Source organism: Micromonospora sp. NPDC023644, assembly GCF_040640115.1.
Lineage (GTDB): Bacteria > Actinomycetota > Actinomycetes > Mycobacteriales > Micromonosporaceae > Micromonospora.
In genome coordinates this window covers 1-48,149 of record NZ_JBFABA010000043.1, presented here as the reverse complement: position 1 = coordinate 48,149, position 48,149 = coordinate 1, and the positions used below count along the sequence as shown (strand labels likewise).

37 protein-coding genes and 1 pseudogene are annotated in these 48,149 nt (G+C 73.6%); 20 read left to right on the top strand and 18 right to left on the bottom strand.

Annotation, left to right across the window (positions count from 1 at the left end; all coding sequences use genetic code 11):
- Positions 1-345 precede the first annotated feature (345 nt).
- The 4 genes from AB0G08_RS23920 (at position 346) to AB0G08_RS23905 (ending at position 3,958) form a co-directional block, all read left to right on the top strand.
- The gene (locus AB0G08_RS23920) at positions 346-1,104 is read left to right on the top strand and encodes a Pr6Pr family membrane protein (protein ID WP_358091641.1); all 759 of its coding nucleotides are present in this window, start codon (positions 346-348) and stop codon (positions 1,102-1,104) included.
- 119 nt (positions 1,105-1,223) lie between these two features.
- Positions 1,224-2,270 carry an NAD(P)-dependent alcohol dehydrogenase gene (locus AB0G08_RS23915; protein ID WP_358091639.1) on the top strand — a complete coding sequence of 349 codons (1,047 nt, stop codon included), beginning with the start codon at positions 1,224-1,226 and terminating at the stop codon, positions 2,268-2,270.
- A 24-nt stretch (positions 2,271-2,294) separates the two neighbouring features.
- A complete protein-coding gene (locus AB0G08_RS23910) occupies positions 2,295-2,810 on the top strand; it encodes a 2'-5' RNA ligase family protein (RefSeq protein ID WP_358091637.1) in 516 nt (171 codons plus the stop codon).
- 296 nt (positions 2,811-3,106) lie between these two features.
- Positions 3,107-3,958: a S1 family peptidase gene (locus AB0G08_RS23905; protein WP_358091635.1), complete on the top strand. Its 852-nt coding sequence runs from the start codon at positions 3,107-3,109 to the stop codon at positions 3,956-3,958.
- A gap of 167 nt (positions 3,959-4,125) precedes the next feature.
- Here the strand turns inward: AB0G08_RS23905 and AB0G08_RS23900 are convergent, their stop codons facing one another.
- Positions 4,126-5,208, bottom strand: a complete 1,083-nt coding sequence (locus AB0G08_RS23900) for a PIN domain-containing protein (protein WP_358091633.1) — start codon at positions 5,206-5,208, stop codon at positions 4,126-4,128.
- A 161-nt stretch (positions 5,209-5,369) separates the two neighbouring features.
- On the opposite strand from AB0G08_RS23900, the gene AB0G08_RS23895 reads away from it, so the two are divergent.
- Both AB0G08_RS23895 and AB0G08_RS23890 read left to right on the top strand, forming a co-directional pair.
- Positions 5,370-5,558 (top strand): hypothetical protein, encoded by a 189-nt coding sequence (locus AB0G08_RS23895; RefSeq protein ID WP_358091631.1) that lies wholly within the window; start codon positions 5,370-5,372, stop codon positions 5,556-5,558.
- A gap of 150 nt (positions 5,559-5,708) precedes the next feature.
- Complete coding sequence (locus AB0G08_RS23890) at positions 5,709-6,854, top strand: endonuclease (RefSeq protein WP_358091629.1); 1,146 nt, start codon at positions 5,709-5,711, stop codon at positions 6,852-6,854.
- Between the two features lie 210 nt (positions 6,855-7,064).
- Here AB0G08_RS23890 and AB0G08_RS23885 read toward each other — a convergent pair whose 3' ends face one another.
- The 3 genes from AB0G08_RS23885 to AB0G08_RS23875 form a co-directional block, all read right to left on the bottom strand.
- On the bottom strand, positions 7,065-7,697 hold the full coding sequence (locus AB0G08_RS23885) for a hypothetical protein (protein WP_358091627.1): 633 nt from the start codon (positions 7,695-7,697) through the stop codon (positions 7,065-7,067).
- 73 nt (positions 7,698-7,770) lie between these two features.
- Positions 7,771-18,858, bottom strand: a complete 11,088-nt coding sequence (locus AB0G08_RS23880) for a MupA/Atu3671 family FMN-dependent luciferase-like monooxygenase (protein WP_358091625.1) — start codon at positions 18,856-18,858, stop codon at positions 7,771-7,773.
- Complete coding sequence (locus tag AB0G08_RS23875; protein ID WP_358091623.1) at positions 18,855-20,114, bottom strand: MFS transporter; 1,260 nt, start codon at positions 20,112-20,114, stop codon at positions 18,855-18,857. Before AB0G08_RS23875 ends, AB0G08_RS23880 begins: the two co-directional genes overlap by 4 nt.
- Positions 20,115-20,296: 182 nt before the next feature.
- On the opposite strand from AB0G08_RS23875, the gene AB0G08_RS23870 reads away from it, so the two are divergent.
- Positions 20,297-21,097, top strand: a complete 801-nt coding sequence (locus AB0G08_RS23870; RefSeq protein ID WP_358091621.1) for a crotonase/enoyl-CoA hydratase family protein — start codon at positions 20,297-20,299, stop codon at positions 21,095-21,097.
- A gap of 126 nt (positions 21,098-21,223) precedes the next feature.
- On the opposite strand, the gene AB0G08_RS23865 is transcribed toward AB0G08_RS23870, so the two are convergent.
- Both AB0G08_RS23865 and eda read right to left on the bottom strand, forming a co-directional pair.
- The gene (locus tag AB0G08_RS23865; RefSeq protein ID WP_358091619.1) at positions 21,224-22,318 is read right to left on the bottom strand and encodes a sugar kinase; all 1,095 of its coding nucleotides are present in this window, start codon (positions 22,316-22,318) and stop codon (positions 21,224-21,226) included.
- A 3-nt stretch (positions 22,319-22,321) separates the two neighbouring features.
- On the bottom strand, positions 22,322-22,987 hold the full coding sequence (gene eda / locus AB0G08_RS23860) for a bifunctional 4-hydroxy-2-oxoglutarate aldolase/2-dehydro-3-deoxy-phosphogluconate aldolase (protein ID WP_358091617.1): 666 nt from the start codon (positions 22,985-22,987) through the stop codon (positions 22,322-22,324).
- A 54-nt stretch (positions 22,988-23,041) separates the two neighbouring features.
- Here eda and AB0G08_RS23855 point away from each other — a divergent pair, with 54 nt between their 5' ends.
- The 5 genes from AB0G08_RS23855 to AB0G08_RS23835 all read left to right on the top strand — a co-directional run bounded on the left by AB0G08_RS23855 (position 23,042) and on the right by AB0G08_RS23835 (position 30,256).
- Positions 23,042-23,818, top strand: a complete 777-nt coding sequence (locus tag AB0G08_RS23855; RefSeq protein WP_358091615.1) for an IclR family transcriptional regulator — start codon at positions 23,042-23,044, stop codon at positions 23,816-23,818.
- A 202-nt stretch (positions 23,819-24,020) separates the two neighbouring features.
- On the top strand, positions 24,021-25,574 hold the full coding sequence (locus AB0G08_RS23850) for a ricin-type beta-trefoil lectin domain protein (RefSeq protein ID WP_358091613.1): 1,554 nt from the start codon (positions 24,021-24,023) through the stop codon (positions 25,572-25,574).
- Positions 25,575-25,645: 71 nt separating this feature from the next.
- Positions 25,646-26,908, top strand: coding sequence for a family 16 glycosylhydrolase (locus AB0G08_RS23845; protein ID WP_358091611.1), 1,263 nt, complete (start codon positions 25,646-25,648; stop codon positions 26,906-26,908).
- A 259-nt stretch (positions 26,909-27,167) separates the two neighbouring features.
- A complete protein-coding gene (locus tag AB0G08_RS23840; RefSeq protein ID WP_358091609.1) occupies positions 27,168-28,067 on the top strand; it encodes a bile acid:sodium symporter family protein in 900 nt (299 codons plus the stop codon).
- 311 nt (positions 28,068-28,378) lie between these two features.
- On the top strand, positions 28,379-30,256 hold the full coding sequence (locus tag AB0G08_RS23835) for an ABC transporter ATP-binding protein (RefSeq protein ID WP_358091643.1): 1,878 nt from the start codon (positions 28,379-28,381) through the stop codon (positions 30,254-30,256).
- Between the two features lie 53 nt (positions 30,257-30,309).
- On the opposite strand, the gene AB0G08_RS23830 is transcribed toward AB0G08_RS23835, so the two are convergent.
- The 3 genes from AB0G08_RS23830 to AB0G08_RS23820 form a co-directional block, all read right to left on the bottom strand.
- Positions 30,310-31,893 carry a DHA2 family efflux MFS transporter permease subunit gene (locus tag AB0G08_RS23830; protein WP_358091607.1) on the bottom strand — a complete coding sequence of 528 codons (1,584 nt, stop codon included), beginning with the start codon at positions 31,891-31,893 and terminating at the stop codon, positions 30,310-30,312.
- 190 nt (positions 31,894-32,083) lie between these two features.
- Positions 32,084-33,712, bottom strand: a complete 1,629-nt coding sequence (locus AB0G08_RS23825; protein WP_358091605.1) for an acyl-CoA dehydrogenase family protein — start codon at positions 33,710-33,712, stop codon at positions 32,084-32,086.
- Positions 33,709-34,308 (bottom strand): TetR/AcrR family transcriptional regulator, encoded by a 600-nt coding sequence (locus AB0G08_RS23820; protein ID WP_358091603.1) that lies wholly within the window; start codon positions 34,306-34,308, stop codon positions 33,709-33,711. Before AB0G08_RS23820 ends, AB0G08_RS23825 begins: the two co-directional genes overlap by 4 nt.
- Before the next feature lie 132 nt (positions 34,309-34,440).
- Here AB0G08_RS23820 and AB0G08_RS23815 point away from each other — a divergent pair, with 132 nt between their 5' ends.
- The gene (locus AB0G08_RS23815) at positions 34,441-35,187 is read left to right on the top strand and encodes a hypothetical protein (protein ID WP_358091601.1); all 747 of its coding nucleotides are present in this window, start codon (positions 34,441-34,443) and stop codon (positions 35,185-35,187) included.
- Between the two features lie 368 nt (positions 35,188-35,555).
- Here AB0G08_RS23815 and AB0G08_RS23810 read toward each other — a convergent pair whose 3' ends face one another.
- From AB0G08_RS23810 to AB0G08_RS23795, 4 genes are all read right to left on the bottom strand, one after another.
- Positions 35,556-35,828, bottom strand: a complete 273-nt coding sequence (locus AB0G08_RS23810; RefSeq protein WP_358091599.1) for a hypothetical protein — start codon at positions 35,826-35,828, stop codon at positions 35,556-35,558.
- 12 nt (positions 35,829-35,840) lie between these two features.
- Positions 35,841-36,431 carry a hypothetical protein gene (locus AB0G08_RS23805; RefSeq protein WP_358091598.1) on the bottom strand — a complete coding sequence of 197 codons (591 nt, stop codon included), beginning with the start codon at positions 36,429-36,431 and terminating at the stop codon, positions 35,841-35,843.
- 221 nt (positions 36,432-36,652) lie between these two features.
- Complete coding sequence (locus AB0G08_RS23800) at positions 36,653-37,579, bottom strand: hypothetical protein (RefSeq protein WP_358091597.1); 927 nt, start codon at positions 37,577-37,579, stop codon at positions 36,653-36,655.
- Between the two features lie 117 nt (positions 37,580-37,696).
- Positions 37,697-38,182, bottom strand: coding sequence for a GNAT family N-acetyltransferase (locus AB0G08_RS23795; RefSeq protein ID WP_358091596.1), 486 nt, complete (start codon positions 38,180-38,182; stop codon positions 37,697-37,699).
- Positions 38,183-38,296: 114 nt separating this feature from the next.
- Between AB0G08_RS23795 and AB0G08_RS23790 the strand changes: the two genes are divergently transcribed.
- Positions 38,297-38,419: a hypothetical protein gene (locus tag AB0G08_RS23790; RefSeq protein ID WP_358091595.1), complete on the top strand. Its 123-nt coding sequence runs from the start codon at positions 38,297-38,299 to the stop codon at positions 38,417-38,419.
- Between the two features lie 16 nt (positions 38,420-38,435).
- Here AB0G08_RS23790 and AB0G08_RS23785 read toward each other — a convergent pair whose 3' ends face one another.
- Complete coding sequence (locus AB0G08_RS23785; RefSeq protein WP_358091593.1) at positions 38,436-39,989, bottom strand: MFS transporter; 1,554 nt, start codon at positions 39,987-39,989, stop codon at positions 38,436-38,438.
- Between the two features lie 116 nt (positions 39,990-40,105).
- Here AB0G08_RS23785 and AB0G08_RS23780 point away from each other — a divergent pair, with 116 nt between their 5' ends.
- On the top strand, positions 40,106-40,681 hold the full coding sequence (locus AB0G08_RS23780; protein WP_358091591.1) for a TetR/AcrR family transcriptional regulator: 576 nt from the start codon (positions 40,106-40,108) through the stop codon (positions 40,679-40,681).
- A gap of 18 nt (positions 40,682-40,699) precedes the next feature.
- Here the strand turns inward: AB0G08_RS23780 and rox are convergent, their stop codons facing one another.
- On the bottom strand, positions 40,700-42,127 hold the full coding sequence (gene rox, locus AB0G08_RS23775; RefSeq protein WP_358091589.1) for a rifampin monooxygenase: 1,428 nt from the start codon (positions 42,125-42,127) through the stop codon (positions 40,700-40,702).
- A 352-nt stretch (positions 42,128-42,479) separates the two neighbouring features.
- Here rox and AB0G08_RS23770 point away from each other — a divergent pair, with 352 nt between their 5' ends.
- The 4 genes from AB0G08_RS23770 (at position 42,480) to AB0G08_RS23755 (ending at position 44,933) form a co-directional block, all read left to right on the top strand.
- On the top strand, positions 42,480-42,842 hold the full coding sequence (locus AB0G08_RS23770; protein WP_358091587.1) for a hypothetical protein: 363 nt from the start codon (positions 42,480-42,482) through the stop codon (positions 42,840-42,842).
- Positions 42,843-43,010: 168 nt separating this feature from the next.
- Positions 43,011-43,991 (top strand): helix-turn-helix domain-containing protein, encoded by a 981-nt coding sequence (locus AB0G08_RS23765; RefSeq protein WP_358091585.1) that lies wholly within the window; start codon positions 43,011-43,013, stop codon positions 43,989-43,991.
- A 101-nt stretch (positions 43,992-44,092) separates the two neighbouring features.
- On the top strand, positions 44,093-44,527 hold the full coding sequence (locus AB0G08_RS23760) for a hypothetical protein (protein WP_358091583.1): 435 nt from the start codon (positions 44,093-44,095) through the stop codon (positions 44,525-44,527).
- A gap of 58 nt (positions 44,528-44,585) precedes the next feature.
- A complete protein-coding gene (locus AB0G08_RS23755) occupies positions 44,586-44,933 on the top strand; it encodes a hypothetical protein (RefSeq protein ID WP_358091581.1) in 348 nt (115 codons plus the stop codon).
- A gap of 36 nt (positions 44,934-44,969) precedes the next feature.
- On the opposite strand, the pseudogene AB0G08_RS23750 reads toward AB0G08_RS23755, so the two are convergent.
- From AB0G08_RS23750 to AB0G08_RS23740, 3 genes and pseudogenes are all read right to left on the bottom strand, one after another.
- Positions 44,970-45,119: pseudogene (locus AB0G08_RS23750) on the bottom strand (transposase); the annotation flags it as partial.
- A 51-nt stretch (positions 45,120-45,170) separates the two neighbouring features.
- Positions 45,171-45,773 (bottom strand): hypothetical protein, encoded by a 603-nt coding sequence (locus tag AB0G08_RS23745; RefSeq protein ID WP_358091579.1) that lies wholly within the window; start codon positions 45,771-45,773, stop codon positions 45,171-45,173.
- Positions 45,774-46,172: 399 nt separating this feature from the next.
- Positions 46,173-46,730, bottom strand: a complete 558-nt coding sequence (locus tag AB0G08_RS23740) for a dihydrofolate reductase family protein (RefSeq protein WP_358091577.1) — start codon at positions 46,728-46,730, stop codon at positions 46,173-46,175.
- Positions 46,731-47,556: 826 nt separating this feature from the next.
- Here AB0G08_RS23740 and AB0G08_RS23735 point away from each other — a divergent pair.
- Positions 47,557-47,865, top strand: a complete 309-nt coding sequence (locus AB0G08_RS23735) for a hypothetical protein (RefSeq protein WP_358091575.1) — start codon at positions 47,557-47,559, stop codon at positions 47,863-47,865.
- Positions 47,866-48,149: the final 284 nt, after the last annotated feature.

The window sequence follows — 48,149 nt, the reverse complement described above, 5'->3', positions numbered from 1 at the left end:
GAGTCCCGCGTCGCTGGGGTCGTACGCGTAGAACTTGAACAGGAAGAGCGCCGAGGCCGGCGGCAGCATCACCGGCAGGTAGACCAGGATCCGCACGCGCGGCCCGCCGCGGGCAGGCGCGCACTGCCGTCGCGCCCCGCCACGGCGGCGCGCTGTTGGCGGGGAGACGGGCTGGCCGCCCGGCCCGCCATGGGCAGGCGCACCCCGCCGTCGCACCCCGCCACGGCGGCGCGGTGGTCGACGGCCACGCGGTGGTCGGCGGCGAGCCTGTCCGGGCTTCCGGCGCGGCGCAGCCTGCGTCCGTCGGCCGGTGATCTCGGCGGAGGCGGCTGGTAGCTTGCCCCGATGAGTCTGCGGCGTCGACGCGTGGCGGTGGTCTTCCGCCTGGCGATCGTGATCAGCGTGCTGGCCGGGATCGTGCTCACCGCGATCGGTCCCACCACGGTCACCGGCCTGCTGCCGTACTTCACCATCCAGAGCAACGTCGCCGTCGGGATCTTCGCCGGCTACGCCGCCTGGCGGGCCTGGCAGGACCGGCCCGAGCCGCCCTCGGCGCTCAAGGGCGCGGTCACGCTCTACATCACCATCACCGGCGTGGTCTACCACCTGGTGTTGGCCAACCCGGCGAGCCCGTTCGCCATGCCGCAGCCGGACCGCACGCTTCCCGATGCGCTGGGCAACCAGTTCCTGCACACCGTCGTGCCGCTGCTGGCCGTGGCGGACTGGGCGCTGTTCGACCGCCGGGGCCGGCTGCGCCCGCGCTACGCGGCCTGGTGGCTGGCGTTCCCCCTCGGATACCTCGGCTTCGCCCTGCTCCGTGGGCTGGTGGTGGACCGGTACCCGTACCCGTTCATCGACGCGGGCGAGTTGGGCTACGCCGGGGTGGCCGTCAGCGCGGTCTTCTTCGCCGCCGCGTTCTGGCTGCTGGGCCTGCTCTTCGTCGCCGTCGACCGGACCCTGGGCCGCCGGGCGAGGGCCGCTCACCCCGCCGCGCAGCATGCCGCCGCCGCGCCGGCCGCCCCGTCGACCGCCCCCGCCCGAGGCGCTCCAGCGACCGCGCCCACCTCCGACGCCGCCCGGCCCGACGCGACGGCCCTGCCGTGACGGCCGTCCCTTGCTGGCTCGCCCGGAAGGGGTGAGCCGGGGCTCCGCGCCCGGCCGTTTGGGCCGTCGCTGAACGGGCAGCCGGCAGGTGGACCGGAAGCGGGGGAACGGGAGGCGTCATGCGCGCACTGCGGTTGCCGAACTGGAAGTCGGAGCCCGAGCTGGTCGAGGTCGACGAGCCGACCCCGGGCCCGGGTCAGGTGGTGGTGAAGATCGGCGGTGCCGGCGCCTGCCACTCCGACCTGCACCTGATGCACGACTTCGAGGCCGGCACGGTGCCCTGGAACCCGCCGTTCACCCTCGGGCACGAGAACGCCGGCTGGGTGCACGCCCTCGGCGACGGGGTGACCGGGCTGACGGTGGGCCAGCCGGTGGCCGTGTACGGGCCGTGGGGCTGCGGCACCTGTGCCCGCTGCCGGGTGGGGATCGACCCGTACTGCGAGAACGTCGCCGAGGCGCCGGTGCCCGGCGGGGGTGGTGGCCTCGGCCTGGACGGCGGCATGGCCGAGTACATGCTGGTGCCGCAGGCCCGGCAGGTCGTGCCGCTGCCCGACGGGCTCGACCCGGTGCTGGCGGCGCCGCTGACCGACGCGGGGCTCACCCCGTACCACGCGATCCGCCGTTCCTGGGCGAAACTCGGCCCGACCAGCACCGCCGTGGTGATCGGCGTGGGCGGGCTGGGGCACGTCGGCGTGCAGATCCTCAAGGCCACCACCGCGGCCCGGGTGATCGCTGTGGACACCCGCGAGGAGGCGCTGAAGCTCGGCGAGGAGTGCGGCGCCGACCTCACCATGCTCTCCGGCGAGGACACCGCCCAGGAGATCCGCCAGGCCACCGGCGGCCGGGGCGCCGACGTGGTCCTGGACTTCGTCGGCGCCGACCCCACGCTCGCGCTCGGCGTCGCCGCCGCCCGCACCGTCGGCGACCTCACCATCGTCGGCATCGGCGGGGGCACGCTGCCGGTGGGCTTCTTCTCGGTGCCGTACGAGGTGAGCATCCAGACCACGTACTGGGGCAGCCGACCGGAGCTCATGGAGGTGCTCGAACTGGGTGCCCGGGGCCTGGTGAAGCCGAAGGCCAGCACCTTCTCGCTGGAGGAGGCGGTCGTCGCGTACCGGAAGATGCGCGACGGCACGCTGGAGGGCCGGGCCGTCGTCGTGCCGTGACCGTCGCGCCCCTACGATGATCATGTGGTCGCGGCGCTGGAGCTCTACCTCGACACCGACGCCACCCGGCGGATCCGGGTGCTCTGGGACGCGCTCGAGTCCGAGGGCGTGCAGAGCATGCGGTCGCTGCTGGAGCAGCGCCACCGGCCGCACGTCTCGCTCGCCGTCGCGCCCCGTCTCGATCCGGAGCGGGTCGCGGCGGCGCTGCGCGGGACGGTGGTGGCCGCGCCGTTGCGGCTGAGCTTCGAGCACGCCGGGCAGTTCGTCGGCCGGGTGCTGTGGCTGGGCCCGACCCCCACCGTCGAACTGCTCGCGCACCACGCCCGGGTGCACGGCCGGCTGGCCGAGGCGGGGATCGGGCTGGTCGAGCACTACCAGCCGGGGCGGTGGGTGCCGCACTGCACGCTGTCGATGCGGGTGCCGAACGCGTTGATGGCCGCCGCCGTACGCCGCTGCCTGGAGGTGCTGCCGCTGGAGGCGACCGTGGTCGGCGCGGCGGTCACCGACCACGCCCGGGGCATCTCCCACCCGTTGCCGTAGCCGGTGCCCCGCTCGCCGTCTGGCGCCTCCTCGCCGCGGCCCTGCCCGCCGTGCTCGCCGCCTCGCGCGCCGCGTGACACCCCCGACCTGCTCATCCCTGGCACCGGAGACGGCCGAGGCGACCGCCACGGACCGCGCTTCGCGCTGCGCGCCGCGGCAGGGGGCGGGCCTGGGCGGCGCGCCGCGACCGTCGCGCGGCGCGGCGTGGGCGGCAGAGTACGGTCCGCCGCTTGTCCGCGCCCGTCCGCAGGGTGGATCCTCTAGGGAATCGACAGAAACGAATCTATGGAGGTTCGATGCGTCGTCTCCCGCTCGCCCTGCTCCTGCTCGCCGCGCTGCTGCTCGGCCTGCCGGCGCCCGCCCACGCCGCCCCCGACCAGGCCGACGCCGCCCACGCCGCGGCCACGCTCGCGCAGGTCCGCACCGCCGGCACCGCCTGGGGGCTCGACCCCGCCACCGGCCGGATGACCCTCACCGTCGACGACACCGTCTCCGACCGGGACCTGGCCGCGCTGCGGGCGACCGCCGCCCGGGCCGGGGCGGTGCTCCGCCGCGAGCCGGGTGAGCTGCGCCTGCTCATCGCCGGCGGGCAGGCGATCTACGGCGGGAGTGGACGGTGCTCCCTCGGCGCCAACGTCCGCCGGGGCACCACCTACTACTTCGTCACCGCCGGCCACTGCACCGCGAGCACCTCCACCTGGTACGCCGACGGCGGGCAGACCGTCGTCCTCGGCACCCGGGCGGGCAGCAGCTTCCCCGGCAACGACTACGGGCTGGTCCGCTACACCGGCTCGGTCCCCCACCCCAGCGCCGTCTACACCTACCCCGGCCTGCTCACGATCAACGGCGCCGGCAACGCCTACGTCGGCCAGACGGTCTGTCGCAGCGGTTCCACGACCGGGGTGCGCTGCGGCACGGTCACCGCGCTCAACGTGACCGTGAACTTCGCCGGCGGCGCCGTCAGCGGCCTGATCCGGACCAACATCTGCGCCGAGCCGGGCGACAGCGGCGGGCCGCTCTACGTGCCCGCCACCGGCATCGTCCTCGGCATCCTCTCCGGGGGCAGCGGCAACTGCACCACCGGCGGCACCACCTACTACCAGCCGATCACCGAGATCCTCGCCGCGTACGGCCTGACCATCCCCTGACCGACCAGGTGCCCGGCCCGACCCCGCGCGACGGGCCGGGCCGGGCACGGCCGGGTCAGCCCTTGCGACCCGCTGACGACGATGCCCTCGACGAAGCGACGCTGGGTTAGGGAGGGACAGCGAAGGTGGAGAGGCCGAACAACGCCTCCGGCACCGACGAAGGATGGTCAGGCGGCCCGGGGGGTGAGGAGGTAGTCGTCGGCCTCGGGGCTCCACCGCAGGTCGACCACCCCGCTGGTGGCCGCCGCCTTGCAGAACTGGAGGAAGCTGCGGTAGCCCAGTTTCTTCTCGCTGAAGTCGGGCCGCGCCCGGCGCAGCTGGTTCTTGAGGCCGGAGAGGGCCACCGCGCCCTCGTCGCCGGCGAGGTCCGTCACCACCGAGCCGAGCAGCCCGAACGCCACCTCCCGGTCACCGTGCTCGGGCAGGGAGACCTCGGGGTCGCCCTTGGCGGGGCCCTCCGCCAGCTCGATCACGTTGTGCCCGGCGAGGTGCCGCAGAAGCTCCCCGAAGGTGCGGAACCCGTAGTCGGACTCGCTGAACGTCGGGTCCTTGCGCAGCAGGGTGCGCTTCAACGTCGAGGCGGTCACCTCGCCGCTGGAACTGCCCTGCAGGCCGGCGACGGTCTGGGCCACGAGCACGGCGAGCGTGTCGACGTCCCGGGCGGCCTCCTCGGCCGCCGCCTGCGGCTCGGGCTCGGGCTCCTGCTCCACCCGCGGCACGTCGGGGCTGGGCAGCCGGGCCGGGCGGCCCCGCCGGACCCGGGCGGGCGGGATGTCGACGCCCTCCAACCGGTCGTAGTAGAGGAACTCGTCGCACGCGGGGGGCAGCAGCGCCGAGGTCGAGTTCTCCACGCCCACGCCGATGACGCGCTTGTTCAGCTCGCGGAGCTTGTGGACCAGCGGGGTGAAGTCGCTGTCGCCGGTGCAGATCACGAAGGTCGAGATGTACCCGCGCTCGAAGGCCAGCTCCACCGCGTCGACGGCCATCTTGATGTCGGCGGCGTTCTTGCGCGAGGCGCCCATCCGCTGGGGAATCTCGATGAGCTCGACGTGCGACCGGGTCAGCATCCGCCGGTCCTCGTCGAAGTACGACCAGTCCGCGTACGCCCGGCGCACCACCACCCGGCCGCGCTCGGCGAGGGCGTCGGCGATGGGACGGAAGTCGAAGGCCACGCCGCCGAGGTGGTCGCGTGCCCCCAGCGCGAGGTTCTCGTAGTCGAGGAACAGGGCGATGCGGTCTTCGTGATCCACGCAGGTCAGCCTACCCCCGGCCAGGCGCCGCGCCGTCCCGGTCCGCCGCGGCCCGGTGGAGTGTCCGCCGGGCCGCCGGTCGGCCGGGTGGTGCTGGCCCTACCCGGAGACTACGTCCAGACGGCTGGGTCGGCGGGTCGGCCACGGTTAGCGTCAGCGGCATGACGACAGCTCGCCCCCTGTGCCTGGCCGAGGCGCTGCGCCGGCCCGGATACCTGCTCTCCGCGTGGCCGTGGCGCGCGCTGGCCTACCTGCTCAGCACCGTCCCGATCGCCGGGGTGCTCGCCGTCGGGCTGCTCGTCGTCGGGGCGGCCCTCACCTACCTGCGCGCCGGCCCGTCGCCCCGGTAGTCTGCTCCGACGCGTCCACGTGGCGCGGACGTATACACCCGGCCCGCCGAAAGTTGCGCTCCCGCTCTCCCGGTGTTCACGCCCGCACCGCTAACATCGCTGCTCATGAATATGAGGAGCAGTACCCGCTCGGGGCCCAGAAGGCTGGCGATGGCGTTCGCGCTGGCCGTCGTGCTGGTGGCGCCCGTGGCGGTGACGGCGGCGGCGTCGGCCGCCACCACCCTGACCGTGGCCCAGGCGCTCGCCGCGCAGGACGGTCGGACGGCCACCGTGACCGGCTACGTCATCGGCCAGCCGACCAGCAGCACGACGGTGCTCAGGTCCGGCTTCACCTCGGACACCGCGATCGCGATCGCCGACACGGCGGCCGAGACCGGCACGAGCAGGATGCTCTACGTCCAGGTCACCACCGCCTACCGCAGCACGTTCGGGCTGCTCACCAACCCGGGGCTGCGGGGCCAGCGGATCACCGCCACCGGCACGTTGACCGCCTACTTCAGCCACGGCGGCCTGAAGAACCCGACGGCGATGACCCTCGGCGGCACCGCGCCCTCGCCGAGCCAGTCACCGACGCCGCTCCCCACCACCACCGCGCCCGGCGGCGGGTACGACTCCACCTACTACGCCAACGCGATCGGCAAGTCCGGCTCGGCCCTGCGCAGTTCGCTGCACTCCATCATCAAGGTGCAGACGAAGCTCTCCTACGACCAGGTGTGGGAGGCGCTGCGGGACACCGACCAGGACCCGGCCAACAGCAACAACGTCATCCTGCTCTACACCGGGCGGTCGCAGAGCAAGACCAGCAACGGCGGCGGCGTCGACGACTGGAACCGCGAGCACGTCTGGGCCAAGTCGCACGGCGACTTCGGCACCGCGACCGGTCCGGGCACCGACGTCCACCACCTGCGGCCGACCGACGTCTCGGTCAACTCGACGCGGGGCAGCAAGGACTTCGACAACGGCGGCAGCCCCGTCGCCGAGGCGCCGGGCTGCTACACCGACGCCGACTCGTGGGAGCCGCGCAACGCGGTCAAGGGCGACGTGGCCCGCATGATCATGTACATGGCGATCCGGTACGAGGGCACCGACGGCTGGCCCAACCTGGAGCTGAACCAGTCGGTCAACAACGGCACCGCCCCGTACCACGGCCGGATGTCGGTGCTGCTCCAGTGGAACCAGGCCGACCCGCCGGACGCGTTCGAGAAGCGCCGCAACCAGCGGATCTACGAGCGCTGGCAGGGCAACCGGAACCCGTTCGTCGACCACCCGGAGTGGGCGGGCGCCATCTGGGGCTGACCCGCCCCGCCCCACGCGGCCGGTCCCCTCGCCCGGGGGCCGGCCGCGCCTCGCGGTGCAGGTCAGCCGGCCGACCAGGCGGCCGCCACGGGGCGGCCCGGCGGCTCCGGGACGAACGGCAGGCTCTTCGGCTCCGCAGGCCGGGTGCCGCCACTTCCCGCGCCCACGCAGGATCGGCGGGAGGGACGGGGCCGGGGCGTGGTGCGCCGCTCAGCGAAGGCGGGCGTACGCCAGCGGCAGCGGGCTCGGCTGGCCGCTCCACGTGCCGGTCAGCACCGCGCCGTCCGACGCGGTGCCGCCGTCGAGGCGGCGCACGACGGCCAGTTCCACGGAATCGGTGACGATGAGGGTGAGGTCGTCCTCCACCACGCGGCGCACCGCGCCGACGGGCGGGACGGCGGCGCCCCGGGTGCCGCTGCCGGCGATGGCCATCGTCGGCTCGCGGTGCTCCCGCCGACCGTCGACCTCGAAGTACTCCTCCGCCTGCCCGGCGTCGGCGAGGACGGCCGCCGCCAGCGTCGCGGCGTAGACGGGATCCGCGCACGCGTCGTAGACCCAGCGGCGGCCGAGCACGGAGTGCTCGGTGGTGCCGACGAGCCAGTCGTCGCCGCCGTCCAGGGGTGCGTCGCGGTAGGTGAGCGGGACCTGGTAAATCGGCCCGTCGCCGGCCCGGAGGAGCAGCGTCTCCACGCCGACGGCGCCGGCCGGGTCGTCGAACCGGTAGGCCGCCACGCGCTCGACGTCGCCGTCGGCCGGCCCCTGGTACCACGGCCGGCCAGGCAGCCACGCCGCCAGGAGTGCGAACTTCGTGGGGTGCATCTTCGCCCGGTGCAGCAGCGCCATACGTCGCATCGTAGGGGCACGGCCGCGCCCCGCGCTGACCCGACCGCGCCCGGCGGCCCGGGTGGGCCGGCTGTCAGGGCCCCGCCTGGCCCGTCCCCTCGTCGGCGGCCGCGACGAGGATGGCGACGAAGCGGTCGCACCAGGCCGCCACCGTCGCCCGGTCGAACAGGTCCGTCGAGTACTCCACGACGCCCCGCAGGCCGCCCTCGTGCGGGGTGAGGATCGTGGCGTAGTCACGGCGCGCGCAGTCGAGCCCCTGGTCGGTGGCGCGCGCCACGATCCCCGGCAGCCGCACCTCCGGCATGCCCGGATTCCAGCCGAACAGCATCGTGGCGACCGGCGGCGGCATGCCGACCCGCCAGGCCGGGTCGAGGGCCGCGTAGACCTCGGCCAGGGGCGCCGGCTGGTGCCGGATCGCGTCGAGGAACGCCTGGGCCGTGCCGGCCACCAACTCCGGAAGGGACGCCGCGCGGTCCAGCGGTGGCCGCAGCAGCAGCGGGCTGGTGAACAGGCCCACGACCGACTCGTCCTCGCGGTTGTCGCGGTGGGCGTACGGGCAGGCGAGCAGCACGTCGCCGACGCCGGCGAGTTCGCGCAGGAGCAGCGCGTACCCGCTGGCCAGGACGGGGAACAGGGTCGTGCCGCAGCGCTCGGCGAGGCCAGTCAGGCGGTCGGTCAGCTCGCCCGGGACGTCGAAGGTGAACTCGCTGCCCCGACCGGAGAGCCGCGCCGGCCGAGGGCGGTCGGTCGCCAGCGACAGCGCGCGGGGCGATCCGGCGAGCTGGTCCCGCCAGTACCGCAGGACGGCCGGCGAGACGACGGCCGCCCGTTGCCGGCGCGCGTAGTCGACGTAGCGTGCCGTGGGCGCGGCGGGGGCCGCGCCGGGGCCGGCCTCGGCGGCGTAGCCCCTGCCCAGCTCGTCGAGCAGCTGGAGCATCGACCAGCCATCGCCGCAGAGGTGGTGCACGACGAACATCAGCACCCAGGCGTCGTCGCCCAGCCGCGCCAGCCGGGCCCGTAGCCACCGTCTCGTGTCGTCCGGGAAGGGCTCGCGGCCGGTCCGCACGCACCACCGCTCGACCTCGTCGGCGGCGAGGTCGCGCACCGGCAGCCTCCCCGGCCGCGCCGCGAGCACCTCCTGGACCAGCTCACCGTCGCGTTGCACCAGGCGGGTGCGCAGCGCCTCGTGCCGGGCGACCAGGCCGTCGACCGCCCGTTCCAGGGCCGGCACGTCGAGCCGACCGGTGAGGGTCACCCGTACCGCCATGTGCGCGGCCGACGGGTCGGGGGCCTGCCGCTGCCGGTGCCACATCAGTTCCTGCTGGTAGGTCGCCGGCGCCCGGTCCACGACGTCGCCCGGGGCCCGGTCGCGGTCCACGACGTCGCCCGGGGCCGGGTCGCGGTCCGCGATCTCCGCCCCGCCGTCCACGGACAGGTCCCGCGCCATCGCCCGGATGCCCGGGCTGCCCAGCACCCGGTGCGTGCCGACCCGCACGTCCAGCAGGTCGGTGAGCCGGTTCGCCAGCCGCACGGCCGCCAGGGAGTGACCGCCCGCGGCGAGGAAGGGGACGTCCACGGGCAGCCGGGCGGGCCCGAGCTCGGCGCACCAGGCATCGTGCACGAGCTGCTCCAGGTCGGTACGGGGCCGGTCGTCGGCGCCGGTCACGGCGGGTGCCGGCAGCCGGGACCGGTCCACCTTGCCGTTGTCCGTGGTGGGCAGGGCGTCCAGCAGCACCCAGGCCCGGGGCACGAGGTGTGCGGGGAGCCGCTCGGCCAGCGCGGCGGCAAGTCGGTCGGGCCGGGTCGCCGCCGGTCCCCCGTCGTCGTCCGCCACGACGTACGCGGCGAGGTACGGCTCGTCGCCCCGGTCGTACCGGGCGACGACGGTGGCCTGGCGCACCCCGGGCAGCAGAGCCAGCTGCGCGGCGGACTCGCCGGGCTCGGTCCGCTGTCCGCCGATCTTGACCTGGTCGTCCACCCGGCCGACGAATTCGAGGGTCCCGTCGCCACGTTCCCGGACCAGGTCCCCGGTGCGGTAGACCCGCGCCCCGGGCAGACCGGGGTCGGGCAGGAAGGCGGCGGCGGTCGCCGCGGGCCGGTCGAGGTAGCCGCGGGCCACGCCGGCCCCACCCACGTACAGCTCCCCGACCGCCCCCCGTGGCACCGGCAGGCCCGTGTCGTCCAGCAGGTACAGGCGACGGTTGTCGACCGGGACGCCGATGTCGACCGGCCCCGGGTCCCCCGGCCGCACCGGGCCCGCCGTGGTGACGATGCTGCTCTCGGTCGGACCGTAGGCGTTGATCACCTCGGCCGGGAAGCCGGCGGGCGGTCGGCGCCGGAGCTGGCTGCCGCCCACGACGAGGGTGCGTGGGGCGCGGGCCGGCAGCGGAAGGGCGAAGACCAGTTCGGCGAGCGGCGCCGGCAGGAACGCCACCGTGACGCCCCCGCGGGCCCACTCCTCGACGAGCGCCGCGGGGTCGGCCCGCGCCTCTTCCGGTACGAGATGCACGGTGGCGCCGGCGGCGAGCGCCGGATGGATCTCGGCGAGGTTCGCGTCGAAGCCGAGTCCGAGCGCGTGACCGACGGTGTCGGCCTCGGTGAGGGCGAGGGCCCGCACGTGCCAGTCGACGGTGTCCACGGCGGCCCGGTGCGGCACCAGGACGCCCTTCGGCCGCCCGGTCGAGCCGGACGTGTGCACGCACCAGGCCACCTGCTCCGCCGCCGGCACCCGGTCCGGAGCCGGCAGGTGCGGGTCACCCGGATCCTCGACCCGCAGGCAGAGCGCGTCCGTCGGCGGCTCCACGTCCCCCGTGGTGACCAGCAGCCGGACGCCACTGTCGGCGAGGAGGGCGGCCACCCGCGCGGCGGGCAGCCGTGGGTCGAGGGGGAGGAAGCCCGCGCCGGCGATCAGCACGGCGAGCTGGGCGGCGATCAGCTCCGGTCGGCGCGGCAGGAGCACCGCGACGAGGTCGTCGGGCACGACGCCCGCCGCGGCGATCCGGCGGGCGAGCAGGTCGGCCCGCTCCCGCAGTTCGCGGTACGTCCACCGGGTCGTCCCGCACACCACCGCGACGGCGTCCGGGGTACGGGCCGCCTGCCGCAGGAACAGCTCGTGCAGCCGGGCGTCGCCGACGGGGGTTCGCGGCCCGTGCAGGCGACCGGCGGAGTCGTCCAGGTACGTCGCCAGAGCGGACAGCGGCTCGTCAGGCTCCCGGGTCGCCCGGTCGAGCAGCCGTTCGACGTAGTCCAGCAACCGGCGCACCGTCGCCCGGTCGAACACGTCGGTCCGGTACTCGACGTGGCAGCGCACGGTGTCGCCGTGCGACAGGTGGACGACCAGGTCGACCGGGGCCTTGTCCAGGCCCACCGGGATCGGCTCGGCGGTGACCCCCGGCAGGTCGAACAGGAACGCCGGGGCGGCGCGCTCGTACTCCACGACCACGTCGAAGAGCGGGTGGCGACCGGCCTCCCGGTTCGGGGCGAGCGCGCGGACGAGGTCGTCGAACTCGACATCCGCGTGTTCGTACGCGTCCGTCGAGCGGTACTGGATCCGGGCGAGCAGCTCGCGGAAGGTGGGGTCACCGGCGAGGTCCAGCCGCAGCGGCACGGTGTCGACGAAGAACCCGATCAGACCTTCGGAATCCTGGTCGCGACCGCTCATGCCGGTGCCGACCACCAGGTCCGGTTGGCCGCTGAGCCGGAACAGGGCCACCCCGATCGCGCTGAGCAGGGCGGTGAACGGGGTGACCCGCTCGGCGAGCGCGAGCCGCCGGATCCGTTCGGTCAACTCCACCGGGAGTTCCGCGAGGAGACTCCCACCGGCGGCCGAGACGGTGGCCGGCCGCTGCCGGTCCGAGGGCAGGACGAGGGTGGGCGGCAGCGGGTCGAGCAGGTCGAGCCAGTACGCCAGGCTCCTGCCCGTCCCCTCCCGGTCCGACCGGGCACGCGCCCGGGCCAGTTCCGGGTAGGTGACGGGTAGCGGGGGCAGCGCGGCCGTCGTGCCGGTCGCACGGGCCCGGTAGCACGCACCCACCTCGCGAGTCAGGATCGCGTGCGAGCCGCCGTCGGTGGCCAGGTGGTGGAACGACATCACCAGCACGTGGTGTGTCGGGGAGAAGCGCAGCAGCTCGAAGGCGAAGACCGGTCCCTCGACGAGGTCGAACACCCGCGCGCTCTCCCCGGCCATCGCCGCCCGCACCACGGCGTCCTCGTCGGCGCCGGAGTGCTCCCGCACCGGGAGGTCCACCGTCGTCGGCCGGACGACCTGGCACGGTTGCCCGTCGACCTCGCGGTAGGTCGTGCGCAGTGGCGCGTGCCGGTCCACGACGTCCTGCAACGCCCCGCGCAGCAGTTCCGGGTCGAGCGCGCCGCACAGCCGCACGGCCGCTCCCTCCGTGTAGGCGGGGGTGCCCGGGTACGCCTGCTCGATGAGCCAGAGCCGCCGCTGGCCGGGCGTCAACGGCGCGGTCTCGACGGCCGGCGGCGCGCCGATCCCGACGACCCCCGGCACCCCCGGCACCGCCGCCCCGGTGGCAGCCGGCATCGGGCCCGTAGCCGGGACCGGGCCCGCCGCCAGGGCCGGGCCCGCAGCCGGGGTCGGGACCGCAGCCGGAGCCGGGGCCGGTCGGCGGGGCGTGGCCCGCCGCAGCGCGTCGATGACCGGCAGGCCGTCCCGCACGGCCTGCGCGGGCAGGCCGAAGTCGACGAAGCAGGCGATCTCGTCGGCGCCGGCGTCGAGGACCGCGTCGAGCACCGGCCGGCAGCTCTCCGGCGAGCCGATCAGGGCCCGCTGCTCGCAGTACCGCTGGTAGGCGCGGGACAGCACGAACCGGAGGTCCTCGTCGGGGGTGTCGGCGAGGTCGACGTTCATGCCCAGGCTGTCGACCACCTGCCCGAGCAGGCTCAACGAGGAGCGCAGGTAGGCGCAGAACGGCTCGAACGCCATGGCCCGCGCCTGCTCGGCGTCGTCGCCGAGGTAGGTGTGCAGCAGCACGACCACCCGCCCGGCGGCGGGGTCGAGGCCGTGTTCGGCCCGGGTACGCCGGTACAGCGCGACGTTCTCGGCCAGCCTGGCGACGTCCTGGGTCATCAGGTTGGTGACCACGCCGAGGCCGTGGCGGGCCGCCTCCCGGTAGCTGTCCGGGTTGCCGACGATCGCCGTGAAGGCCGGCGGTTCCGCCTGCACCGGACGGGGGAACAGGCGGACGTCGACGTCCTCCCCGCTGCCCGACCGCGCGGTGATCGACTCACCGCGCCAGAGCCGCCGTACGGTGTCGAGGTTGTCGTACATCACCTGCTTGTGGCGACGGTAGTTCTCCGGGTAGAAGACGAAGTCGTTGGCGTGCCAGCCGGGTGCGCACCCGAGCCCGACCCGGCCCCCGGAGAGGTTGTCCACCATGGACCACTCCTCGGCGACCCGGACGGGGTGGTGCAGGGGCAGCACCACCGAGCCGGCGTTGAGGCGCAGCCGGCGGGTCCGGGTCGCGAGGGCTGCGGCGAGCACCGACGGGTTGGGGAAGAGCCCGCCGAAGGAGTGGAAGTGCCGCTCCGGCAACCACACGGCGTGGAAGTCGTGGGTGTCGGCGAACTCGGCGGCCTCGATGATGGTCCCGTAGGCGTCGTCCCGGGCCTGGTCGGGGTAGTCGCCGAAGAAGTAGAGGCTGAAGTCGACGGTGTCCGGCGTGCCGACGGCCGACGGGGCCGGCGCCGGCCGCGTCGGCGTCTCGGGGACGGGGGCCGCACCGCCGTCGCCGGTGCTGGTGCTGGTGATCGCCCCGCCGCCGCCGAGGAGGGCGAGCTGCTCGCGCATCAGGTCCAGTTGGCGGTGCACGATCGTGACGAGGTCGGCCGACACGTCCCGGGGGGCGCCGACCGGACCGGGCGGCCCCGCCGACGCGACGGGCACGGCAGGCGACGCGACGGGCACGGCAGCCGACACGGCGGGTACGGCAGGCGACGCGGCGGGCACGGCAGCCGACGTCGCGGGCACCGGAGCCGACGCGGCGGGCACGGAAGCCGATGCGGCGGGTCGGCCGGTGGGCGGGGCGGTCGGAGGCAGCACGCCGACCGGGGCACCGCGGGTCACCACCTCGGCGAGCCGGCGGGGGGTGTCGACGGTGGCGAAAAGGTCCCGGACCGGAACCCGCACCCCGAACGCGCGGTCGATCTCCCGGGCCATGGTGATCAGGAGCAGCGAGTCGGCGCCGAGGCCGAGGAAGGTCTGGTCCGGCTCGACCTCACCCACGTCCAGTCCCAGCCGTTCGGCCGTCAGGGCCCGGATGCGTGCGAGCACGTGATCGGCCCCGGCGTCGTGCCCGGCCGACGGCCGGGGCGGCTCCGGCTCGGCGGCCACCGGCGAGCCGGCCACCCCGGGCGCGGCGGCCACCCCGGGCGCGGCAGGCGCGGCGGGCACGGCGGGCGCGGCAGGCGCCACGGGCGCGGAGACCCAGAATCGCCGGCGCTGGAACGGATAGGCCGGCAGTGGCACCGCCCGGCCGCCGCAGTCGGCGGTGAGCGCGGCCCAGTCGACCGGGAACCCCGCCACGTACAGCTCGGCGACGGCTCGCCACAGCCCGTCGACCGGTGGGGTGTCACGACGCTGCGACGACACCCACCGCAGGTGGGATCCCGTGGCGCGGGCGATGCCGGTCAGCGTCCCGTCCGCGCCCGCCTCGACGACCGATCGCACGCCCTGCTCGCCGAGGGTGGCCACGGCGGCGCTCCAGGCGACCGGCTCGCGCGCCTGCCGGCACAGGTGGTCGGCGTCCGGCAGCCAGCCGGGCGGGCGTACCCGGCCGTCCAGGGTGCTGATCAGGGGCAGCCGGACGGGTGCGAACTCCACCTCCCCGATCACCCCGCGGAGCCGGTCCAGGACCGCGTCCACCCCGGTCGAGTGGAACGCCCGGTCGACCGGGAGCGGGCGGGTCGCCACGCCACGCTGGCCGGCTGCCCGGGCGACCGCCGCCAGGGCCTCGGCCGAGCCCGCGAGCACGTGGTGTTCCGCCCCGTTGCGGGCGGCGATCTCCGCCGCCGACCCGCGCAGCAGGTCACCGACCGTCGCCTCGTCCGCCAGCACCGCGAGCATCGCGCCGGCTGGCAGCGCGTCCCGCATGAGGATGCCCCGGTGGGCGGCCAGCCCGACCGCGTCGGTCAGGCTCAGCGCGCCGGCCACGACCAGGGCGGCGTACTCCCCCACGCTGTGCCCCAGGACGACGTCCGGCGTGAGACCCCACGACCGCCACAGCTCGGCGAACGCCACCGCGGTGACCACCAGCGCCGGCTGGGCGACGTCCGTCGGGAGCCCTCTGTCGTCGGGGCGTTCCCGCAGCCGGGCGACGAGGTCGCCACCGGTCGCCCGGCGGTACGCGTCGGCCCCCTCGTCCAGCACGGCCCGGGCGACCGGGAACCGGTCGGCGAGCTCGAGGACGACGCAGCGGCGGTCGCCCTGCCCGGGAAAGGCCAGCGCGACCGGAGTGCCGTTCCCGGGCTCCGTCCGGCCGGCCAGCACGTCGCCCACCGCGCCGCCCTCGACGTACCGGTCGAGGCCCTCGGCCAGCGCGGCGGCGGAGGCGCCGAGCGCGACCAGGCGGTGCCGGAGGTGGCGTCTGCGCCGGCCGGCGCTGGTGACCAGGTCGGCCAGGGACAGCCCGGGATCCTTCCGGAGCAGGTCGCGGTGGCGGACGGCCAGCTCCACCAGCGCCGCCGGGTCGGCCGCCGACAGGGGCAGCAACCCCGGCGCGGGGTGGGCCGGCGGCCCGTCCGGCCGGCGTGGGTCCGCCTGGGGCGGCTCCTCGACGATGACGTGGGCGTTGGTGCCGCCCACCCCCAGCGCGCTGACCGCCGCCCGGCGCGGCCGGAGGTCCGCCGGCCAGTGGGTGGCACGGGTGGTCACCGTGAAGGGGCCGGCGGCGAGGTCGATCGCCGGATTCGGCCGGCCGAAGTTGATCTGCGGGGCGACCCGGCCGGAACGCACGGTCAGGATCGCCTTGACCAGGCCGGCCATGCCCGCGCAGCTGTCCAGGTGACCGATGTTCGCCTTGACCGAGCCGAGGAACGGCCGGCCGCCGGCGTACACCTCGGCGAGGGCGTGGTGCTCCACCGGATCGCCCAGGGCGGTGCCCGTGCCGTGCGCCTCGACGTATCCGACCGACTCCGCCGGGATCCGCGCGGCGGCCAGCGCCCGCCGGGCGACGTCGACCTGGCCGGCCACCCCGGGCGCGGTGAAGCCCACCTTGCCGGCGCCGTCGTTGTTCACGGCCGAACCGATGATCACCGCGTGTACGCGGTCCCCGTCGGCGAGGGCCCGGTCGAGCGGCTTCAGCACCACGGCGGCGACCCCGTTGCCGCCGACCGTTCCGTCGGCGTCGGCGTCGAAGGGCCGGCACCGACCGCTCGCCGACAGGATCGATCCCGGGGTGTGCCGGTAGCCCGTCACCTGCGGCACGTGCACGGCCACCGCGCCGGCGACAGCCTGGTCGGCCTCGCCGTCGAGCAGCGCCCGCACCGCCAGGTGCACCGCCACGAGCGAGGTCGAGCAGGCGTTCTGCACGTTGATCGCCGGTCCCGTCAGTCCCAGCCGGTACGCCACCCGGGTGGCCAGGAAGTCCGGTTGGTTGCCCAGCGCGACGCCGATGGCGTCGGCCGGATCGTCGGATCCCGCTCGGTCGCCGAGCTGGCGGAGGTAGGTGTGGTGCGGGTAGAGGTTCATTCCGCTGCCGGCGTACAGGCCGGTCCGCAGGCCCTGCCCGTCACCCGGGTGCCCGGCGTCCTCCAACGCCTGGTGGCAGGTCTCCAGGAACAGCCGGTGCTGCGGGTCGAGCAGCTCCGCCTCCCGGACGCTGATCGAGAAGAAGCCGGCGTCGAAGGCGGCGACGTCGTCGTCGAGGACGCCGCTGGCCGCCACGAAGTCGGGGGCGTCCACGGTCTCCCGCGGGGTTCCGGCCGCGACGAGTTCGTCGGGCGTGAAGACGCGGACGCTCTCCACTCCGGCGGTCAGGTTGGCCCAGTACTCGTCGACCGTGCGCGCTCCCGGAAACCGCACCGCCATGCCGATCACCGCGATGCGTCGGTCCCGTGCCGGTCCGCCGGCGGGCTCCGCCGCCGGTGTGGCGTCCGGGGCGGCGAGGTACGCGCTGAGCGCGTCGACCGTCGGGTGGGCGAAGAGCACCGGTTGCGGGACCCGGCGGTCCAGTGCCCGCTCCAGGCGGGCCCGGAGCCGGACGATCTCGACCGAGCCGATGCCGAGCTCGTAGAACGGACGCGCCGGGTCGACGTCGTCACCGACCAGGTCGCCGAGAATGCCGGTCAGCAGGGCGCGGACCTCCGCCCGGCCCGGCCCGGCCGCGCGCGCCGCCGATGCCGCGGGGGCCTCGGTGGCCGCGCGCCGCCCGTCCTGCTCCCGCTGCGGCGACCGGTCGGCCAGGCAGCGCCGGACCAGCTCCGCGCGCCGGATCTTCCCGCCGGTGGTACGCGGGAACTGCTCCGCGGCGAGCGACAGCACCCGCGCGGGCACGACCTGCCAGCGTCGGGCCACCGCCGCCCGCACCGCCTCGGCCACCCCGGTCCGGGGCGCGTCGGCGTCGTCGTCGGGCACGTAGAAGATCGCCAGCGACTCGGTGCCGGTGCGGGGCTCCGGTACGCCCACGGCGGCCACCAGGCCGCGCCGCACCCCGTCCACCTCCCCCGCCACCTGCTCGACCTCGTGGCAGGGCAGGTTGTGCCCGTTGAGGATGATCATGTCCTTCGCCCGACCGGTGATGGCGATCCGGCCGTCCCGCATGAAGGCGAGGTCGCCGGTCTCCAGCCAGCCGTCGCCGTCCGGGAAGGCCAGGCGGGTCGCCTCCGGGTCGGCGAGGTATCCGGGCGTGACCCGCGCCGACGAGACCTGGAGCCGGCCGATGCGGCCCTCGGGAAGCACCGTCCCGGCGGCGTCGACGATCCGCAGGGTGGCGCCGGGTGCGGGCTGCCCGACGGAGAGGAACTCGGTGACGTCGGCCGGGTCGTCGTCCTCGGCGTACTCCAGGTCGCCGCCCAGGCTCGCCGTACGGATCCGGAGGCGGGTGCCGGGCTCGGCGAACGAGGCGAAGGTGATCCCGGTGCAGGTCTCCGACATGCCCCAGGCCGGTGTCATCGCCTCCGCCGGCACCCCGGTGGCGGCGACGAACGCCTCGAAGGTCTCCGGCAGGCACTGCTCGCCGCCGCTGACCATGCGGCGCACCCCGCCGAGGTCCCACGGTCGGCCGGGGGCCCGGGCGACCGCGTCTGCCACCAGCCGCAGGCCGAAGTTCGGCGCCCAGCTGTGCGTGACCCGGTGCCGCCGCATCAGCTCCAGCCACCGCAGCGGGTCGTCGAGCACCCGCTCGGTGGCGACGTGCACGGACGTGGCGCCGAGGAAGACGCCGCCGAGATGGTAGAGGAGCAGGCCGGCGACGTGGTCCAGCGGCAGCCAGTTGAGCAGGACGTCCCCCGGGCCGATGTCGAGCATCGTCCGGGCGCCCACGGCGTACTCCGAGAGCCCCCGGTGGGTCAGCGGGATCACCTTCGGCCGGCCGGTGCTGCCCGAGGAGAGCTGCAGCAGCGCCACCGACTCCGGATCGGTGACCGTCGCGCCAGCCACCACCTCCGGATCGGGTCCGGAAGCGACGGGAAGGTCGGGAGCGGCCGGCGCGATCAGCTCCGGCACCGCGACCACCCGGTCCCGCAGCGGCAGCCGGGCCAGTGCGTCGAGGTCCTCCGGCCCGGCCAGCACCACGGGCTCCCCCAGCGTCCGCCAGGCGTGCACGAGGGCGGCGGCGGTGGGGTTGTCCGCGTCGTACCCGGTGGGCGCGCCGACGGTGAGCGGCACGATCCCGCCGAGGACGCAGCCGAAGAAGGTCGACCAGTACCGCTCGCCCGAGGTGATCCGCAGGACGACGGAGGAGCCCCGCCCCAGGCCGAGGGCCCGCAGACCGGTCAGCGCCGCACGCGCCCTGGCGAGCAGCTGCCCGTGGTCGACGAACTCCTCGCGCCCGTCGGGATCCACGATCCGGATGCCCGTGCGCGGATGGTGCCGGGCGGCCCACAGCAGTGCCTCGTCCAGGGTGCGGGGATGGCCGACGGGGCCGGGCAGGTCCCCGCCGTGGCTGACGGCGGCGGGGCGACCGGCGGACGGCACGGACTTCACGGGGCCACCTCGGCTTCTTTCGTGAGCTGTCGGTGCGGGCGATGCGCCGACGAACGGGCGTGCGAGACGAGGAAGGCGACGGCGGCGGCGAACGCCAGGCCGTGCGCCAGTGCGACCACCGGCAGCGGCGACAGCCGTTCGAGCGCGAAGGCGCTGACGATCATGCCGATGCCGAACCCCGCGTTCTGCGCCGCGCTGGCCAGGCCGAAGAGTTGCGGCAGACGGGAGGACCCGACGGTCTGCAACCGGGTGGTGTAGCTGATCTCGGCGTAGCCGTCCGCCATGCCGGCGGCCAGTGCCAGGACGACCACCGCCCAGATCGGGGGCCCCGCGAAGGCGAGCACGAACAGCAGCGACATGGCGCAGGTGGCGATGCCGAAGGCCCTCGGCGATCCCGGGCGGGAGGCTCCGGCGGCCCGCCGGGCGCACCACCGGCCGGCGGCGAGACTGCCGACCGCCCAGGGCGTGGTGAACAGGGCGGCGAACGCGGCGGGGGCGTCGGGCCAGGCCAGGTTCGCGTACACCGGGAGTCCCACGTTGTGCGAGGCGGACCCGAACGCGTCGGCGGACCGCACCGCGATCATGGCCAGGATCACGGGGGCGATCGAGGGCAGGAGGCGGCGGAGCCCCGACCCGCGGTGAGCACCCCCGGCGGGCCGCCCGGCGGCGCGGCTGCTCACCACGCGCCAGGCGCGCACCGCGGACAGCAGCAGTGCGGAGAGGGCGAACGAGGCCGCGTCGAGCAGGAACGCGGCGTGGTAGCCGAACAGGGTCACGAGGATCCCCGCGCTGCCGAAGCCCAGCAGCATGGCCACCGAGCGGGCCGCCACCAGGTTCGCGTTGGCCCGGGCCAGGTCGTCCGGGCCGACCAGCTCGGGCAACCCGCTGCGCAGCGCGACCACCCACAGCGTCTGGCTCCCGCCGATGACCACGGCCAGCGCGAACAGCACCGCCGGTCGGGCGGCGGAGGGCGCCGCGACCAGCAGCACCAGCGCACCCGCCGCCAGCAGGTCGCCGCCGATCATGAGCCTGGCCCGCGGGTACCGGCCGACCAGCATGCCGGCGACCGGTCCGGTCAGGACGCCGGCGCCCAGGCGGACGGCCATGAAGATCCCGGTGGGCACGGCGGAGCCCGTGATCTCCAGCGCGAACAGCCCCAGCGCCACCATGTTCAGGAAGCTGCCGTACGTGGAGACGGCGTGCGCGGCGACGACGAGACGAAGCGGACGTGCCGAAGGACCCCCTGTTGATCGCACCTGTCGAGATCCGCCCCGGTCATGATCGTGTGTGGAGCGCCGATCATGCCATCGCACGTGGAGGCATCTCAATATGTCGAAGGACCGCGGCGGGCGGACGGCCGACCCCGGCCTTGCCGGCCGGACGGGCGTGTGGTTGGTTTCGGGGCGGGCCAGATCAGCAGCACAGCGAGGAGACGCGCGTGGACGACCCGGTTCTCGTCGAGCGGGACGGTCCCGTGGAAACGTGGACGCTCAACCTGCCGGAGGCCCGCAACCCCATCTCCGGCGACGACGTGGTCGACGCGCTGGTCGCCCGGGTCGACGCGGTCAACGCCGACCGGACGGTCCGGGCGGTCATCCTGACCGGCGCCGGCAGCGCCTTCTCCGCTGGCGGCAACGTCAAGGACATGGCGGACCGGGTCGGCCTCTTCGGCGGCGCCCCGCACGAGCTGCGCGACGGCTACCGCCGCGGCATCCAGCGGATCCCCCGCGCGATGCACGCGTGCGACGTACCGCTGATCGCGGCGGTGAACGGGGCGGCGGTCGGCGCCGGCTGCGACCTGGCGCTCATGTGCGACCTGCGGATCGCCTCGGAGCGGGCATTCTTCGCGGAGAGCTTCGTCAAGCTCGGCATCATCCCCGGCGACGGCGGCGCCTGGCTGCTGCCCCGCGCCGTCGGCGCCGCCCGGGCCGCCGAGATGGCGCTGACCGGGGACCGGGTCGACGCGGCGACCGCCCTCGAGTGGGGGCTGGTCTCCCGGGTCGTGCCGCACGAGGAGCTGCTCACCGAGGCGCGCCGGCTGGCCGACCGGGTGGCGGCGAACCCTCCGCACGCCGTACGGATGGCCAAGAAGCTGCTGCGCGAGGCCCAACACCAGAGCCTCGACAGCATCCTGGAGCTCTCCGCCGCGATGCAGGCGCTGGCGCACCAGACCCGGGACCACGACGAGGCGGTCCGGGCCTTCCTCGACCGGCGCGAACCGCACTTCACCGGGGAGTGAGCGGGACGACCAGGCGGTGACGACCCCGCCGCCGGAGCCGGCCGCCCGCCGGCGGCGTCGCGCGCGGCGGCCCACCGCCGGGGCCCGGGAGCCGCGTCGCTCCCGGGCCGGTCGACCGCCGGCGGTTCAGCGCTGGACGCGCGCTCCGGCGCCCCGGACGAGCGCCTCGACCTCGCGGAGGCTGGCCATCGAGGTGTCGCCGGGCGTGGTCATCGCCAGGGCGCCGTGCGCCGCGCCGTACTCGACGGCCGTGGCCAGGTCGCCCTTCTCCAGCAGGCCGTAGATCAGGCCGGAGGCGAAGCTGTCGCCGCCGCCGACCCGGTCCATGATCTCCAGGCCGGGCCGGTGGGTCGCCTCGGCGAACCGCCCGTCGGCCCAGGCGATCGCGCCCCAGTCGTTGACGGTGGCGGTGCGCACGGTACGCAGGGTGGTGGCGACGACCTTGAAGTTGTCGTACTCCCTGGTGGCCGCCTCGATCATCCGCTTGAAGTTGGCCACCTCCAGCTCGGACAGCGAGGCGTCGGTGTCGGGCACCTCGAAGCCCAGCGAGGCGGTGAAGTCCTCCTCGTTGCCGATCATCACGTCGACGTAGCGGGCCAGCCGGCGGTTGACCTCCCGCGCCCGCTCCTGCCCGCCGACCGCCTTCCAGAGGCTGGGCCGGTAGTTCAGGTCGTACGACACGACAGTGCCGTGCCGGGCGGCGGCGGCCATCGCCGCCTCCATCGTCTCCGGGGTGGTCTCGGACAGCGCGGCGTAGATGCCGCCGGTGTGCAGCCACCGCACCCCCAGCGTGCCGAACAGGTGGTCCCAGTCCACCTGGTCGGCCCGGAGCTGGCTGGCGGCGCTGTGGCCGCGGTCGGAGGTGCCGACGGCGCCCCGGACGCCGAAGCCGCGCTCGGTGAAGTTGAGGCCGTTGCGCACGGCGCGACCGACCCCGTCGTAGGGCAGCCAGGTCACCAGTGAGGTGTCCACCCCGCCCTGGAGCACGAGGTCCTCCAGCAACCGGCCCACCTCGTTGTCGGCGAACGCGGTGACCACGGCGGTCCGCAGCCCGAAGCAGCGACGCAGGCCGCGGGCCACGTTGTACTCGCCGCCGCCCTCCCAGGCGCGGAAGGTGCGGGCCGTGCGCACCCGGCCCTCGCCCGGGTCGAGCCGCAGCATGATCTCGCCCAGGGAGACCAGGTCGTACCGGCACTCGCCGGCCGGACGGATCGACAGCACGGCTCAGGCCTCCGCGGTGGGTCGGGCGGCCTCGACGGCCGCGGCGGTGCGGGTGGCGACCTCGTCCCAACGCCCGGCGGCGATCAGGTCGGGGGCGACCATCCAGGTGCCGCCGACCGCCAGCACGGCGGGCAGGGCGAGGTAGTCCGCGAGGTTGCCGGTGTTGACCCCGCCGGTCGGGATGAACCGCACCGAGCGGAACGGCGCGGCGAGCGCCTTGATCATCCCGACGCCGCCGAGCTGCTCGGCGGGGAAGAACTTGACCGTGTCGAGCCCGGCGTCGAGGGCCATCTGGATCTCGGTGCCGGTGGCGACGCCGGGGAAGACGGGCACGCCCAGCTCCTGGCAGCGCCGGACGACCGCCGGGGAGAAACCGGGGGTGACGACGAACCGGGCGCCCGCCTCGACGGCCCGGTCGACCTGGGCCGGGGTCAGCACGGTGCCGGCGCCGACGAGCAGGTCGGGTCGCTCGGACATGACGCGGATCGCGTCGGCCGCGGCGTCGGTGCGGAAGGTCACCTCGGCCGAGGGCAGCCCGCCCCGGACGAGCGCGTCGGCCAACGGGGCGGCGTCGCGGGCGGCGTCCAGCACTACGACCGGCAGGATCCGGGCCGCACCGACGGCCGCGACGACCGCATTCTTCTGTTCATCTTTCTGTACGCCAGTCACATATGTGACCCTAGCGCCGTCGACCGGGCTGTCAACCCCGCTACAGTGGCGGTCATGACGCTGCCCGGCGGGTTCCAACCGGTGAAGTCCTCCACGCGGACGCTGGAGGTGCTGGAGGCGCTGGCCGCCTCGCCGCAGCGGCGCTCCCTGGTCGACCTGGCCCGCGCGCTGGACATCCCGAAGAGCAGCCTGCACGGCATCCTGCGCACCATGGCCCAGCGCGGCTGGGTGGAGAGCGACCCGACCGGCACCCGGTTCGGGCTCGGGGTGCGCGCGCTCCAGGTCGGCGCCGCGTACCTCACCAGCGACGACACCGTGGGCCTGCTCGGCGGGGTGCTCGACGACCTGTCCCGGCAGTTCGGCGAGACCGTCCACCTCGGACGGCTGGACGGCGCGCACATCGTCTACCTCGCCAAGCGCGAGTCGGTGCACCCGCTGCGGCTCTACAGCGCGATCGGCCGGCAACTGCCGGCCCACGCCACCGCGCTGGGCAAGGCGCTGCTCGCGGAGCGCCCGGACGACGCGCTCGACGGGCTGCTGACCTGGCCGCTGCCCGCGCTCACCCCGCACACCGTGACCGACCGGGACGCGCTGCGCGCCGAGCTCGCCGCCGTCCGGGCACAGGGGTACGCGGTGGACCGCGAGGAGAACACCGAGGGCATCGTCTGCTTCGCGACGGCCGTACCCCTGGCGGCCCCGGCGAGCGACGCGATCAGCCTGTCGGTGCCGGTGGCCCGGCTGGGCGCCGCCGGCGAGGACCGGATCGTGGCCGCCCTCCGCCGGGCCGTCGACCAGGTCCAGGCGGCGCGCGGCCTGCTCTCCACCGCCTGATCCGGCGCGCTCCGGCGCTCCCGCCGCCCGCCGGCGGGCTCCGGGCGCCCGGGGCCGCTCCGGCGCGCCGGCCGTCGCCCAGGGCGACGGCCGGGCCACCACTGGCAACCTTCTTGACAGATGTGTCGGGACATCGACAGACTTCTCTCAGAGAGCGCTCTCTGATCCCGTCTGCCGCCCTCGCCCACCCGGGAGGATCCCCTTGTCTCGAAGACTGCGCGTGCTCGGTCCCGTCGCCGCCGCCCTCCTGCTCGTCACCCTGACCCCCACGGCGGGCCACGCGAGCGACACTCCCCCCGCCGCCCCGGCCCCCGACGCGGCGGCCACGGCCGGCCCCAGCCCCGCCCTGGTTGAGGCGATGCGCCGCGACCTCGGTCTCACGCCCGCTCAGGTCGACGAACGCCTGCGCACCGAGGCGGCGGCGCCGGTGGTCGAGCGGCGCCTGCGCGCGAAGCTCGGCCGGGCGTTCGCCGGCGCGTGGATCCCGTCCGGCGGGCAGCGCCTCACCGTCGCGGTCACGGATGCGGCGCTCGCCCCGGCCGTCCGCGCCGAGGGCGCCGACGTCACGGTCGTCGCCCGCAGCGAGCGCACCCTCGACGCGGTCAAGCGCGCCCTCGACCGGCGCACCGCCGCCGCCGACCCCCGCGACGTGCACGGCTGGCACGTCGACGTCGCCCGCAACAGCGTGGTCGTGACGGCCCGGGCGGGCGCCGCCGACAAGGCGATCGCGTACGCCAAGGCCAGCGGCGTGCCCGCGGACGCCATCCGGGTGGTCACGGCCACCGACGCGCCCCGGCCGCTCTACGACATCCGCGGCGGCGACCAGTACGTGATCAACGGCAACACCCTCTGCTCCGTCGGCTTCGCGGTCGTCGGCGGCTTCGTCACGGCGGGCCACTGCGGAGGCGTCGGCAGCCCGACCCTCGGCTTCAACAACGTCTCGCAGGGCACGTTCGCCGGGTCGTCGTTCCCCGGCAACGACTACGGCTGGGTCCGCACCAACGGCTCCTGGACGCCGCAGCCCTGGGTGAACAACTACGCCGGGGGCAACGTGGCGGTCGCCGGCTCGCAGGACGCGGCGATCGGCAGCTCGGTCTGCCGCTCCGGTCGTACGACCGGCTGGCGCTGCGGGACCATCCTCGGCCGCAACGAGACCGTCAACTACCCGCAGGGCGCGGTGTCGGGCCTGACCCGGAGCAACGCCTGCGCCGAGGGCGGCGACTCCGGCGGGGCCTGGATCTCCGGCAACCAGGCCCAGGGCGTCACCTCCGGCGGTTCCGGCAACTGCTCCACGGGCGGCACGACCTGGTTCCAGCCGGTCAACGAGATCCTCGGCGTCTACGGGCTGTCCCTGGTGACCACCGGTGGCGGCGGCGGGAGCCGGCTGATCAGCAACTGGAACAACCGCTGCATCGACGTGCCGAACTCCAACTTCTCCGACGGCGTTCCCCTGCAGACCTGGACCTGCAACGGCACCGCCGCGCAGTCGTGGACCTTCACCGGCGGCACGCTGCGTACCCAGAACAACAAGTGCATGGACGTGGCCTGGGGATCCACCGCCAACGGCGCGACCATCCAGATCGCCAACTGCAGCGGCAACCCGGCCCAGCAGTTCGTCCTCTCGGCGGCCGGCGACCTGGTCAACCCGCAGGCGAACAAGTGCGTCGACATCAAGGAGTGGATCGACGCGGACGGCGCCCGCCTGCACCTGTGGGACTGCGTCGGCGGCGCCAACCAGAAGTGGCGTCGCGGCTGAGCCGACATCCGTCCGCCGTCGCGCCCGCACCGGCCGGCCGATCGACGGCACAGATGCCAAGGAGGTCCTACATGTTCAGAGTCCGTACCCGTCGCCGGCCGTGGGCGCTCGCCCTCGCCGCGACCGCGATCATCGGCGTAACGGCGGCCCTCGCCGTGCCGGTCCACCCCGAGCCGGCGCAGGCCGCCATCGGGGGGATCACCTGGCAGGACGAGTTCAACGCGCCCGCCGGCGCGCCCGTCGACCAGAGCAAGTGGCGCTTCGACATCGGCGGCGGCGGCTGGGGCAACAACGAGCGGCAGTACTACACCAACAGCACGAGCAACGCCGCGCACGACGGCCAGGGCAACCTGGTGATCACCGCCCGCCGGGAGAACCCCGCCAACTACCAGTGCCACTACGGCCGGTGCGAGTACACCTCGGCCCGGCTGCTCACGGCCGCGACGTTCACCCAGGCGTACGGCCGCTTCGAGGCCCGTATCAAGATCCCCCGCGGTCAGGGGATCTGGCCGGCGTTCTGGATGCTCGGCAACGACATGAACAGCGTGGGCTGGCCGAACGCGGGCGAGATCGACATCATGGAGAACATCGGCCGGGAGCCGAACACCGTCTACGGCACCATCCACGGCCCGGGCTACTCGGGCGGCGGCGGCATCACCGGCAGCCGCACCATCGGCCAGCCGCTCGCCGACGGCTTCCACACCTACCGGGTGGACTGGGAACCGAACTCCATCATCTGGTACCTGGACGGCGTCGAGTACCACCGGGTCGACCCGGGCCGGCTGGGCGGCAACCGCTGGGTGTTCGACCACCCCTTCTTCATGATCCTCAACGTGGCGGTGGGCGGGAACTGGCCGGGCTACCCCGACGCCACCACGCAGTTCCCGCAGCAGATGCTCGTGGACTACGTGCGGGTCTCGGGCTACACCTCGGGCGGCAACCCGCCGCCGGGCACCACCGCGATCCGGGGCGCGCTCAGTGGCCGCTGCATCGACATCCCGAGTGCGAACCCGGTCGACGGGGCCAAGCTCCAGATCTGGGACTGCAACGGCACCGTCGCGCAGGCCTGGACGTTCGCCGGCGACGGCACGATCCGGGCGATGGGCAAGTGCATGGACCCGGCCTGGGCCGGCACGGCGAACGGCACCGAGGTCAACCTCGTCACCTGCAACGGCAACCCGGCGCAACGCTTCACGCTCAACGCCGCTGGTGACCTGGTCAACCTGAGCGCGAACCGTTGCGTCGACGTACGGGACCGCAACACCGGCAACGGGGGCAAGCTCCAGTTGTGGGACTGCACCGGTGACGCCAACCAGAAGTGGTCGCGCGTCTGACCGGGAGTCTCACCCGCTCGACGGTGGGCCGGTCTGGGCACACGGCCCGGACCGGCCCACCGGCACGCCCGGCCTGAGGCCGGCCGGGGCCACGGTGGGCAGGCGAGCGCTCCCCTGGGAACAGCCGTCTGGCGAGGCGACGCGCGTCGCCCGGCAACTTGCGTCGGGCGCAAACTCCGCACGTCAGGAGATGCCCGCCGTTTGGTCGCGGTGTGACGATCCGGTGGTCCTTGGCGTACGCGATCAGGAGGCCGCCGCCGTGAGTTCCGGTTTGTCGATCGTGCTCTTTCCCGTCGCCCTGGGCATCGTCATGCTCGGCCTGGGGCTCACCCTGACCGTCGACGACTTCCGTCGCGTCGTCGCCTACCCCCGGGCCGTGGTCGTCTCCCTGGTCTGCCAGATGCTGATCCTGCCGGCCATCTGTCTGGGCCTGGTCCTCGTCGCCGACCTGCGCCCGGAGCTGGCCGTCGGGATGATGCTGCTCGCCGCCTCCCCCGGCGGCAGCACCGCCAGCCTCTACAGCCACCTGTTCAAGGGCAACGTCGCGCTCAACGTCACCCTGACCGCCATCAACTCGGTGCTCGCCCTGTTCACGCTGCCGCTGATCGTCAACCTCTCCATCGCCGGGTTCATGGGCTCGGACCGCTCCCTCGGGCTGCAGTTCGACAAGGTGATCCAGGTGTTCGCCCTGGTGCTCATCCCGATCGTGGTCGGCATGGTCGTCCGCCGGCGCCGGCCCGAGTTCGCCGTGCGCATGCAGCGACCGGTGAAGATCCTCTCCATCGTCGTCCTCGTCGTGGTGATCACCGGCGCGTTGCTCGGCATCAAGGACGAGCTCGCCGCCACCATCGGCGCGGTCGGCCTCGTCGTCCTGCTGTTCAACCTGATCAGCCTGGCGATCGGGTACGCCGCGCCGCGCCTGCTGCGCGTCGGGCACCGCGAGTCGGTCGCGTCGTCGTTCGAGGTCGGCGTCCACAACGCCACCCTGGCCATCACGATCGGGATCAGCCCGGCCCTGCTCGACAACAGCGACATCGCCATGCCGGCGGCCATCTACGGCACCCTGATGTTCTTCACCGCCGCCGCCTTCGGCTTCGTCGCCGCGCGCCGTGGCAGCGCCGCGACCGAGCCCACGCGACAGTCGCCCACCACGGTGTGAGCCGCGCGCCGGGCGGTGGCGAAGGCCGCTGGGGGTGAGCGGACAGCGGCCGGAATCCGGGCCATCTTCCCTGCCCCGGGGGATGGACCGGCGCGTCGCCGACGGTGACCATTAGTAGTTGACCGGATGCTCTGGGTGGGGCAGGCGGCGGGGACGACTCCCCGCCGCCCGCCGGCCCGCGGCCCGGCCGCGACCACGTCACCGCGCAGCAAGGAGACACGCCCGTGACCGGAGCCGCCACCCGAACCGAACGCGACAGCGCCTCGCCACCGCCGGCACGGGCGGAGTCGGTCCTGCCGGAGCTGCGCACGATGTGGTGGGAGACAGGAGTGCGGGCGCGGGCGGAGGCGGGCCTGTTCGCCGTCTTCGCCGAGCTGCCCCGGCTGGTCTGGACGGCGGTGCGGATCAGCTGGCGGGCCGACCGGCTCCGGACCTCGGTGGTGGCCGCCGCGACGCTCGGCGGCGGGGCGATGGCCGCGTTCGGGCTGCTGGCCACCCAGCGGGTGCTCGTGGAGCTGTTCGCCGGGGGCCCGACCGCGGACAAGGTGGTCGCCGCGCTGCCCGCGCTCGCCGTGCTGGCGGGGGCGACCGCGCTGCGCGCCGGCATGGGCATCGCCACCGGGTACGCGCAGAACGGGCTCAGCCCGCGGGTGAGCCGGGAGGTGGAGCGCGGCCTGTTCGAGGTGTCCACGGCGGTACGCCTGGAGGCGTTCGACGCCGACGCGTTCGCCGACGACATGGAGCGGGCCTCCCGGGGCACCGCGTCGACGATCGCGCTGGTGGAGTCGTCGATGAACCTGCTCGCCGGGCTGGCCGGCCTGCTCGCCGTGGCGGTCGCCGTCGTCGTCATCCACCCGCTGCTGCTGCTGGCGCTGCTGGTCGCGACGCTGCCCAAGGCGTGGGCGTCGCTGCGGGCCGGGCACCTGCGGTACCGGACCTACACGGCCGGCTCGGTGCGGCGACGGCGGCTGTGGCTGCTGCACCGGCTGATGGCCGAGCGGGCCTCGGCGCCGGAGCTGCGCTCCTACGGGCTGCGCCGGTTCCTGCTGGACCAGTACGACCGGGTGATGGCGGTGGAAACCGACATCGAGCTGGCCCTCGCCCGCCGGGTCACCACGACCACCACGGTCGGGGCTGTCGTCGGAGGAGTCGCCACCGGCGTGGTCTACCTCCTGCTCGGGCTGCTGCTCATCGACGGCCAGATCCCGCTCGCGGCGGCGGCGACCTGCGTGGTCGCGGTGCAGTCCGCGCAACGCTCGCTGGCCGTCGCCACCTTCCAGGTCGACCGCGTCTACACCGAGGGCCAGCACTTCAGCGACTACACCGGCTTCATGACCCGCGCCGCCGCCTACCTGCCCGACCCGGCCACCGACGTCGCGGGCGCCGCACCCGGCCCCCTGCGCGAGCTGACCGTGCGGGAGGTCAGCCTGCGCTACCCCGACCGGGACACCCCCGCCGTCGACCGCGTGACGCTGACGATCACGGCGGGGCAGACCGTGGCCTTCGTCGGCGAGAACGGCTCGGGCAAGACCACCCTGGCCGCGATGATCGCCTCCCTCCGCACCCCCACCGAGGGCGTCATCTGCTGGAACGGGCGGCCCCTGCCCGAGTGGGACCTCGACGGGCTGCGGGCCCGCGTCGCCGTGGTCACGCAGGAATACCACAAGTGGCCGTTCACCGCCGCCACGAACATCGCCGTCGGCGACGTCGAGAGCGAGGCCCGGCAGGACCGGATCGAGGCCGCCGCCGCCCGTGCCGTCGCGCACGACATGATCCGGGACCTGCCCCACGGGTACGAGACGCTGCTCGACCGGACGTTCGCCAAGGGCCAGGACCTCTCCGGCGGCCAGTGGCAGCGGATCACCGCCGCCCGCGGCTTCCTCCGCGACGCCGAACTGCTGGTCATGGACGAACCGTCCTCCGCCCTCGGCCCGCGCGCCGAGGACGCCCTGTTCCAGGCCATCCGGGACCGGCAGGGTCGAGTGACCACCATCCTCATCACCCACCGGCTGGCCAACGTCCGGCACGCCGACCGGATCTTCGTCCTGCACGACGGCGCACTGGTCGAGGCCGGCAGTCACGCCGAACTCGTCGCCGCCGGCGGCCGGTACGCCGAGCTGTTCGCCCTCCAGGCCGCCGGCTACGACGGCACCCACGGCGACCACGCCCGCGCACCTCGGCAGCGCTGACCCGCCGGGCGCCCGGCGCCCCCGGGCGGTGTCCCGGGGGCCCGAGCGTGGCGTCAGTGGATGATGACGGGCGCCTTCGCCTGCCCCGCCTGCTCGTCGTCGAGCAGGTGCGACGGCTCACGCCGGCGGGGCAGGAACGCGGCCGGGATGAACGTGAGCAGCACCAGCGCGAACCCGACCCAGAACGTGGTGGCGAAGGAGCTGGCGGCGAAGTCGAGGCCGCGCTGGATGAGCGACGGGTCGACCGGGAACTGCTGGGCCAGCTCCGGCTGCTGCTGGACGGCGATGGCGAGGCCGGCCTCGCTCACCGGCGCACCGCTCGGGTCGGTCGCCCCGGGGATCGGCCGGGAGCCGTTCAGCTCGTTGGTGAGGATCACCGACATCGTCGCGGCGCCGACGGACCCGCCGATCTGCTGGAGGATGTTGACCAGGGTGGAGCCGCGGGCCACCTCGTGGGCCTTCAGGGTCTTCAGCGCCGAGGTCATGATCGGCATCATGGTGCCGCCCATGCCCAGGCCCATGACGAACAGCGACCCGCAGAGCAGCACGTACGACGTCTGCGGGTCGACCTGGGTGAAGGTGAAGAACCCGACGGCGATGAGTGCCAGCGCGAACGGCACGGTGCGGCCGACGGGGACCCGGTCGGCCAGCATCCCGGCCACCGGCATGGTCACCATCGCGCCGAGGCCCTGCGGTGCGATCAGCAGGCCGGCGGCCAGCGTCGACTCGCCGCGGATCTGCAGGAAGTAGCTCGGGAACAGCATGCCGGCGCCCATGAACGCGATGATGAACACGAACATGGTCACCGTCGCGACGGTGAGGTTGCGGTTGGTGAACAGCCGCAGGTCGAGCAGGGGGTGCCGGGGCCTGAAGGAGTAGAGGACGAAGGCGACGAGGAGCGCGCCGCCGACCAGCATGGGCACCCACACCTCGGTGTCGGCGAACGTGCCGGTCTCGGGCAGCGAGGAGACGCCGTAGAGGAAGAGGGCGAGCCCCGGCGAGAGCATCAGCATGCCGAGGAAGTCGAACGACTCGGAGGGCTCGGGGTTGTCCTTCGGCAGCGCCAGGGCGGCGTAGACGAGCGCCACGGCCCCGATCGGCAGGTTGATCAGGAAGATCCAGTGCCAGCTCGCGACGTCGATCAACCAGCCGCCGAGGATCGGTCCCCCGATGGGCCCGAGCAGCATCGGGATGCCGAGGACGGCCATCAGCCGGCCGATCCGGTGCGGCCCGGCCGCCCGGGTCATGATCGTCATGCCGAGCGGCATGAGCATGCCGCCGCCGAGGCCCTGGAGCACGCGGTAGCCGATCAGCTGCCCGATCGTGTCGGCGTTGGCGCACAGCCCCGACCCGATCGTGAACAGCGCCAGGGCGACCATGTAGAGCCGCTTGGTGCCGAAGCGGTCGGCGGCCCAGCCGCTGAGCGGGATGACCGTGGCCAGCGCGAGCGTGTAGGCGGTCATCGTCCAGGCGACCTCGGCGTACGACGCGTTGAACTCGCGCTGGAAGGTCGGCAGTGCGACGGTGACGACCGTCACGTCGAGAATCGACATGATCGCGCCGAGGACGACGACGCCGGCCACCTTGAGCACCGAGGCGTCGAGCTTGTCCGAGGTCGCGATGGATTGCTGTGTCACGAAGTCTCCTGAAATCCCCGTTGTGGCCGGCGTGGGGCCGTGCCTCGACCTGTCAGTACTGAGCAGTGTCCGCAGGCAGACTAACGACCGGCACCGACGATCGGCGTCCGATTTCCGGCCGGCAGAAGACGGGAGCGGCGCGGCTCTCGCCCGCGAAGGCGCGGCCCGGCGGGCTGACCGGCGCCTCCGGTCAGCCCACCTTGGGTACGGCGCGGGAGATGATGGCGGCGAAGTCGACGCCGCGGGGCAGCGTGCCGTACGCCTGGCCGTGGTCGCCGCCGAGCCGGGAGGCGCAGAAGGCGTCGGCGACGGCGGGGTGGCCGTGCCGCACCAGCAGCGAGCCCTGCAGGACCAGGGCCAGCCGTTCGACGACGCGGCGGGCCCGCAGTTCGACGTCGTCGTGGTCGGACAGGTCGGCCCGCACCTGGCGTACGGCGGCGTCGAGTCGGGCGTCGGCGCCGGCGGCGGCGCCCACCTCGGCCCGGAACGCCTCCATGACCTGCGGCTCCCTGGCGAGGGCGCGCAGCACGTCCAGCGCGGCGACGTTGCCGGAGCCCTCCCAGATCGAGTTCAGCGGGGACTCGCGGAACAGCCTCGGCATGCCCGACTCCTCCACGTAGCCGTTGCCGCCCAGGCACTCCAGGGCCTCGGCGGCGTGCCCCGGCCAGCGCTTGCAGACCCAGTACTTGCCGACGGCGAGGGCGAGGCGCTTGAACGCGGTCTCGCCGGCGTCGCCGCGCGCCGACCGGTCGGTCGCCCCGGCGAGCCGCATCATCAGGACGGTGGCGGCCTCGCTCTCGACCGCGAGGTCGGCGAGCACGTTGCGCATCAGGGGCGCCTCGACGAGGTACCGGCCGAAGGCCCCCCGGTGGGTGGCGTGGTGGGCGGCGGTGATCACGCCCTGGCGCATCCCGGCCGCCGCGCCGATGACGCAGTCGAGGCGGGTCAGGTTGACCATGTCGATGATGGTGCGCACGCCACGGCCCTCGTCCCCGACCCGCCAGGCGACCGCGTGCTCGTACTCGACCTCGGCCGAGGCGTTGGAGCGGTTGCCGAGCTTGTCCTTGAGGCGCATCAGCCGCATCGGGTTGCGCGTGCCGTCCGGCAGGACGCGCGGGACGAGGAAGCAGGTGAGCCCGCCCGGCGCCTGGGCGAGGGTGAGGAAGACGTCGCACATCGGCGCCGACGTGAACCACTTGTGCCCGAGGAGCCGGTAGGTGCCGTCCGGCTCGGGGTGCGCGGTGGTGGTGTTGGCGCGTACGTCCGAGCCGCCCTGCTTCTCCGTCATCGACATGCCGGCCAGCAGTCCCCGCTTGGCCAGCGGCGCACGCAGCCCGAAGTCGTACGTCGTGGCGGTGAGCAGCGGCTCGTACCGCGCGGCCAGCTCCGGGGCGTGCCGCAGCGCCGGCACGGCGGCGTAGGTCATCGAGATCGGGCAGCCGTGGCCGGCGTCGGGGCGCCAGGTGTAGAACTTGGCCGCGCGGGCCACGTGCGCGCCGGGCCGGTCGTCCGCCCACGGTGCGGCGTGCAGGCCGTGGGTGACCGCGGTACGCATCAGCTCGTGCCAGGCCGGGTGGAACTCCACCTCGTCGATCCGGTGGCCGTGCCGGTCGTGGGTGCGCAGGACCGGCGGGTGCTCGTTGGCCAGCCGCCCGTACTCGATCGCCTGCTCGCCGCCGCCCAACCGGCCGAGCTCGTGCAGCTGCGCGGCGGCCCAGCCGGCGCCCTCGCGTTCGAGCCCGTCGAGCAGCGCCGGGTCGTCGGCCGCGTCGTGACCGACCAGCGGGGGAACCTGGTTGAAGACCTCGTGCGTCGTCACGGCGACACTCCCAGCGCGCGGTGGAGGAACGTGGTCAGGTGCTCGATGGTGCGCGGCCCGGCGACGCCGGCGGCCAGCGGACCGACCATGGCCTCGGCCAGGGCGCCGACCAACGCGGTGGCGGTCAGCTCGGGATCCTGCGCAGGGAGCTCGCCCTTCGCCACCCCCTGCGCGACGTGGCCGGCGATCAGCTCGGCGTAGGCGCGGCGGAAGACGAGCCGCTCGGCGTCGACCGCCGGGTCGGCCGGCTCGGCGAGCAGCGCGTACGCCAGTCGTGGGGACCGCAGCGCCCGGCCGGCGAACGTCTCGACGATGGTGGAGACCCGTGCGGCGACGGTGCTCTCCAGCGCCGCCGCGCGGGCCACCGCGTCCACCTCGCGCTGCGAGGCCGTGCGGAACACCTCGGCGACCAGGTCGGCCTTGGTGGGAAAGTGCCGGTAGACGCTGCCGGTCGCCAGCCCGGCCCGCTCGGCGACGGCGGCCACCGAGCAGCCGGCGTAGCCGTGCTCGGCCATGATCCCCAGCGCGGCGGCGACGATCCGCTCCCGGGACGCACTCAGCCGCGCCTGCACGCGCTCGGTGCTCCGGTAGACCACGCAAGGATTGAACCACCATTCAATCCTTGCCGGCAAGGGCCCACGCTCCGGCGGACGCCAGGCCCGCGACGGGGTCTAGGATCCTTCTCTTCGGCAGGCGTACGCCCCGGAGTCCTCGAAGGCGGCCCCGCCGTGACCCCTGATCCGATCGACGTGAACCGCCGCCTGGAGGCGGCGCTGGCGGGCGTGGCCGCCGCCTTCCGGGGCATGACCGCCCACCGGCGGGAGACCAACTGCGAGTGCCACTGGGGCAGCGCCGAGGAGCTGGCACTGCTCAAGACCCCCGACGCGCCGCTCGACGAGGACCTGCTGCGCCGCACGTACTGGACCACGGACTGGCGCTACCCGGGGCCGCTGCTGCGCCGGATCCTGCCCCCGGTGACCCGGCGCCTCGCGGCGGGCGAGGAGAATGCCGTCTGGGGGATGGACCCCCTGTCCCGCCTGTTCGTCATGGGTCGCTGGCAGGACTGGCCCGCCGCGCAACGCGACGCGGTACGGGAGTTCCTGGCCGCCTGGTGGCAGCACACCCTGGTCGACCCCGGGGCGAAGGTTCCCGCCCACGAGGCGCTGGCCTTCGTCGCCGAGGTGACCGGGCAGCTCGCCCCGTGGCTGACCACCTGGGCGGAGCTGCTGGCCGACCCGACGGCGCGGCGACGGTTGGTCGCGGCGGTCGACGATTGGATGTTCGACCTGCGCGGCGACCGTCTGCCCTGGTCGAGCTGGCGCGACGAGGAGGACACGTCGTGCCTCGCGCTGTCGATGTGGGTGCTGCGGCACGCGCCGCCCGTGCTGCGGGACCACGACGCGTCCGGCGAGCTGTGCGACCTCGTACGGCTGCTCGCCCTCCCCTGCGCGGACCGATGGGACGAGCGCGGCTAGGGATCCGGTCCCCGGGTGGGACCGGCCGGTCACCGGGCGTCGAGATCCGCCGCGCTACGGGCGTCGCCGGGCCCGGCGACCGCGACAGGCCCGGTCTCCACCCGACGCCGGGGGCCCGTACCCCCGTCGAGGACGTCCGGCCAGGCGGCAACGGCGTCGGAAGGCCACCGCCGCAACGCCGAGACGGCAGCCACCGCCAGGACCGCCACCAGCAGCGGCCACCCGGCGGGCCACCGCCCACCTGACACGCGTCCTTCCCTCGCCATGACGGCTCGTCCTTTCCCGGCATCGCGTGCCGTCGCGTCTCCCGATCGCGCCGATCGGCCGCGGAGCGCAGACCGCGGGCCCCGGCCCGCACGTCGCGCACCTCAGTCCCGGCGGTCCTCGTCGCCGCGCTCGACCAGTTGGCGCTGCTCCAGGGCGTCGGCGGGGTTGGCGTCCGCCGGCAGGTCACCCGCCGGCAGGTCGTGCTCGCCCGGCACGGAGGCGCCCTGTTCGGCCAGGTCGGCCTCCGTCGCGTTCAGCGGCTGCGCCTCCGGCGTCTCGTCGGGCTGGCCCTCGTCGAGCAACGGCTGCCGCTGCTCGGCCGCGTCGGCTTCGGGCGGCAGGCCCAGGGGCGGCGGATCCTCGCTGTCGGTCATCGTCGCCCTCCCTCAGCCGGGCAGCAGCCGGCGCAGCACACCCTTGGCGGTGGCGCCCGTCCGGTAGGACTGCACCAGGTACGAGCCGCAGACGATGTTGGCCCCCGCCAGGGCCGGCACCGCGTATTGCGCGAGCCGTTGCCGGCGCTGCCAGGTGGCGATCGTGCCGGGCGTCTGCGGGGTGGGCAGGGTGGCGTCCCGCACCTCGATCCTGTCCCCCCGCCGGTGCGCCTCCTCGGCCAGCTGACCGATCCGCTTCCCGCAGTACGCGGCGTAACCGGTGGCCGCCGCGCCGAGCAGGGTGATGCCCGCCTTGGCCACACCCACCCTGCCGAAGCCCTTCTGCAACGCCATCCGGCGTCCGCCTGTGCGGGCCAGTTGGAGGCTCGCGAGCATCGTGGCGCCGATGCCCAGCCACTGCACGGGGCTGAACCGGCCCCACGCCGACTCGGCGACCCGGATCCGGTCGATGCCCTGCTGCAGGTCGCTGCCGGACTTGTTGACCCCGGCGACGCCCATCACCGTGCCACCGAACCAGAGGGCCGAGCCCACGTCGTGGACCGCCTGGGCCACGGCGTGGTTGTCGGTCGCGGTCGTCTGCATGCTGATGCACCTCCGTCAGGTGGCGGCAGCGGCTCGACGTCCGCTTCTTCCATCCGGTCAGAGCAGTCTCCCCCGGTTCTTCGCCCAGCTCTGCGGGATCGAGGGGGCGTCACCCTAACCGGGCACGGTCGGCCGAGCCGCCACAGCCTGCCGTCCGTCGGAAGACCACCAACTGCCGGCGGAGACCTGACAGCCGTTCCAGTGCGGCCGACCGGTCCCGGTCACGGGGCGTGGCGCCACCAGAGGCGTCCCACGACGAGTTCGTCGAGGTGACGGATGTTGTCGGCGACCATGTGCGCGGGGGCGTCGGCGCGTTGGAGCGCGATGCGCAGGTCCGAGGCGAGATGGCTCGCCTCGCGAACCTCACACTCCGCCCGGAGGGTCGCCGAGGACGTCGTCGTCGCATCGGCGACGACGTCGAGGACGGCCTCGATGTGCGGGCCGGCGAACCGGGCCAGGAAGAACCAGTCGTCGATCGGTTCGCCGAGGCGAGCCCACTCGAAGTCCAGCAGCGCCGTCACCCGTCGATCGTGGGCGAGCCAGTTTCCCCAGTGACAGTCCGCGTGGACCGGGACGACTGCGCGCGCGTGCGACGGCGCGCGCTCCGCGATCGCCGTGAGGCCGTCGAGCACCCGGCGAGGCACGATTCCGTCCCGGTCCAGGGCGGCGAGGTTCTCCACCTCGGCGAGGAGCGCGGCCCGGCTGACGAACCCGCCGTGGTCGAGCGTCTCCTCCAGCGTCTGCCGGGCGTCGGCCGCAGGCGTCCAGCTGTGCAGTGCGTGCAGTCGCTGGACCGCCTCCTCGGCCAGCCGGCGCGCGGTCACGCCGTCCACACCGGGCATGCCCATGCCGGGGGCGGCCCCCGGCACGCGGGCGTAGCAGGCGTACCGGACCTCGCGCGTCTCGAGCTGGTGGAGCCCGCTGTCGAGCAGAGGAGCCGTGATGCCGGTGGGCAGGTGGGGCGCGAGGGCGATCTCCCGGTTCAGTCGCGAGTGACCGGCGACGTCGATGATCTTCACGACGACGTCCGGGCCGACGTAGACGTGGTGGGAGCTGCTGGCAGCGGTGCGCATCGGGCCGGGATCGCGGCCCAGGGCCGCGGCGGCGAGCGCGTGCGCGACGTCGTGGGCTTGCCGCAGGTCGGTCATCGGCGGTCGCGGGGCGGCTGGGGCAACGTCCCGGAGAGGTCCATCCGGACATCCGTTCGTGGGGGCACGTCGCGACACCCTATCCCGTACGTGGCTGGCGGTCCGCCCCTCTCGCGGTCACCAGTCGAGTCGGTACCGCTGTTCCAGGCGACCGCTGCGCGGGTGGGGGGTGGCCTCGCCGTACGGCAGCCAGCCGGTGCTCTCGTACAGCCTCACCGCCTGCGGGTTGTCGACGTAGACGCTCAGCTCGGCCCGGACGAACCCCGCGCCCGTCAGGTGGGCGGGGACGGCCCGCATCAGGTGCCGGCCGACTCCCCGGCCCCAACTGTCGGGCTCGACCCCGAGGTACCGGATCTCGGCGGCCGACCCGTCCGCCGGCACCGGCTCGACGGCGGCGAACCCGACGACCCGGTCGGCGTCGAGGGCGACGAGCAGGAGCGACCGGGGCGTGCCGTCGACCACCGCCTGGATCAGGGGTCGAGCGAGGCGTAGCGGCGCGACCTCGGTGTCGCCGTCGCGGGCCGCCGTCGCCTCCGCCCAGATCCGGGCGGCTTCGTCGATGTGCCGTTCGAGGGTGGTCGGTCGTACCCGCACGTCGCTCATCGGCACAGTCTCGCGATGCGACGTCCCGGTGGCGACCGGTTTCGTCCTCGGCCGGCCGGGCGCTGTCCCCGACCACGGGGAGGGGCGGTCTGCCGGCCCCCGGATCCCGGGGTGATGGGGCACGATGCTCCGCTGGACGGCAACAGGCCTCGGCTTCTCGCCGAGGACGAGTGCCGCGACGTGGCCTACCACCAGCCGGGCCGGCTCGGAGATCTGCTGTTCAACTGGTTCGACTGAACGCGTCGCCGACGGGCTACGAGTCGCGGGGGGACGGGACGAGCTTCCAGGCGACCACGCCGGCCGCGACCAGCAGGGCTGCCGCGATGAGCGAGGTCGTCTGCATGGCGTGGACGAAGGCCTCGCGGGCGGCGGCCAGGATCTCGACGCCCTGCTGCCCGTCGCCGTTCAGCGCCTTGTCGGCGGCGGCCAGTGACTCGTGCACCGCCTCGCCGGTCGGGCCGGGCAGGGTCGACAGGTCGGGCAGGGCCGACCGGTAGAGGACGGTCTGCAGGGTGCCGAGCAGCGCGATGCCCAGGGCGACGCCGAGCTCGTACGCCATCTCGGAGATGGCGGAGGCAGAGCCCGCCCGGTCCTTCGGCACCGCGCCGAGCACCGCGTCGGTGGCGGCGGTGAAGGCGAGGCCGACGCCCAGGCCGATGACGACCAGGCCCAGTGCCAGCGGCGCGTAGCCCGCGTAGCCCTCGCCGAACGTGAGGACGACCATGCCCGCGCCCGCGGTCAGCAGCGCGACGCTGAGCGCACGGCCGACGCCGAGGCGGGCGAGCACGGCAGCGGCGATGGCGACGACCGCGATGGAGGCCAGGGTCAGCGGCAGTTCACGCAGGCCCGCCTGAAGCGGCGAGTAGCCGCGCACGAGTTGCAGGTACTGGGAGAAGAAGAACAGCAGGCCGCTGAAGGCGAAGATGGCGATCAGGCTGGCGACGACGGTGCCGGTGAAGACCGGACGGGCGAACAGCGTGAGGTCCACGAGCGGGGCGGACAGGCGGCGCTGACGGCGCACGAACAGCACCGCGCCGACGAGGCCGGCCGCGGCCGCGCCGACTCCGGCCAGGTCGAGGCCGGCGGTGGCGGCGTGCTTGACGGCCCAGACCAGGGCGACGATCGCCGCCACCGACAGCAGGGCGCTGAGCAGGTCGAAGCGCCCGGGACGCGGGTCGCGCGACTCGGGCACCAGGGCGGCGACGCCGGCCAGCACCAGCAGCATGACCGGGACGTTGATCACGAAGACGGAGCCCCACCAGTAGTGCTCCAGCAGGACTCCACCGACCAGGGGGCCGAGCGCCGCGCCGCCGGAGGCACCGGCGGACCAGACGGCGACGGCGCGGGTGCGCTGACGCGCCTCGGTGAAGATGTTGCGCACGATCGACAGCGTCGAGGGCATGAGCGTCGCGCCCGCCACGCCGAGCAGCACCCGGGCCGCGATCAGCCAGCCGGCGCTGGGAGCGAAGGCCGCCAGCAGCGACGCGGCGCCGAAGCCGGCGACGCCGATCAGCAGTAGCCGCTTGCGCCCGATGCGGTCGGCCAGCGTCCCCATGCTGATCAGCAGGCCGGCGAGGGCGAAGGAGTAGGCGTCGCCGATCCACAGCAGCTGCGTGGCGGTGGGCTCCAGCTCCGCGACCAGTGCGGGCACGGCCAGCGCCAGCACGGTGCCGTCGACGGCCAGCAGCGTGACGGCCAGGGTCAACGCGGCCAGGGCGGCCCACTGTTGGAAGCCGGCGCGCCCGCCGGCGGCGGTGGCGGTGGCGGTGGCGGTGGCAGCGTCGGGTGCCAGATCCGCATTGCTCATGCCGCCAAGCTACGGACCAAATGGTCGGCTGTGCAAGCCATTTGGTCGGCTAAGGTGGTGACGCGCCCGACACCCCAGCGGCGCGGTCGGAAAGCTCAGGAACGGAGGACACGGGCATGCCGCCTCGCGAACGTGACACCGCCAGGACCCGCCGGGTGGTGCTGGATGCCGCCGCCCGCGCTGTCGTCGCACACGGTGCGCGCGTCAGCCTGGATCTCATCGCCCGCACCGCCGGGGTCTCCAAGGGCGGGCTGCTGCACCACTTCCGCACTCGGGAACAGCTGCTGCTGGAGCTGGCCCGCGACCTGGCGGAGCAGTTCACGACCGCCGTGCACGCCGCCGTCGATCCGCGCGACCACGCCCGGGGCCGGCTGGTACGCGGTTACGTCAGGGCGACCTTCGACGGGCTGGGCGACGGTTCGACCGTCCCGGAGCACGTCATCCTGGCCGCCACGCTGGCCGGCGTTCCGGCCGTGGCCGAGTTCCTGCATGAGGACAACCGGATCTGGAGCGAGGCCCTGGACGCCGACGGCCTGGACCCGGACCGGGTGCGGCTCATCACCCTCGCCGCGGACGGGGCCGCCGTCGCCAGTCTCTACGGAGGCGGCACGGACCCGGACGAGGCGAGGCACCTGCGGGACCTGCTCATCCGGCTGTCCCGCGACGAGGGCCCGCTCGTCGACGCGCGCTGATCAGGGCTCGAACGGCGCTCAGCTGACGGGGACGCCGAACCACCTCGGCATCCGGTGGAGGAGATCTGCCTGGTCTTCGCCGACCCAGGCCACGTGACCGTCCGGCCGCAGCAGCACGGCGGGCACGTCCAGTTCCTCGCTGCCGTCGACGACGTGGTCGATCCGGTCGGCCCACCCGGCGACCGAGAGCCGGCCGGTCCGGTCGAGGAGTAGTCCGCGACCAGCGTGCAGCAGCCCGTAGAGGCGGCCCCGCGTCAAGCCGACGTCGCGCATCCGCGTGCCGAGCAGTTCGTGCCCCTCGCCGAAGTCGTAGCGGATCGCGATGGCGGTGATCTTCTCGGTCAGGTACCGGTTCACGTCCTGGAAGTCGATCAGCTCCGACAGCAGCCGGCGCACCGCCCGGGGGCCCGGCTCGGTGGAGAGCAGCTCCATCTGCGCGCGGGTGTTGTCCAGCACGTCGGCGGCCACCGGGTGCCGCTCGGTGTGGTAGCTGTCCAGCAGCCCTTCCGGTGCCCAACCGTTCACCTCGGCGGCCAGTTTCCAGCCGAGGTTGAACGCGTCCTGGATGCCGAGGTTGAGCCCCTGCCCACCGGTGGGCGGGTGGATGTGCGCCGCGTCGCCGGCCAGCAGCACCCGGCCGACCCGGTAGCGCTCGGCCAGCCGGGTGGCGTCGCCGAAGCGGGAGAGCCAGCGCGGTGAGTGCACGCCGAAGTCGGTGCCGGCGAACACCCGCAGCTGCCGCCGGAAGTCCTCGATGGTCGGCGGGACCGTGCGGTCCTCTGCCACCCCCTCGGCCGGCACGACGACGCGGTACACCCCGTCCCCGAGAGGGCCGACGCCGAACCGCAGTTGGGTCTTGCGGACCTCGGCCACCACGGCCGCCACCGTCTCCGGGTCCTCGGTCACCTCCATCTCGCCCAGCAGCGTCTCGACCCGCGTGGGTTCGCCCGGGAAGCCGACGCCGAGCAGCTTGCGCACCGTGCTACGCCCGCCGTCGCAGCCGACGAGGTAGCGCGAGCGCAGCCGCGTGCCGTCGGCCAGCTCGGCGCTCACCCCGTCGTCGTCCTGGCTCAGCCCCACCAGCTCGCAGCCCCGCCGGAGCTCGGCGCCGAGTTCCGTGGCGCGCTCCTCCAGCAGGCGGTCGGTGGTGGGCTGCGGGATGCCGAGGACATACGGGTGTGCGGTGTCCAGCCGGTCCGGCGGCGGCTTGGCGATGCCGGCGAAGAACCCACCGACCGGGTACTGCTTGCCGAGCGCGAGGAACCGCTCCAGCAGCCCGCGCTGATCCAGCACCTCGATGCTGCGCGCGTGCAGGCCGAGCGCGCGGACGTACCTGGTCGGCTCCGCCTCCCTCTCCAGCACGAGCGCGCGCACGCCGTGCAGCCGCAACTCGCTGGCCAGCATCAAGCCGGTCGGGCCACCGCCGACCACGATCACGTCAATCATGGAACCTCTCATTCAGGATCGAGATCCGGCCAGCCGCTCCACGCATCCGGCGGCGCGTACGCCCGCACCCCCGCGCCGGTTCGCGGGCCCTGCGGTTCGACGTCCCTGCGCGCCCATACGCCGACAACAGCACGCGTACGTCACGAATCTCTTGATTAGGCAGGTTCTGCCCTCGGCCGACGATTCTGAGGCACGACCCGGGTCTTGCCGCAAGGCCCCGGGTGCGTTATATGTTGAGAGTGGCGGGGAGCTGACGATCTCCCTGCCTTTGCTTTTTGCTCGCCATGAATGGTCACGGCGGTGCTGTCGACAGCTTCTCCCGCCGGCCTCGGCGCGCCACTACCATGCGGACATGTGCCGATACGCCGAGATCACCTACAAGGTCCACTACGTGTGCGTGTCGTGCCGCCGTAGTCACAAGTACGCCTGGGACGACGCCAAGCACCTCTGCACCTCGTGTCGGCAGCCGATGGTCTTCGCCGGACACGACTTCGCGGCCCCCCGCCGGCGGAACGACTCCGGATGGGCTGCGGTCGCGGCGGTTCTCGGGGCGGGGCTGCGCTACGAGGGTTTCCAGGTCTGCGGATGCTCGCGGGAGCCGAAGTACCGGCCACGAACGCGCGCCCAGGTCCGGTCGCGGCGGCGGGTCGCCGGCCGCCTCGGGTTGTCGGAGGCCGCGGCACTGGCTGCCCGGGATCCGTACGACCTCGGTTGACACCGTGCGGCCCACAGAGGCGCCGTCCACGATGCCCGAAGGCCGGCGGCTCGGACCAGGCCCACGACGCGGCCGTACGCTCGCTCCCCCTGGCAGCAGGGCTTCGACATGGCCGCCGGCGGGGCTTGATTCGACGGGCTCGCCCGGGCTGGTCACTATGGTTGGTCGATGGACGTTGTCAGCACTGCCGACGTCTCGCCGGGCGACCGGTTCGCCTTCTGGCGCGAGGTCAGCGCGACGCTCTGGGTGCCGTACGACCTGGCCCGGGAGCGGCAGGCGGAGACCGGATTCGAGGCGCGGGTCGGCATCAGCGAGTTCGGCCCGGTGCAGGCGACCCTGATGACGACGATGGCGCACTCGGTGCGCCGCACGCCCCGGCTGATCCGGCAGGCCGACCCGGAAGTGTTCAAGGTGAGCTGCATGGTCAGTGGCAGCGGCACGCTGACGCAGGACGGCAGACGTGCGGAGTTCGGCGCCGGGGATCTCGTGCTCTACGACACCTCGCGTCCGTACGTGGCCGAACTCCGGCCGGACGATTCGACGAGCCGGATGCTGCTCCTGCGTTTCCCCCGGGCTCTGCTGCCGTTTCCTCCCCGGGAACTGCGTGAACTGAGCGCCGTCCGCATCTCCGGCGCCCGCGGCGTCGGCGCGTTGTCGTCGCGTTTCCTGCTACAGCTCGCCGACCAGATGGACGAACTGACCCCGGCCGAGACCGCGCGGGTGGCCACCCTGACGCTCGACGTGCTGATCACGGCGTTGGCCGACGCGCTGGACACCCGGAAGGTCGTCCCCGCGGACGCGCGCCGGCGGGCGCTGACCGCCCGCATCCACGCCTTCATCCGCGACCATCTCGGCGACCCGGGCCTGACCCCGGAGGTGATCGCCGCAGCGCACCACATCTCCGTGCGCTACCTCCACAAGCTGTTCCAGCAGGAGGAGCACACCGTCGCCGGCTGGATCCGCGAACAGCGCCTCGAGCGGTGCCGACGCGACCTCGCCGAGCCCCGGCTCGCCGCCCGCACGATCAACGCGACCGCCGCGCGGTGGGGATTCACCAGCGCCGCGCATTTCAGCCAGGCGTTCCGCGCCCGTTACGGCCAATCGCCCACCGAGTTTCGCCAGCAGCTCCCAACCGTGCACGGAGACTAAACACCTGTGCACCCCGCCGCAATGACAAGTGTGGATGCGGCGGGCAGTCTCGTCTCAGGAAGTCGGCTCATCCGAAGCGACAGCACTGAGAAGGGAAAATCATGCGCTCGTGGGCAAAGCGACTCTACCGGGCCACCGCCGCGGCCCTGGTCCTCGCCATGCTGCCGGTCCTGCCCGGCACGGCGCGGGCCGCCGACGTGGCCTACAACCAGAAGACCCAGGACCTGACCGCCGCGCCGAACAGCGGGATGCCGGTCGCACTCGTCAGCCGCGAGATCACGCTCAGGGACGGCACCTACGGCTGGTGGACCTTCCCCACATCGGCACCGTGCGAGACCTACACCGGCCGCATCCTGCCCGGCACGTACACCTGGACGGACCAACTCTGGCCCGGGGTCCCCAGCGCCGGAACCTACCGGCACCACAGCTACCTCACCGAGGAGAACGGCGGCTGGTCGTACCACATCCAGTGTGACTTCCGGCTGTCCGCCACCGGTTCGTACACCTGGGGCAGCGGTCTCGATCCCCACTTCTGATCCCGCATCCACCGACACGGCTGACCCCACAGTCCGTCACATCGTCGAGGAGATCCGCATGAGACTCGCACGCATCTCGATCGCCGCCGTCATGTTGGGCAGCGCCGCCGTGCTGGCGGTCGCCGCTCCGGCCCAGGCGTCCTGCCCGCAGGGGATCGCCAGCTTCGAGCCGCAGGTCAACGGCACGTTCGCCGGGACCGGCATCAACATCCGCACCGGGCCCGGCCCCGACTGCACCTCACGCGGCCAGGGCCAGCCCGGTCAGACCGCGACGTTCCGCTGCTGGCGGACCGGGCACGACGGCGCCCGCTGGACCTACCTGCACAACCGCGCGACCGGCGTGTCGGGCTGGTCCCGAAGCGACCTGCTCTCCGGCGGAGGCGCCACGGTCTCCTGCGGCGTCTGAGCCGCAGCCGCGCACCAGCATTCAGACCCAAGGCCGTCGCAGACGGCAGAGCGCGATGGTGTGCGTAGCGTGGACGGCGCCGCGGTCGCCTCCCCGGTGGAGGCGGCCGCGGCGCCCCCGTCCCGAGCTCGCGGGGATGGCGGCAACTCCACAGAGGTACGCCAACACGGCTTCGGAGCAAAGCCGGGCGGGCCGCTGACTGTTCTCCCCGAACGGCAGCGGCCCCGAGGACGTGGTTCAGCTGTTGCGATTCGGGTCGGTGAGAGCGTCCCAGTCGTCGGCGCTCATCAGGGGCGGCGCCCAGTGCGGCAGGTAGAAGGGTCGCCGCGGTGGATCGGCCACCGTGAACGGCTTGAACTCCGGATCCGCGATCACCCGGTAGACGAACTCGGCCGTCGACATGTCGAGCTGGTGCCACGGCTCGATGCCGTCCCACCGCGCGACCACAGGCCACCGGTCGGGCTCCACCGAGCGGTCCGCCAGCCAGTAGTACTCCCCCTCGGTCTGATCGCTGCCCCACTGGATGAGCCCCGATCCCTTGTCGGGCTCGTACATCTCGTAGGGGGCCCACAGCCGCGCGGACTCATGCCCGGCTGCCCACTGCCGACATGAGGCCCACGTCCGAAGCAGCGGCTGCGCGTGGTCGTCGGTCGGCCGCAGAAGGTCCAGGTACGCGTAGAACGCCCCCGGCACGAACCGTCGACACAGCTCCTTGAAGTCCGACGGCAGCGCCACGCCCAGTTCCGCTTCCACCTGCTCCCAGCCGGCACCACCCTCGGGCTCGTGGCGCCACCCGGTCACCTCGATGATCCGGTCGATCCACGTCAACTGGTCATTCACGGCCGGCAAAGTAACAGCAGAGGCGGACATCCCCACGTCCGGTCGTCACCCACCCGCTGACCGATGCTGAACCTCACCGCCGTACGCAAGCAGAAACGCCACCTCCCTTTCTGGAATGTGGGGTGAAGCGGTTTGGCGTCCATCGTGCGACCGTGCGGGCGCTCGCTCGACGCGCTGGGTTCGGGCACGCTGAATGATGAGTGGAAGCCCGCGCTCAACGCGTTCGCGATCACCTTCGCCGGTCGGTTCGAGAGAACCACTCACTAATGAAAACGGCCGGGCCTCACGCACCGCCTACCGGGCAGACCCGATTCGTGCAGCGGGCACGCCGTGTTGCGCGGCGAGAAGGCTACCGACGACGCGCGGCCCGCGAGCTTGGCGCGAAGGGACTGCCCTGAGTCAGCGCGCGCGCCGGTAGTGCATGGCAACCGCACCGCCACGGAGCGGCTTCGCCGAGACCAGCTCGAGCCGTCGCGTGCTGGGCAGCCCACTCTGGTACAGGGTCGGGCCGTGGCCGGCGATCCTGGGGTGGACGAGGAACTTGTACTCGTCGATCAGTTCCAACCGGTCCAGCTCGGTCGCGAGCTTGCCGCTACCGAGGAGCACGCCGGCCGGGGTCGCGTCCTTGAGCTTCTGCACGCCCGCGCGCAGGTTGCCGGTGATGTGGTGGCTGTTGGTCCACGGGAAGTCCTTTCGCGTGGACGACACCACGTATTTTGGTTTGGCCTCCAGCTTGACCGCCCACTCGCGCATCGCCGGCGGTGCCACCTCGTCGCCGCGGGCGACCGCCGGCCAGTAGCTCTCCATCATCTCGTAGGTGACGCGGCCCCACAGCATCGCCCCGGCCTCGTTCATGAGGCGGGTGAAGAAGGCGCGTGTCTCGTCGTCGGCGATTCCCTCCTGATGGTCGACACACCCGTCCAGGGTGACGTTGATGTTGAAGGTCAAGAGTCCCATGACGCGAGCTTAAGTCCCGACGCGGCGACTCCATAGTTTGCAGGCCGAGTGATGCGGATCAGCAGTGTGCTCGCACAGGGCCGTTGCATAGTTGATGTTGAGGAAACGGCATGATCTTGACCTACTGTCGGTCCGCTAGGCTACGGTCGGCGAAGCATCGCCCCCTGATCGTCACTCAGTTAGTCACCCGCGCGAGGTTCGAATGGCTCGTCGTCCGGCCGGGGTCAATTTCTCCCCGTCGTGCCTCGGCGTCATGACGCTCCACGAGAACGGCTCGACGGAGTGCAGCCGGATGGATTGCCCCGGGACAGAATCGATCCACCTGGCGGCTAACGTGCACGCTTGCGGCCTGCCGGACTGCGATCGGTGCCCGTCGGGTCCGAGGTGGAGCAAGCAGATGCCTTCGGTGTGAAACGGGACGAGCGCCACCGTTAGATGCACTTGGGCGCCACTGGTGGTGCCGAGTATGGCCATCTTGCTGTCCCGTGTCGCCCGCCGCCGATTGTTGTTGCGTTCGCTGCCTCTCGGCTGCCTCACCCGAGCTCGCCCACGGCCAGGACGAGTTGGTTCGGGAACTCCTTGTCCCACTGGCCCAGGCTGACGCAGACGGTTCGACCGTCGCGGCATCAGGTGTCGGCGTCCGTAGCGAGTTCGACAAGTGCATCGGCGAGCGGTGGCACCGGCTCACCACGGATCGCTCGATCGAGGTGAAGTCCGACGCCCGTCTGCTTGACCCCGGGGCCGTCCGCGCCGATCGTCACTCACTTGGTCACCCAATTGCCGGGGTGGCCAACTAAGATCCGGTAACCACACCGGAGGGAACCAGATGGAGACATGGCGTGTCCTGGCGGCTGTCATCATCGGTCCGGCTGTGAGCCTCGTAGGCGTCGCCTTGGCCACCAACTTTCGCGGCGTGACGGAATGGCACGTGCGGCGATCGATGTCCACCGCGAGCGTGCTACAGCGAGTTCCGCCATGGCGCCGGCTACCAGACGTCCCGCACGAGGAGCGTCTAGCGCGCTTCATCCTGCTGGAACGGCTGATTGGCATAGCTTTCGCAGCCTTCGGCGTCATGATCTTGGCTACTGTCGGTTACAGCTTCTTGACCGGTCAGCCGATGCAGGCGGTGAAGTAGGCGACATAGCCGGACCGAATTGCCATCCCGATGTTCCTGTGGATGCAAGCGCCGCAAGCCGCTCCGCTGGCGAGGTCGGATTCCCTCGTCCCTTTCGGCGCTCGACCCATCCCGGTCTCGGACCAGGCGGCCGAGGAGACACTGCGCTCCACCATCTCCGGACCGTGCCCGCTGCCGTAGGTCCTCACCGCCACAGGTGTGCGTTATGGCGCTCGTGGTCGGTGCTGTAGCACTCCGCAGCAGCACCGACCACCGCGATTGCTCGGTTCCAATCGCCCCGCTCC

Coding starts and splice junctions, on each gene's coding strand:
- AB0G08_RS23920 (WP_358091641.1), top strand. CDS start 346: ATGAGTCTGCGGCGTCGACGCGTGGCGGTGGTCTTCCGCCTGGCGATC.
- AB0G08_RS23915 (WP_358091639.1), top strand. CDS start 1,224: ATGCGCGCACTGCGGTTGCCGAACTGGAAGTCGGAGCCCGAGCTGGTC.
- AB0G08_RS23905 (WP_358091635.1), top strand. CDS start 3,107: ATGCGTCGTCTCCCGCTCGCCCTGCTCCTGCTCGCCGCGCTGCTGCTC.
- AB0G08_RS23895 (WP_358091631.1), top strand. CDS start 5,370: ATGACGACAGCTCGCCCCCTGTGCCTGGCCGAGGCGCTGCGCCGGCCC.
- AB0G08_RS23890 (WP_358091629.1), top strand. CDS start 5,709: ATGGCGTTCGCGCTGGCCGTCGTGCTGGTGGCGCCCGTGGCGGTGACG.
- AB0G08_RS23885 (WP_358091627.1), bottom strand. CDS start 7,697: ATGGCGCTGCTGCACCGGGCGAAGATGCACCCCACGAAGTTCGCACTC.
- AB0G08_RS23855 (WP_358091615.1), top strand. CDS start 23,042: ATGACGCTGCCCGGCGGGTTCCAACCGGTGAAGTCCTCCACGCGGACG.
- AB0G08_RS23845 (WP_358091611.1), top strand. CDS start 25,646: ATGTTCAGAGTCCGTACCCGTCGCCGGCCGTGGGCGCTCGCCCTCGCC.
- AB0G08_RS23835 (WP_358091643.1), top strand. CDS start 28,379: ATGTGGTGGGAGACAGGAGTGCGGGCGCGGGCGGAGGCGGGCCTGTTC.
- AB0G08_RS23810 (WP_358091599.1), bottom strand. CDS start 35,828: ATGACCGACAGCGAGGATCCGCCGCCCCTGGGCCTGCCGCCCGAAGCC.
- AB0G08_RS23805 (WP_358091598.1), bottom strand. CDS start 36,431: ATGCAGACGACCGCGACCGACAACCACGCCGTGGCCCAGGCGGTCCAC.
- AB0G08_RS23800 (WP_358091597.1), bottom strand. CDS start 37,579: ATGACCGACCTGCGGCAAGCCCACGACGTCGCGCACGCGCTCGCCGCC.
- AB0G08_RS23795 (WP_358091596.1), bottom strand. CDS start 38,182: ATGAGCGACGTGCGGGTACGACCGACCACCCTCGAACGGCACATCGAC.
- AB0G08_RS23790 (WP_358091595.1), top strand. CDS start 38,297: ATGGGGCACGATGCTCCGCTGGACGGCAACAGGCCTCGGCTTCTCGCC.
- AB0G08_RS23785 (WP_358091593.1), bottom strand. CDS start 39,989: ATGAGCAATGCGGATCTGGCACCCGACGCTGCCACCGCCACCGCCACC.
- AB0G08_RS23780 (WP_358091591.1), top strand. CDS start 40,106: ATGCCGCCTCGCGAACGTGACACCGCCAGGACCCGCCGGGTGGTGCTG.
- rox (WP_358091589.1), bottom strand. CDS start 42,127: ATGATTGACGTGATCGTGGTCGGCGGTGGCCCGACCGGCTTGATGCTG.
- AB0G08_RS23770 (WP_358091587.1), top strand. CDS start 42,480: ATGTGCCGATACGCCGAGATCACCTACAAGGTCCACTACGTGTGCGTG.
- AB0G08_RS23765 (WP_358091585.1), top strand. CDS start 43,011: ATGGACGTTGTCAGCACTGCCGACGTCTCGCCGGGCGACCGGTTCGCC.
- AB0G08_RS23760 (WP_358091583.1), top strand. CDS start 44,093: ATGCGCTCGTGGGCAAAGCGACTCTACCGGGCCACCGCCGCGGCCCTG.
- AB0G08_RS23755 (WP_358091581.1), top strand. CDS start 44,586: ATGAGACTCGCACGCATCTCGATCGCCGCCGTCATGTTGGGCAGCGCC.
- AB0G08_RS23740 (WP_358091577.1), bottom strand. CDS start 46,730: ATGGGACTCTTGACCTTCAACATCAACGTCACCCTGGACGGGTGTGTC.
- AB0G08_RS23735 (WP_358091575.1), top strand. CDS start 47,557: ATGGAGACATGGCGTGTCCTGGCGGCTGTCATCATCGGTCCGGCTGTG.